The organism is Paenibacillus alba, assembly GCF_013204855.1.
GTDB classification, from domain to species: domain Bacteria; phylum Bacillota; class Bacilli; order Paenibacillales; family NBRC-103111; genus Paenibacillus_E; species Paenibacillus_E alba.
The window spans coordinates 288357-343325 of the sequence record NZ_JABMKZ010000006.1 but is presented as its reverse complement, the minus strand read 5'-3'; the positions used below and the strand labels follow the sequence as shown (position 1 = coordinate 343325).

69 protein-coding genes (2 of these 69 running past the window's edge) are annotated in these 54969 nt (G+C 48.2%); 21 read left to right on the top strand and 48 right to left on the bottom strand.

Annotation, left to right across the window (positions count from 1 at the left end; all coding sequences use genetic code 11):
- Both HQN90_RS11885 and HQN90_RS11880 read left to right on the top strand, forming a co-directional pair.
- A protein-coding gene (locus HQN90_RS11885; RefSeq protein ID WP_173218431.1) for an RluA family pseudouridine synthase crosses the window boundary here: on the top strand, positions 1-164 show its final stretch. Its footprint begins 841 nt before the window's first position; only the last 164 of its 1005 coding nucleotides appear in the window; its start codon lies off the left edge, out of view; its stop codon occupies positions 162-164.
- Between the two features lie 55 nt (positions 165-219).
- Complete coding sequence (locus HQN90_RS11880; RefSeq protein ID WP_173218429.1) at positions 220-1176, top strand: D-2-hydroxyacid dehydrogenase; 957 nt, start codon at positions 220-222, stop codon at positions 1174-1176.
- 60 nt (positions 1177-1236) lie between these two features.
- Here the strand turns inward: HQN90_RS11880 and HQN90_RS11875 are convergent, their stop codons facing one another.
- The 13 genes from HQN90_RS11875 to HQN90_RS11815 form a co-directional block, all read right to left on the bottom strand.
- Entirely contained in the window at positions 1237-2157 is a 921-nt protein-coding gene (locus HQN90_RS11875) for an EamA family transporter (RefSeq protein ID WP_173218426.1), read from the bottom strand.
- Positions 2158-2263: 106 nt separating this feature from the next.
- Complete coding sequence (locus HQN90_RS11870) at positions 2264-3199, bottom strand: nucleoside hydrolase (protein ID WP_173218424.1); 936 nt, start codon at positions 3197-3199, stop codon at positions 2264-2266.
- 17 nt (positions 3200-3216) lie between these two features.
- A complete protein-coding gene (locus tag HQN90_RS11865; protein WP_079414071.1) occupies positions 3217-4164 on the bottom strand; it encodes a nucleoside hydrolase in 948 nt (315 codons plus the stop codon).
- An 11-nt stretch (positions 4165-4175) separates the two neighbouring features.
- Positions 4176-5114, bottom strand: coding sequence for a nucleoside hydrolase (locus HQN90_RS11860; protein WP_173218422.1), 939 nt, complete (start codon positions 5112-5114; stop codon positions 4176-4178).
- Between the two features lie 38 nt (positions 5115-5152).
- Positions 5153-6124: an ABC transporter permease gene (locus tag HQN90_RS11855; protein ID WP_173218420.1), complete on the bottom strand. Its 972-nt coding sequence runs from the start codon at positions 6122-6124 to the stop codon at positions 5153-5155.
- A 1-nt stretch (position 6125) separates the two neighbouring features.
- Positions 6126-7184 (bottom strand): ABC transporter permease, encoded by a 1059-nt coding sequence (locus HQN90_RS11850; protein ID WP_173218418.1) that lies wholly within the window; start codon positions 7182-7184, stop codon positions 6126-6128.
- Entirely contained in the window at positions 7181-8728 is a 1548-nt protein-coding gene (locus HQN90_RS11845; RefSeq protein WP_173218416.1) for an ABC transporter ATP-binding protein, read from the bottom strand. Before HQN90_RS11845 ends, HQN90_RS11850 begins: the two co-directional genes overlap by 4 nt.
- 27 nt (positions 8729-8755) lie before the next feature.
- Positions 8756-9820 carry a BMP family lipoprotein gene (locus HQN90_RS11840; protein WP_173218414.1) on the bottom strand — a complete coding sequence of 355 codons (1065 nt, stop codon included), beginning with the start codon at positions 9818-9820 and terminating at the stop codon, positions 8756-8758.
- A gap of 25 nt (positions 9821-9845) precedes the next feature.
- Positions 9846-10763, bottom strand: a complete 918-nt coding sequence (gene rbsK / locus HQN90_RS11835; RefSeq protein WP_173218412.1) for a ribokinase — start codon at positions 10761-10763, stop codon at positions 9846-9848.
- The gene (locus HQN90_RS11830; RefSeq protein WP_173218410.1) at positions 10756-11763 is read right to left on the bottom strand and encodes a LacI family DNA-binding transcriptional regulator; all 1008 of its coding nucleotides are present in this window, start codon (positions 11761-11763) and stop codon (positions 10756-10758) included. Before HQN90_RS11830 ends, rbsK begins: the two co-directional genes overlap by 8 nt.
- Before the next feature lie 853 nt (positions 11764-12616).
- The gene (locus HQN90_RS11825; RefSeq protein WP_079414079.1) at positions 12617-13462 is read right to left on the bottom strand and encodes a 1,4-dihydroxy-6-naphtoate synthase; all 846 of its coding nucleotides are present in this window, start codon (positions 13460-13462) and stop codon (positions 12617-12619) included.
- A 1-nt stretch (position 13463) separates the two neighbouring features.
- The gene (locus HQN90_RS11820) at positions 13464-14102 is read right to left on the bottom strand and encodes a futalosine hydrolase (protein WP_173218408.1); all 639 of its coding nucleotides are present in this window, start codon (positions 14100-14102) and stop codon (positions 13464-13466) included.
- 133 nt (positions 14103-14235) lie between these two features.
- Positions 14236-14658, bottom strand: a complete 423-nt coding sequence (locus HQN90_RS11815) for a hypothetical protein (protein WP_173218406.1) — start codon at positions 14656-14658, stop codon at positions 14236-14238.
- A 163-nt stretch (positions 14659-14821) separates the two neighbouring features.
- Between HQN90_RS11815 and HQN90_RS11810 the strand changes: the two genes are divergently transcribed.
- From HQN90_RS11810 to HQN90_RS11770, 10 genes are all read left to right on the top strand, one after another.
- Entirely contained in the window at positions 14822-15427 is a 606-nt protein-coding gene (locus HQN90_RS11810) for a DUF2087 domain-containing protein (protein ID WP_173218404.1), read from the top strand.
- 87 nt (positions 15428-15514) lie between these two features.
- Positions 15515-15820 (top strand): ArsR/SmtB family transcription factor, encoded by a 306-nt coding sequence (locus HQN90_RS11805; RefSeq protein WP_079414082.1) that lies wholly within the window; start codon positions 15515-15517, stop codon positions 15818-15820.
- A 165-nt stretch (positions 15821-15985) separates the two neighbouring features.
- Positions 15986-16093, top strand: a complete 108-nt coding sequence (locus HQN90_RS38660) for a YjcZ family sporulation protein (protein ID WP_244209072.1) — start codon at positions 15986-15988, stop codon at positions 16091-16093.
- A gap of 131 nt (positions 16094-16224) precedes the next feature.
- Complete coding sequence (locus HQN90_RS11800) at positions 16225-17238, top strand: glycosyltransferase family 2 protein (protein WP_173218402.1); 1014 nt, start codon at positions 16225-16227, stop codon at positions 17236-17238.
- A 4-nt stretch (positions 17239-17242) separates the two neighbouring features.
- Positions 17243-17689: a GtrA family protein gene (locus tag HQN90_RS11795; RefSeq protein ID WP_173218400.1), complete on the top strand. Its 447-nt coding sequence runs from the start codon at positions 17243-17245 to the stop codon at positions 17687-17689.
- Positions 17690-17710: 21 nt separating this feature from the next.
- Positions 17711-18004 carry an alpha/beta-type small acid-soluble spore protein gene (locus tag HQN90_RS11790; RefSeq protein ID WP_079414085.1) on the top strand — a complete coding sequence of 98 codons (294 nt, stop codon included), beginning with the start codon at positions 17711-17713 and terminating at the stop codon, positions 18002-18004.
- Between the two features lie 102 nt (positions 18005-18106).
- Positions 18107-18550 carry an Hsp20/alpha crystallin family protein gene (locus HQN90_RS11785; protein ID WP_079414086.1) on the top strand — a complete coding sequence of 148 codons (444 nt, stop codon included), beginning with the start codon at positions 18107-18109 and terminating at the stop codon, positions 18548-18550.
- A gap of 155 nt (positions 18551-18705) precedes the next feature.
- Entirely contained in the window at positions 18706-18921 is a 216-nt protein-coding gene (locus HQN90_RS11780) for a hypothetical protein (protein ID WP_173218398.1), read from the top strand.
- A 7-nt stretch (positions 18922-18928) separates the two neighbouring features.
- Positions 18929-19501, top strand: a complete 573-nt coding sequence (locus HQN90_RS38260; RefSeq protein WP_216855288.1) for a hypothetical protein — start codon at positions 18929-18931, stop codon at positions 19499-19501.
- A 12-nt stretch (positions 19502-19513) separates the two neighbouring features.
- Positions 19514-19861 carry a hypothetical protein gene (locus HQN90_RS11770; protein WP_216855287.1) on the top strand — a complete coding sequence of 116 codons (348 nt, stop codon included), beginning with the start codon at positions 19514-19516 and terminating at the stop codon, positions 19859-19861.
- Positions 19862-19883: 22 nt separating this feature from the next.
- On the opposite strand, the gene HQN90_RS11765 is transcribed toward HQN90_RS11770, so the two are convergent.
- From HQN90_RS11765 to HQN90_RS11735, 7 genes are all read right to left on the bottom strand, one after another.
- Positions 19884-20168 carry a hypothetical protein gene (locus HQN90_RS11765; protein ID WP_173218396.1) on the bottom strand — a complete coding sequence of 95 codons (285 nt, stop codon included), beginning with the start codon at positions 20166-20168 and terminating at the stop codon, positions 19884-19886.
- Positions 20165-20407 (bottom strand): spore germination protein, encoded by a 243-nt coding sequence (locus HQN90_RS11760; protein ID WP_158082128.1) that lies wholly within the window; start codon positions 20405-20407, stop codon positions 20165-20167. The genes HQN90_RS11765 and HQN90_RS11760 overlap by 4 nt, the downstream gene beginning before the upstream one ends.
- A gap of 527 nt (positions 20408-20934) precedes the next feature.
- The gene (locus HQN90_RS11755) at positions 20935-21282 is read right to left on the bottom strand and encodes a hypothetical protein (RefSeq protein WP_173218394.1); all 348 of its coding nucleotides are present in this window, start codon (positions 21280-21282) and stop codon (positions 20935-20937) included.
- A 179-nt stretch (positions 21283-21461) separates the two neighbouring features.
- Positions 21462-21686: a DUF1128 domain-containing protein gene (locus HQN90_RS11750; protein ID WP_173218392.1), complete on the bottom strand. Its 225-nt coding sequence runs from the start codon at positions 21684-21686 to the stop codon at positions 21462-21464.
- A gap of 140 nt (positions 21687-21826) precedes the next feature.
- Positions 21827-22483, bottom strand: a complete 657-nt coding sequence (locus HQN90_RS11745) for a TetR/AcrR family transcriptional regulator (RefSeq protein ID WP_173218390.1) — start codon at positions 22481-22483, stop codon at positions 21827-21829.
- Positions 22484-22545: 62 nt separating this feature from the next.
- Positions 22546-23187 carry a YigZ family protein gene (locus HQN90_RS11740; RefSeq protein ID WP_173218388.1) on the bottom strand — a complete coding sequence of 214 codons (642 nt, stop codon included), beginning with the start codon at positions 23185-23187 and terminating at the stop codon, positions 22546-22548.
- A gap of 166 nt (positions 23188-23353) precedes the next feature.
- Positions 23354-24709 carry a glucose-6-phosphate isomerase gene (locus HQN90_RS11735; protein WP_173218386.1) on the bottom strand — a complete coding sequence of 452 codons (1356 nt, stop codon included), beginning with the start codon at positions 24707-24709 and terminating at the stop codon, positions 23354-23356.
- Between the two features lie 127 nt (positions 24710-24836).
- On the opposite strand from HQN90_RS11735, the gene HQN90_RS11730 reads away from it, so the two are divergent.
- Positions 24837-26129, top strand: a complete 1293-nt coding sequence (locus HQN90_RS11730) for an NAD(P)-binding domain-containing protein (protein ID WP_173218384.1) — start codon at positions 24837-24839, stop codon at positions 26127-26129.
- A gap of 122 nt (positions 26130-26251) precedes the next feature.
- Positions 26252-26926: a DNA-binding response regulator gene (locus HQN90_RS11725; RefSeq protein WP_173218382.1), complete on the top strand. Its 675-nt coding sequence runs from the start codon at positions 26252-26254 to the stop codon at positions 26924-26926.
- A gap of 300 nt (positions 26927-27226) precedes the next feature.
- On the opposite strand, the gene HQN90_RS11720 is transcribed toward HQN90_RS11725, so the two are convergent.
- The 18 genes from HQN90_RS11720 to HQN90_RS11635 all read right to left on the bottom strand — a co-directional run bounded on the left by HQN90_RS11720 (position 27227) and on the right by HQN90_RS11635 (position 42285).
- Entirely contained in the window at positions 27227-27814 is a 588-nt protein-coding gene (locus tag HQN90_RS11720) for a glycoside hydrolase family 73 protein (RefSeq protein ID WP_173218380.1), read from the bottom strand.
- On the bottom strand, positions 27811-28209 hold the full coding sequence (locus HQN90_RS11715; protein WP_173218378.1) for a phage holin family protein: 399 nt from the start codon (positions 28207-28209) through the stop codon (positions 27811-27813). The genes HQN90_RS11720 and HQN90_RS11715 overlap by 4 nt, the downstream gene beginning before the upstream one ends.
- Positions 28210-28283: 74 nt before the next feature.
- A complete protein-coding gene (locus tag HQN90_RS11710; RefSeq protein ID WP_173218376.1) occupies positions 28284-28820 on the bottom strand; it encodes an XkdW family protein in 537 nt (178 codons plus the stop codon).
- Positions 28821-28835: 15 nt separating this feature from the next.
- Positions 28836-32165 (bottom strand): hypothetical protein, encoded by a 3330-nt coding sequence (locus tag HQN90_RS11705; RefSeq protein ID WP_173218374.1) that lies wholly within the window; start codon positions 32163-32165, stop codon positions 28836-28838.
- A gap of 17 nt (positions 32166-32182) precedes the next feature.
- Positions 32183-32791, bottom strand: coding sequence for a YmfQ family protein (locus HQN90_RS11700; RefSeq protein WP_246362225.1), 609 nt, complete (start codon positions 32789-32791; stop codon positions 32183-32185).
- Positions 32792-32859: 68 nt separating this feature from the next.
- On the bottom strand, positions 32860-33966 hold the full coding sequence (locus tag HQN90_RS11695) for a baseplate J/gp47 family protein (protein WP_173218373.1): 1107 nt from the start codon (positions 33964-33966) through the stop codon (positions 32860-32862).
- Position 33967: 1 nt separating this feature from the next.
- On the bottom strand, positions 33968-34468 hold the full coding sequence (locus HQN90_RS11690) for a DUF2634 domain-containing protein (protein ID WP_216855285.1): 501 nt from the start codon (positions 34466-34468) through the stop codon (positions 33968-33970).
- Positions 34465-34854, bottom strand: a complete 390-nt coding sequence (locus HQN90_RS11685; protein ID WP_173218371.1) for a hypothetical protein — start codon at positions 34852-34854, stop codon at positions 34465-34467. The genes HQN90_RS11690 and HQN90_RS11685 overlap by 4 nt, the downstream gene beginning before the upstream one ends.
- Positions 34841-35857 carry an XkdQ/YqbQ family protein gene (locus HQN90_RS11680; protein WP_246362223.1) on the bottom strand — a complete coding sequence of 339 codons (1017 nt, stop codon included), beginning with the start codon at positions 35855-35857 and terminating at the stop codon, positions 34841-34843. Before HQN90_RS11680 ends, HQN90_RS11685 begins: the two co-directional genes overlap by 14 nt.
- Complete coding sequence (locus HQN90_RS11675; protein ID WP_173218483.1) at positions 35854-36489, bottom strand: LysM peptidoglycan-binding domain-containing protein; 636 nt, start codon at positions 36487-36489, stop codon at positions 35854-35856. The genes HQN90_RS11680 and HQN90_RS11675 overlap by 4 nt, the downstream gene beginning before the upstream one ends.
- Positions 36490-36496: 7 nt before the next feature.
- The gene (locus HQN90_RS11670; protein ID WP_173218369.1) at positions 36497-37954 is read right to left on the bottom strand and encodes a glycine zipper domain-containing protein; all 1458 of its coding nucleotides are present in this window, start codon (positions 37952-37954) and stop codon (positions 36497-36499) included.
- Between the two features lie 5 nt (positions 37955-37959).
- Positions 37960-38112 carry a hypothetical protein gene (locus tag HQN90_RS11665; RefSeq protein ID WP_173218367.1) on the bottom strand — a complete coding sequence of 51 codons (153 nt, stop codon included), beginning with the start codon at positions 38110-38112 and terminating at the stop codon, positions 37960-37962.
- 23 nt (positions 38113-38135) lie between these two features.
- Positions 38136-38528 carry a phage tail assembly chaperone gene (locus HQN90_RS11660; protein WP_079414104.1) on the bottom strand — a complete coding sequence of 131 codons (393 nt, stop codon included), beginning with the start codon at positions 38526-38528 and terminating at the stop codon, positions 38136-38138.
- Between the two features lie 18 nt (positions 38529-38546).
- Entirely contained in the window at positions 38547-38957 is a 411-nt protein-coding gene (locus HQN90_RS11655; protein WP_173218365.1) for a phage tail tube protein, read from the bottom strand.
- Between the two features lie 12 nt (positions 38958-38969).
- A complete protein-coding gene (locus tag HQN90_RS11650; protein ID WP_173218363.1) occupies positions 38970-40433 on the bottom strand; it encodes a phage tail sheath subtilisin-like domain-containing protein in 1464 nt (487 codons plus the stop codon).
- Positions 40433-40651, bottom strand: coding sequence for a YqzN/YkzM domain-containing protein (locus HQN90_RS11645; protein WP_173218361.1), 219 nt, complete (start codon positions 40649-40651; stop codon positions 40433-40435). The genes HQN90_RS11650 and HQN90_RS11645 overlap by 1 nt, the downstream gene beginning before the upstream one ends.
- Before the next feature lie 11 nt (positions 40652-40662).
- Positions 40663-41487 carry a minor capsid protein gene (locus HQN90_RS11640; RefSeq protein ID WP_173218359.1) on the bottom strand — a complete coding sequence of 275 codons (825 nt, stop codon included), beginning with the start codon at positions 41485-41487 and terminating at the stop codon, positions 40663-40665.
- Positions 41488-41829: 342 nt separating this feature from the next.
- On the bottom strand, positions 41830-42285 hold the full coding sequence (locus HQN90_RS11635) for an ArpU family phage packaging/lysis transcriptional regulator (RefSeq protein ID WP_173218357.1): 456 nt from the start codon (positions 42283-42285) through the stop codon (positions 41830-41832).
- A gap of 165 nt (positions 42286-42450) precedes the next feature.
- Here HQN90_RS11635 and HQN90_RS11630 point away from each other — a divergent pair, with 165 nt between their 5' ends.
- From HQN90_RS11630 to HQN90_RS11620, 3 genes are all read left to right on the top strand, one after another.
- On the top strand, positions 42451-42858 hold the full coding sequence (locus tag HQN90_RS11630) for a helix-turn-helix domain-containing protein (RefSeq protein ID WP_173218355.1): 408 nt from the start codon (positions 42451-42453) through the stop codon (positions 42856-42858).
- A gap of 80 nt (positions 42859-42938) precedes the next feature.
- Complete coding sequence (locus HQN90_RS11625; RefSeq protein ID WP_173218353.1) at positions 42939-43559, top strand: ImmA/IrrE family metallo-endopeptidase; 621 nt, start codon at positions 42939-42941, stop codon at positions 43557-43559.
- Positions 43552-43926, top strand: a complete 375-nt coding sequence (locus tag HQN90_RS11620; RefSeq protein ID WP_173218351.1) for a hypothetical protein — start codon at positions 43552-43554, stop codon at positions 43924-43926. Before HQN90_RS11625 ends, HQN90_RS11620 begins: the two co-directional genes overlap by 8 nt.
- Positions 43927-44022: 96 nt before the next feature.
- On the opposite strand, the gene ppnP is transcribed toward HQN90_RS11620, so the two are convergent.
- The 4 genes from ppnP to HQN90_RS11600 form a co-directional block, all read right to left on the bottom strand.
- Complete coding sequence (gene ppnP, locus HQN90_RS11615) at positions 44023-44340, bottom strand: pyrimidine/purine nucleoside phosphorylase (protein WP_173218349.1); 318 nt, start codon at positions 44338-44340, stop codon at positions 44023-44025.
- Positions 44341-44419: 79 nt separating this feature from the next.
- Positions 44420-46441, bottom strand: coding sequence for a transketolase (gene tkt / locus HQN90_RS11610; protein ID WP_173218348.1), 2022 nt, complete (start codon positions 46439-46441; stop codon positions 44420-44422).
- Positions 46442-46635: 194 nt separating this feature from the next.
- Complete coding sequence (gene purU / locus HQN90_RS11605) at positions 46636-47535, bottom strand: formyltetrahydrofolate deformylase (RefSeq protein WP_173218346.1); 900 nt, start codon at positions 47533-47535, stop codon at positions 46636-46638.
- A 69-nt stretch (positions 47536-47604) separates the two neighbouring features.
- On the bottom strand, positions 47605-48732 hold the full coding sequence (locus tag HQN90_RS11600) for a deoxyribonuclease IV (protein WP_173218344.1): 1128 nt from the start codon (positions 48730-48732) through the stop codon (positions 47605-47607).
- 122 nt (positions 48733-48854) lie between these two features.
- On the opposite strand from HQN90_RS11600, the gene HQN90_RS11595 reads away from it, so the two are divergent.
- Positions 48855-49283, top strand: a complete 429-nt coding sequence (locus HQN90_RS11595) for a DUF2621 domain-containing protein (protein WP_079414117.1) — start codon at positions 48855-48857, stop codon at positions 49281-49283.
- A 511-nt stretch (positions 49284-49794) separates the two neighbouring features.
- On the opposite strand, the gene HQN90_RS11590 is transcribed toward HQN90_RS11595, so the two are convergent.
- Positions 49795-50229 (bottom strand): hypothetical protein, encoded by a 435-nt coding sequence (locus tag HQN90_RS11590; protein ID WP_173218342.1) that lies wholly within the window; start codon positions 50227-50229, stop codon positions 49795-49797.
- A 139-nt stretch (positions 50230-50368) separates the two neighbouring features.
- Here HQN90_RS11590 and HQN90_RS11585 point away from each other — a divergent pair, with 139 nt between their 5' ends.
- Positions 50369-50737: a helix-turn-helix domain-containing protein gene (locus HQN90_RS11585; protein WP_079414203.1), complete on the top strand. Its 369-nt coding sequence runs from the start codon at positions 50369-50371 to the stop codon at positions 50735-50737.
- A gap of 158 nt (positions 50738-50895) precedes the next feature.
- On the opposite strand, the gene HQN90_RS11580 is transcribed toward HQN90_RS11585, so the two are convergent.
- Positions 50896-51402 (bottom strand): tyrosine-type recombinase/integrase, encoded by a 507-nt coding sequence (locus HQN90_RS11580; protein WP_079414120.1) that lies wholly within the window; start codon positions 51400-51402, stop codon positions 50896-50898.
- A gap of 251 nt (positions 51403-51653) precedes the next feature.
- Here HQN90_RS11580 and HQN90_RS11575 point away from each other — a divergent pair, with 251 nt between their 5' ends.
- Positions 51654-51941 (top strand): hypothetical protein, encoded by a 288-nt coding sequence (locus tag HQN90_RS11575; protein WP_173218340.1) that lies wholly within the window; start codon positions 51654-51656, stop codon positions 51939-51941.
- 41 nt (positions 51942-51982) lie between these two features.
- On the opposite strand, the gene HQN90_RS11570 is transcribed toward HQN90_RS11575, so the two are convergent.
- Positions 51983-52849 carry a metallophosphoesterase gene (locus tag HQN90_RS11570; RefSeq protein ID WP_173218338.1) on the bottom strand — a complete coding sequence of 289 codons (867 nt, stop codon included), beginning with the start codon at positions 52847-52849 and terminating at the stop codon, positions 51983-51985.
- Positions 52850-53045: 196 nt separating this feature from the next.
- Between HQN90_RS11570 and HQN90_RS11565 the strand changes: the two genes are divergently transcribed.
- Positions 53046-53225 carry an anti-repressor SinI family protein gene (locus tag HQN90_RS11565; protein ID WP_079414123.1) on the top strand — a complete coding sequence of 60 codons (180 nt, stop codon included), beginning with the start codon at positions 53046-53048 and terminating at the stop codon, positions 53223-53225.
- Between the two features lie 21 nt (positions 53226-53246).
- Here HQN90_RS11565 and HQN90_RS11560 read toward each other — a convergent pair whose 3' ends face one another.
- The 3 genes from HQN90_RS11560 to glmS all read right to left on the bottom strand — a co-directional run.
- Positions 53247-53588: a helix-turn-helix domain-containing protein gene (locus HQN90_RS11560; RefSeq protein ID WP_173218336.1), complete on the bottom strand. Its 342-nt coding sequence runs from the start codon at positions 53586-53588 to the stop codon at positions 53247-53249.
- A 140-nt stretch (positions 53589-53728) separates the two neighbouring features.
- Positions 53729-54079 (bottom strand): helix-turn-helix domain-containing protein, encoded by a 351-nt coding sequence (locus HQN90_RS11555; RefSeq protein WP_079414125.1) that lies wholly within the window; start codon positions 54077-54079, stop codon positions 53729-53731.
- Positions 54080-54087: 8 nt separating this feature from the next.
- A protein-coding gene (gene glmS / locus HQN90_RS11550; RefSeq protein WP_173218334.1) for a glutamine--fructose-6-phosphate transaminase (isomerizing) crosses the window boundary here: on the bottom strand, positions 54088-54969 show its 3' end. The gene runs 921 nt beyond the window's last position; only the last 882 of its 1803 coding nucleotides appear in the window; its start codon lies beyond the right edge, outside the window — the gene reads right to left on this strand; it ends in the stop codon at positions 54088-54090.

Below are 54969 nucleotides of genomic sequence, written 5' to 3'. Positions count from 1 at the left end.
GCGACAAGAAATACGGAGCGAAAACCAAAGAGATTGGACGACTTGGGCTCCATGCGCGTGTGCTGGCTTTTATCCATCCGACCACAGGGCAGCTGCTTCGTTTTGAGACGAATATCCCCAAATTATTTATGAATCCTTTCCGCGAAGCACCGGGGACGAAATAGAGGCTTCAGGATTTATGACATAGACCAGAATTTACGAGTTGGGAGATAAATACAGATGAACATTGTTGTCCTTGACGGATATACACTTAATCCAGGCGATCTGGACTGGGACGGGCTGCACGCGCTTGGCGAAGTCACCTTGCATGATCGAACTGCGGAATCGCAAATCGCTGGGCGGGCTGCCCATGCTCAGATTGTACTAACGAACAAAACGCCGATTACGGCCGAAACGATCAAGCAGCTCCCTCATCTTCGCTATATTGGCGTACTCGCGACTGGCTACAATATCGTTGATGTGCAAGCGGCCAAGGAAAATGGCGTTGTGGTCACGAATGTTCCGGCTTACAGCACACATTCCGTAGCACAGTTGGTTTTTGCTTTGTTATTGGAGTTCTGCCATCGTGTTCAGCAGCACAGCGACAGTGTTCAGAACGGGGATTGGGCCAGTTCGGTTGATTTCAGCTACAGCCGCTCCCCTCTCGTTGAGCTAAGCGGTAAAACGATAGGACTGATTGGCCTCGGCCAAATCGGCAAACAAACGGCGCTCATCGCACAGGCAATGGGCATGAAGGTACTTGCTGCAGGCAGCGGCCGACGTGTTCCAGAGCCTATCCCTGGGATTGAATGGGTACAGGCGGAGGAGCTTCTGCGACGGGCGGATGTCGTCAGTCTGCATTGCCCGCTGACTCCCGAAACAACTCAATGGATCAATGCGGAGCGAATTGCGCTGATGAAGCCAACGGCCATTTTGCTAAATACAGCAAGAGGCGGACTTCTGAATGAGGATGATGTTGCGCAGGCGCTGAATGAGGGCCGATTGGGCGGAGCCGGGCTAGATGTATTAACCGTCGAGCCGCCAAGCCCGGACAACCCCCTATTGCATGCACGAAATGTCATCATTACCCCGCATATCGCTTGGGCTACCCAAGAAGCGCGTACACGTCTGATGGCTGTAGCGGTTGATAACGTACGGGCCTACAAAGAAGGAACACCGATGAATGTAATCGGCTGAAGAAAAATCAAAGAGCCACGCTTCCCTAATCAGGGGCGTGGCTCTTTGGTTTTACACGAATTATAACTGCTCGCGAAGAAAGACCGGCTTCTTCATTCGCTTCATCAGCTCAGGAAGGGCAATCCCGCACATCGTTACCACGACGCCCAGCCATTGCAGCCAGTTGACGGCTTCGTTCAACACGAAATAGGACATCACCACAGCCATCGGCAATTCAGCCGCGCTCAGGATCGTCGCCAAGCCGCCTCCAACCTTGGGTACCCCAATGGCGAAGAACAACGGCGGGATGACCACGCCGAAGAGCGCCAGCAGCAGCGCCCATGGGAGCAGCGCCTCATGCAAAGAACCGTTCACAAGAAAGTGAGGCGGGAACACGAGCATAACAAGAATAAAGGAGCCGGTTAGCATAATGGCGCTTCGTGTGATCGGAGCGACTTGTTTGGCCGTTTTGCCGCTAAACCAGATGAACAAGGCATACGTCACAGCAGCCAGCAGCCCTAGGGTCACACCCATCCAAGAGATGGCTTCTTTCCCCCCGCCTAAATAACCGCTTGCCATAATAATACCGATAAACAAAATGACCAGGGAGAACAGCTTCTCCTTGCCAGGACGCTTGCGTTCAACAATCGCCTCCAAAAGGATGCCCATCCACGTGAATTGGAATAGAAGGATAATAGCGAAGGATGCAGATATATATTGCAGCGCCGCGTAATAAAACATACCCGTCAAACCTGTCGTTGTTCCTACCAACATGAGCGAGAAGACTTGTCGCTTGGATACTTTAAACGAGCTTGTGGCTGTGGCTTGTTTGTTCGATTTAGCTGAAACAAGCACCAAAATCCACAGCATGAGTACGCCAAAAAGGTTTTGGCTGCCAACGACATCGCCAACGTTGAAGCCTGATTCATAGGCTTTCTTTACAAACGTGGATAACATACCGAAGCTGCATGCTCCGGCCAAAACAAATAGAATGTATTTCATGATGCCTCCCTGCGAAAAGAAAAAAGCGGACTGTGTGCCCAGTCCGCCACGTTTCGTTATTATGCCATTATACAAAAAAACTACTTGAAAAACGAGTCACTTCCAGTCAAACTACTCTACTGAGAAAATGTCTCAGAAACTGTTCCGTATCTACTTTCAAACAAACTTGCATGTTGGGCTCATTCGCGGGCTTGCTGCGCAAGTCTCCCACAGTGCGGCCCAGCGTATGGAAACCATCCAAATCAACCCGCACATAGAGCGGAGTTGTTGTGACAAAGCCCGGATTGATCGCGACACCTACGGCAAGCGGATCGTGCAGACCACAGCCGCCGATGCCTGGGTAGAAATCTTCATAGGCGTCAATGTAAAACTCCGTCATATCCGCCATTAAAGTTCCCAGTGCCGTCTCCTTGTCCCGCCACGCCTCAACGTCCTTCTTCGGCAGCAGCGTCTCCATCGTCACGTCCAGACCGACAAGCGTAATCGGGACGCCGGAAGCAAAGACATAATCCGCGGCTTCCGGGTCGGCATAAATGTTCGCTTCGGCATGCGGCGTTGCATTGCCGGCACGCGTTACCGCTCCGCCCATGACGATGACATTATCGATCAGCTTCACAATGTCTGGCGCTTGCATAATGGCCAGCGCCAGATTCGTCATCGCAGCCACGGTGATAATCGTTACCTGATGCGGTCTGCTCCGCACCTGATCGATAATAAATTGCGGCGCAAATTGCGACGACGCTTCCCGCTTCGGCTGCTCGCCTTCGCTCAGCGTATTCCCCATGCCGTCCCTTCCGTGTATATGAACCGCACTCGCTTTCACGCGGCTGACAAAGAACGGCTTCGCTGCTCCAGGAACGACAGGAATGGAGCTGTCCAAATGCTCCAGAACAAGCAGCGTATTGCGGGTCGCCTCCTGAACGGTTACATTGCCGAAGCAAGTCGTCACACCCAGCAGCTCGAGCTCAGGGGAATTTACAGCGTAGCTGATAGCCAACGCATCATCAATACCTGTATCAACATCCAAAATAACCGGTTTCATCTATGTGTCTCCTCTCGTTAGCTCTTTAATGTGGTAATGAAGTAGTCAAGAAACCGCGGGCTGTCGACATCAACCCCAACCGATGTATTCGTAACCTCCACCGATCTGCGCAAATCTGCGAGTGTAGCTCCATAGGACATCGTACCTTTAGTTTCAATACGGATGTAATGTTCTTCTGTCGTAATCAGATCCGGATGAGCCGCAACAGCTACCGCAAGCGGGTCATGCAGAGGCGCGCCGTAGAAACCGTTTTGCTTGTCATAGGCGCCAAAATAAAATTGGAAGGCTTCACCGATGTAAGCCGCGGCTCTCTCATTGCCTGGAGCTGGCGACTCCATAAGGTGAAGACGTTGTTCCTCGCCGATGATCGTTTTCATAGTGACATCAAGGCCAACGAGCGTAATCGGGATGCCCGATTCAAAGACGCGATGCGCGGCCTCCGGATCGCCGTAGATGTTCGCTTCAGCAGCTGGAGTCACGTTGCCAGGCACTTTCACTGCGCCGCCCATGATGACAAGGCGTTTCACCTTGGAAGCGATGGAAGGATCTTTGGCGAGGGCAAGGGCCAGGTTCGTCATGCGGCCCACGAACACAAAGGTCAGCTCGTGCGGGTTCTCATTGACCATGCGCACAATAAAGTCTGAGGCGCTTTCGGAAATAGCCTTGCCTTTGGGCAGCGGAAGCTCGCAATTGCCGATACCGTTATCGCCATGAATGTGCGTGACAGGCCCTTTCCAATCGCGGTACAACGGGCGCGCTGCCCCCATGGCGACCGGCACTTCATAAGGAACACCAGACAGCTCAATCACTTGCAGCGTATTTCGGGTCGCTTGCACCACATCGGTATTCCCGAATACAGTCGTAATGCCTTCTACTTTGACATGCTTCGTTTTTAGAGCGAGAAGAATCGCCATTGAATCATCAATACCTGTATCAACATCAAGAATCATCCGCACATTTTGCATTGTGATCACCTCTACGTGTAGTTTTTCAAAGTTTGAATGAGCATAGCCCAGAATTTATCCTGATCAAGCGTGAAAGCAACATTAACATTAGGCTCACGACCTGTGACGCCAAGCAAGTCAACGACGGTCATCCCGTACGTATGCTCGCCTTTAGTTTCGATATCCACCCGCAGCTTCTTCGTTCCGAATGCCGTTGGATCAATGCAGTAAGCGACGCAGCAAGCATCGTGAATCGGAGCACCGGCGAAGCCAAAAACTTCCTTGTACGTATGAGCGAAAAATCCCAACAGTTCATGAACAAAATGTGATACACGGTTGTCCACGTCGAGAATGCGTTGATGGATTTCTTCGGTTACGATCGCTTGGTGGGTTAAATCCAGCCCCATCATCGTGATCGGTACGCCGCTCTCGAAAACTACCTTCGCCGCTTCCGCGTCTACATAAATATTGAACTCCGCAGCGGGTGTAGTATTGCCGAACGTTCCTCCGCCCATGATGACAATTTCCTGTATTTTAGATAAAATCGCAGGTTCTTTGCGCATCGCGAGTGCAATATTCGTAAGCGGCGCGACAGGGACCAGCGTAATATCGCCATCAGACTCCATTAACTTGCGAATAAGGAGATCTACGGCATGCTCCTCTTCCATCGCTTTGCTTGGATTAGGCAGCAAAGGACCATCCATACCCGATTCGCCATGGATATCGGCTGCCGTCTGACGCTTGCGTATGAGCGGCTGTCCGGCACCTTTGGCAACTGGAACGTGCGTGAGGCCAGCCAGTTCACATACTTTCAACGCATTAAGCGTCGTTTTCTCAACCTCTGCATTGCCTGCTACCGTCGTAATAGCGACCAGTTCCACATGCGGGTTAGCCCCTGCCAGCAAGATCGCGATAGCATCATCGTGCCCAGGATCGCAATCAATCATGATTTTCCGTTTACCATTTTCCATCGTTCGCTCCGCCTCCCAGCTTTTATCCACTATTTTAGTTATGCTACAGCTGCATTTGGTGATCTTTCGGACTGCGCTCTGAGCGCATCATTCAGCTTCTTCTTCTTGCGAATCGCAAAGAAAACAAGCGCTGCTATCGTAACAAGATAAGGAATCATTTGGATAAACTGACTCGGAACTTTACTCCCCGGAATGGTTTGCACGACTGTCGCAATAGCGCTGGCCAACCCGAAGATCAGCGAGCCGAATAATATACCAATCGGGTTGCGATTCCCCAGCAATACGACCGCCAGCGCCAGAAATCCGGTTCCCGCCGTCATGTCCTTCACGAACATGCTCGTCATCCCCATCGATAAGTACGCGCCAGCTAAGCCTGTGAAAAACCCACTCCAAGCGAGTGCCGAGAATTGAATGCGGTTCACCGATATGCCAAGCGATTTGGCTGCTTGCGGCGCTTCGCCGACCGAACGGAGATGAACGCCATACGGTGTTTTGTAGAGAATAAATACACAGATAAGCACGGAAAGGAACGCAATCCACGTCATGAGACTATGTCCGCTAAGCACCTTCCCAAGGACAGGGATCGTATCAATAACCGGAATACGAACGACAGGGATATTGTGAACAGCCGAGGGGGAGTAGTTGCCCGTCACCCCAAAAATTTTATTCATAAGAAAAATCGTCACGCCTGAACCGAATATATTGACGGCAAAACCGGTAATGATCATATCCACTTTCAATTTGAGCGAGAAGAAACCCATTCCGTAACACACCAGCATCGAGGAAGCGACTCCCGCCACCACACCAAGAACCCAACTATCCGTTACAGAGCCAACGGCAATCGCACTGAAAGCCGAGATAAGCATAAGGCCTTCCAAACCGATATTGATGACTCCTGCGACATCAGCGATAAGTCCGCCCAGAGCCGAAAGCAGGATCGGGGTTGTGAATCTGAGAAGCACGACGAACAGCGATAAGTCGATGATTTGTGCCCAAAGAGCTGATAGCATCTTAGTTCACCGCCTTTTGACGCAACGCGAATTTTTGTTTCAGATACGTGAAGATAGCTTGTGAAGATACGAATAAGACCAACATAACCTGGATAATAATAGCCAATTCGCGCGGCACGTCGCTTCCGACCTGCATTTGTGTAGCGCCTACTTGAAGATAAGCATAGAACAGGCTCACTGCCACAACGCCAATCGGGTGATTTCTGGCAAGCAATGCGATGATAATCCCATCAAATCCTAGTCCTGATGAGAAATTATCTTTATACGTCCCATGTACACCCAGAATTTCCACAATACCAGCTAGTCCAGCAAGCGCTCCGCTGATCATGACGCTTACGATCACAACACGTTTCGTTGAAATACCGCCGTAATTGGCAAATCGGCTGTTTTTGCCAACCAAACGCATCTCATAGCCTGATCTTGTTTTGTACATCAAAAGATAAACAACTACGGCTGCCAAGAGGGCAATCAGCACACCATAATGCGCTGGAAAACCTGCGAAAATTTTGCCCAGCTTTGCCCCATCCCCTACATAATGCATACGGGCGTAGCCGCCACTGGCAGGATCTTTGAACACGTTGTTCACCAAATAGGATGTAGTCAAAATGGCAACGAAATTCAACATGAGCGTAGTGACAATTTCATTGGCATTCCACTTGGTCTTAAGCCAGCCTGGAACTGCGCCATAGAGCGCTCCGCCAGCCATCGCACATAGAAGAACCAAGGGAAGCAAGATCCAAGCGGGCAATCCATGAACATAGACGGCGACCAGTGAGCCTACGAAAGCTCCAACGTACAGTTGACCTTCTGCTCCCATGCTGAAGACGCCACATTGAAATACGACGGACAATGCTAATCCCGTGAAAATAAGCGGAACGGCTTTATTCAAAATCGTGCCGATATTGAACGCCCCCGAAAGCGGGCCGCCCAGAAAAGAACTGATAGCTTCCATCGGCTGTTGGCTGGAGAACATAATAATGATAAATCCGCAAAGGATCGCCATGATGGCAGCGGCAATGATACCTGTGATCTCGAGATAAATAGCTTGTCTTGTATTCATTGGAGCGCCTCTTTCCTTTCCTGACTTTTAATCCCCAACATATAATAGCCGAGCTCCTCTTCGGTCAGCCCTTCATGATTATCAAGAACGGCAACGATTTTACCATTGTAGACAACAGCAATGCGGTCGCTTAACCCCATGACTTCTGACAATTCAGCCGAAACGAGCAGTACGGCCGCCCCGCCATCCCGCCTTTTGATAATCTCGCGATGGATGAATTCGATAGCTCCAATATCGACGCCGCGCGTTGGCTGCGAAGCGATCAGCAGCTTCGGATTTTTGGAAATCTCCCTAGCGATCACCACTTTTTGCAGGTTCCCCCCGGACAATGCCCCGGCCATCACGTCTTCGTTTTGAGCGCGCACATCGTAAATATCCATCATAATTTTGGCAAATTGCTTGATTTTCTTTTTATTCAAAAAAGGGCCCCGACGAAATTCAGGATTCCGGTAATGGTCAAGAATTAAGTTTTCGGCAATGGTCGACGTTAAACTGGCTCCCGTCGTTTGCCGGTCCTCAGGAACGTGCCCCACTTTCATCGCGCGGATTTGGGCAGCGCTTTTCCCGATCAGTTCGTCGCCCAAATAGCGGATTTCGCCTGACGTAGCTTTCCGCAAGCCAGTGATCGCTTCGACTAGCTCCGTTTGCCCGTTCCCTTCCACACCAGCGATTCCAACAACCTCGCCAGCCCGAATATCAAGCGAAATGCCACGAAGCGCCGGAGCCCCCTTATCATCAGAAGCACACAGATTTTTAACTGATAATACGATGTCTTTCGGTTCGGCAGGCTGCTTATCGACGCGAAATAACACTTCTCTGCCAACCATCAATCGTGAAATTTCTTCCGGATTCGTATCCTTAGTGAGCATGGTCGTAATCGTTTTCCCGGCTTTAAGCACCGTAACCCGATTGGAGATTTCCATAACTTCACGCAGTTTATGCGTAATGAAAATAATCGTATAGCCTTGTCGCACCAGCATTTGGATCGATTCAAACAGCTCGTCGGTTTCCTGCGGTGTTAAGACGGCCGTAGGTTCATCAAGGATAATAAGGCGCGCGCCGCGATACAGCACTTTAATAATTTCCACACGTTGCTTTTGCCCAACAGATATCGTTTCAACCGTCGCACGCGGATCTACTTTCAGTTTGAAAGTTTCAATCAACTTCTCAATCTCGGAAAATTCCTTCGTACGATCCCGCACGAGGGAGAAAAGCCCTTTGACGGGCTCCTCGCCAAGCACGATGTTCTCTGAAACAGTGAGCGATGGGACGAGCATAAAATGCTGGTGCACCATGCCCATGCCTTGCTTGATCGCATCTTTGGGCCCTTGAAAGCGCAGCGGCTGTCCCTTGTAGAGAATCGAGCCGCTCGTCGGCGCCTCCAGTCCGAACAATATCTTCATTAGCGTCGACTTGCCTGCTCCATTCTCGCCGACCAGGGCATGGATCTCACCTTCATGCACGGTTAAATCCACACCACGATTTGCCTTCGTACCGTTGGGGTACGTCTTATGGATGTCTTTCATCTCCAGCAAAATCGCCATGGCTGCGTTCCCCCTTCGTGATCCGGCTTATTTCAAAGTCGTTTGTACTTTGATTTCGCCTTTGTTTAACTTATCTTCAATTTCCATGATTTTATCTTGAATCGCTTTAGGTACGTTTTTGTTGTACAGATCATCCTTCGCCAGACCTACTCCGCCTTCTTTAATCCCCAAGACTTCATTCTTGCCAAAGCCCAGTCTGTCTTGGCTGTAGAGGGTTAATGCCCGAAGAACCGAATTATCAATGGATTTCACCATGGACGTTAAGACACTGCCCGGATATAGGCCATTTTGGTTGGAATCGACACCAATCGAGTATTTGCCTAACGAATTACCGGCTTCCAGAAGGCCAAGACCTGCTCCCCCTGCCACATTGAAAGCGATATCAACTTTTTGCGAATTATATTGAGCGAGTGCGAGTTCTTTCCCTTTGGGAGCGTTTGCAAAATCACCAACATAAGAAGCGACAACCGAAATTGCAGGATCCACATATTTAGCGCCTTGCTCATAGCCCGCTTTGAAGTCATTAATAATTGGAATGTCCATCCCGCCGATAAAACCGATAACTTTTTCTGGATTTGCACCTTTCAATTCTGTGCTTGTTGTGACCAATGCGGCAAAAGCGCCGGCCATGAAAGATCCTTCATTTTGCGAGTAAGTCATGGAGTATACATTCGGAAGACCTGTAATCGCTTCATCAAAGAAAATAAATTTTTGTTTCTCATAACGCTTCGCCACATCTTTGATGATATCTGTCATTTGGCTCGTTCCTAGAACGATAACATCATATTTCCCGCTCGAAGCAAGGGATTCCAAACCTGCCGGCCAATCCGCTTGATTCGTGCCGCCTTCAACGGTTTTCACATCGATACCCAGCGTTTCACTAGCTTGCTTCACACCTCTTTGTGCAGAGTCGAAGAACCCTTTATCTCCAAGTGTACCGTTTACAAAATAGGCCGCATTGATTTTCTTCGTTATCGCAGCTTTGCCGGGACTAGCCGTATTGGCAGGGGTTGTCGTAGATTTACCACAACCCGCCAAGAAAACCAAAACCGAAAGTAACAGTAACGCAGTAATGCCTAAACTTTTTTTCATCGCCTATATCCCCCTTAGGATGTTCTTATTGGATGGAAAGTTTGTTTAAATCTGCTTGTGTCGGCATACCCGCTTGGGCACCAAGCTTGGTAACAGACATCGCGGATACTTTGCTGGCGAAAACAACCGCCTCATTCAATGCATAACCGGCCGCTAAAGCATAAGCCAGTCCGCCATTATAGGCATCTCCGGCCCCGGTCGTATCAACAACAGGAACATGATAAGCTGAAACTTTCACTAAGGACTCACCTGTGCGCAGAAAGGCGGAACCTTCCTCGCCAAGCGTCGTTACGACACAACTCGGTCCCATCTCCAGCAGCGCTTCCATTGCCGTCTGCAGCTGATCGCCAGAGGCATCAATACCTGTGAGCGTTTCCAGCTCCAACCTGTTGGGCGTGATATAATCTACGCATTTCAGCATCGACTCTGGCAGCTTGCGTGCAGGTGCTGGGTTCAAAATCACTGTTTTACCTAACTTCTTCGCTAACTCACATGCGGCCGAAGCCGTTTCAAGGGGAATTTCCAACTGTACAAGCACAATATCATGCTCGCTGATAACTTGCTCCAAGGCTTGGATATGTTCCGGCAAACACTTTGCATTCGCGCCAGGAATAACAACGATACGGTTGTCCGATTCAGCTAGCGTGATAGAAGCGATACCTGTTGGCGTGTCTGCTATCCGCTTGATATGATCGGTAGAAATTAAATCCTGATTCAGATATTCGATCAGCGATTTCCCAAACATATCGTCTCCGATCGAGCCGATCATTGTTGTTTGACCTCCAAGTCTAGCAGCAGCGACCGCTTGGTTCGCGCCTTTGCCGCCTGGAATAAAATGGACATGCTCGCCTGTCAGTGTTTCCCCAACACGTGGAAATCGGGACGTTTCCACAACAATGTCCATATTCAAGCTCCCGATGACCACAATACGGGGTTTATTCATCAGTTCTTTTCCTTTCTGTCGATCCTCTAGTTATGAGATTCACATCAAATAAATGTGTCTGCTCTTCTTGTATGTCGCCTTCAATCTTCTTAATCAACAGCCGCGTAGACAACATGCCCATGTCATAAATCGGTTGAGCAACTGTCGTAATCTCCGGCTCGACAATCAGCGTTAAATCGATGCCGTCAAATCCGACTAGCGCAACTTGATCAGGTACGCTTAGTCCCATGCGCTGGAGCTTCTTGAGCGCTCCGATCGCCATCATGTCGTTGCCAGCAAAAATGCCGTCAATATCCGGATGACGCTGCATCAAATTCTCTACGGCAGCCATCCCGCCATCAACACGGAAGTGGCCTGGTTCCACTAGACTGGGTGAATACCAAGGAAGATGCTTCACCGATTGCTCGTATCCGATGAACCGCTCTCTTCCGGTTACCGTCTCCTGCGGGCCATAGATATGGGCGATTTTCTTGCATCCCACATCCATCAGATGCTGTACAGCCATCTGGGCTCCTTCCAAATGCTTCGAGCTGACCACCGAGCAGGATGCATCTCGCGGCGCTCTATCAAGAATAACAAGTGGAATCTTCTCACTCTTCAATGCTTCTACATCGTCGGAGCGAAGGTTGTAAGAGGCGAACAAAATGCCATCTACATAACGCTGCTTGAGTACCTTGATGTACGTTTGTTCCTTGTCGGCCTGATTGTCCGAGTTGCACAAAATAACTGTGTACCCGTACATCCTTGCCACATCTTCTACAGCTCTGGCCAACTCAGCAAAAAAGGGATTCGTAATATCAGGGAAAATAAGAGCGATCGTCCCTGTTTTCCTTCCCGCCAGCCCTCTGGCTATCGCGTTGGGCTCATACTGAAGCGTCTTAATCGCTTGTTGGACCTTTAGCTTCGTATCTTCATTAACATACCCATTTTTGTTGAGATAACGGGAAATCGTCGCTACTGAAACTCCAGCTAATTTCGCGACATCTCTAATCGTTGCCATTTGTTACGACCCACTCCTACTGATGCGGACAACCCGCTCCCCACATCCAATTTTAGGTAATAGGTAAACGGTTACACATATCCGAAATTTGCTATTTTATTTATTATAACCAATGAATAAAAGAAAAACTTCGATGTATGATCTTTGTGTAACAATCAATGTGTAACCGGTTACACATCTTATATTTTTATTATAGCTCCCGTTTTCAAAAAGTGTCAAGCAAAAAGTTAGCAAATAGCCCTTTCTGTTGGAACAACAGAACTACTCTATTGATCATCCAAGCGCTTTTCTTGGAATGGAATGATCCGTAGAAAGGAGCTGTCCCATAAGGTCACAAGATCTAGTGAGCAAAGGGATGGCTCTGGACGCGAACCTCCCAAGCCGTGAAAACTCGGGCCACATTGGCTGCTGTAAGGCCGAAAAACAGCCCTATCTTACTCGAATTCTGGCTATCCGATGCCAGGTCGATCCTGTAAGTGCGTTTTTCGGCTTTACAGGAGCTATTCGAGCCACTTTGGCTGCTGTAAGGCCGATAAACCGCCCTATCTCCCTCGACTTCTGGCTATCCGAGGCCAGGTCGATCCTGTAAGCGCGTTTTTCGGCTTTACAGGAGCTATTCGAGCCACTTTGGCTGCTGTAAGGCCGATAAACAGCCCTATCTCCCTCGACTTCTGGCTATCCGAGGCCAGGTCGATCCTGTAAGCGCGTTTTTCGGCCTTACAAGGTAGCTTGGGCAGGTATAACCAAACCACAGCCTAGCTTTTTATGAGCAACTCTCCAAAAAAATGGGGCTGCCCTCAAGTAGGTTTATCTACTTGAGGGCAGCCCTGTCAGTTGGTTCGAACAAGCAGCCTTACTTCAATAAAGCAGCATAATCCATCTGCGGCACAAGTCCCGCTTCTGCAGCCCGCTGGAGCAAGGTCAAGACGGCGCCGTAGCCGCTCTCTCCAAGATCGGCGGTGAACTCGTTCACATAGAGGTCAATGTGCGCCTGAGCGACCTGCGGGTCCATCTCTTGCGCGTGCTGCATGACGTAGTCGCGCGAAGCTTCCGGATGCGCCCACGCGTATTCCACCGAGGCGCGGGCCCAGCCCGCAAGCGCCTCTAGATCCATAGAGCGCCGCGCAATGATGGCGCCCAGCGGGATCGGCAGCCCGGTGTCCGTTTCCCACCAGCTGCCCAGATCTGTGAGAAGCGCTAACCCGTACGACGGGTAGGTAAAGCGCGCTTCATGGATCACAAGGCCGGCATCGATGCGGCCGTCCCGCACGGCAGGCATGATCTCGTGGAACGGCATGACCACGATCTCGCCTACGCCGCCAGGCACATTCTGTTCTGCCCAAAGGCGGAACAGCAAGTACGCGGTCGAGCGCTCGCTTGGCACAGCGACCCGGCGGCCGCTAAGCCGAGCCGGGTCAGGGGCTGCGCTGTCTCCGCTGGGCTGCGTCAGCACCAGCGGTCCGCAGCCTCTGCCCAAGGCGCCGCCGCAAGGCAGCAGAGCATAATCCTGCAGCACCCAAGGGAGTGCTGCGTAAGAGATCTTAAGCACATCAGGGCCCGTGCCTTCAGCGGCCAGCCGGTTCGTGATGTCGATGTCCGCATATTGGACATCCAGCTCTGGAGCGCCTGGGATTAAGCCATGCGCCCAAGCGTGGAAAACGAATGTATCATTCGGACATGGTGAATACGCAATTTTCATATTAAAGCACCTCCGCTAAGACTGAACTTGCTGCTTCCAAAGCTTTCAAAGCATCGCCAATGCGCCACGCATCGCGGTCACGCGGACCGATCGCGTTGGAAATCGCGCGAATCTCTATAACCGGCACGCCGAGCTGCTGGGCAGCGGCGGCAATGCCGAAGCCTTCCATAGCTTCGGCGGCGGCTCCGGGCACACGCGCTGCTAGCGCTGCTGCGGTAGCGGCAGTACCGGTAGCCGTTGCTACGGTAAGCACCGGCCCTGTGCGCGCATGCAAACCGGCGGCTTGCAGCGCCGCTGCCACCCGCTGTGCCCTATGCGTATCGACGCTGATCCGCGTCGAGCCAAAGCCGAGCTCGTCCAAGCTGCTGAACCCATCCAGCAGCTCCACACCAAGATCAGCGGCAATGATTTCGCTCGCTACGACCAGCGTGCCTATTTCCGCTTGTCCTGCAAAACCGCCGGCAATACCGGCAATCACGACCAAATCATATTCAGCTTTTACAAGCTCTATCGCTCCATTAACTGCTGCGGCAGCAAGTCCTACCCCAGCCAAGGCGAAATCAAATCTGCTGTCATGCCCCAATCCGCGCTGAACAGCATCCCTTTCGGGGGCTACCGCGGTCATTACAAGTATACGCATCGTTATGCCTATCCCCTTTGTGAATTGCAAAATAATCATTCCGACCATCTCTATTATTTTACATGACTATACGTAAATAGGGAAACTCCCTCGCTGTCCAACGACAGAGTGATGGCACATCAGCCTTGTACTGCTAGCCTTCCAATAACCATTTATTTAAGTTTTCGCTTTCTGCCAAGCTCTCTAATCGGGTTACTAATGGATTTACTCTGCTGCCATCGAAAATAATATAAATAGGATACTCGGCATGGATGCCGTTCTCAGTCAAAGTAATGGTTGCCTTTCCCGTTATCCAACCATCATCCGAGTTCACAATGATATCTTTATAGCTTTTGATAAATACTCCATCTTCTTTTAAAGATTCCAATTTCTGTTCAAGGATCATTTTTTGATTTGGATCTATATGGTAACTGGAAGCTTTAGAATAATTCTCCTGTACTAAGTTTTCTAAATAGTTCTTTGCAATCATCTTCCCTTTTACAATCGGGTATAGATGAAACAGTGAAATAGACAAAGCAACTACAAGAAGAGAAATAATTACAATCTTTTTTTTCATTTGTACCTCCCGTTTTTTCTTTATGAATTCCATTAATTATATTACTTTTATTGGAATATTTTCCATGAAAAAAATTATTCTAAACACCATTTCATTGACAATTCAAACTAGTTTAACTATCATCTAATTAGACAAACATCAAATAACATAGAGGTGACCACCCATGCAATTAGATAAAATAATCACCTATCATAAGGCCCTCGCGGATGCGACGCGAATTCGCATGCTGATTTTGCTTGCGGATGGCGAATTGAATGGTCAAGTGCTTGCGGAGAAATTGGGACTGACCCCGGCCACAATTACCCATCATGCGGCAAAGCTGCGCGAAGCCAGTCTGATCTTTGAACGCAGAGAGAAGAACTCCATTTATTTCGCGCTGAACGATTATTTCATTCGCAGCACCGCCGACGCAACCGCCGAGCTTATTTACAAAAATAAGAAAGGAGAGCAACCACCCATGAATGAAGTGAATGCTAGAAGCAGCCTGAAACAAACAGTTATTCGCAACTTTTTCACAGCAGATGGCAAGCTTAAGCATATGCCTGCTCAGCTCAAGAAAAAATTAATCGTTCTAGAACATCTTATCGAGCAAATGGAGCAAGCGCGCAGCTTTACGGAGAAAGAGCTGAACACGTGGATCCAGCAGGTTCATCCGGATTTCGCGACGATTCGGCGGGAATTTATTATGCATCAGTTCATGTTTCGAGAAAATGAGGTATATGAAATTAATCCGAGGGAAATGTGGGCCAAATGGGAAACTCTTTCCTAAAGGAAGTCATACGTGGAATCGCTTCATCAAAAATGATATAGTTATATGTAAGTGTTACATTTTACAAAAAGGCAGGTGAACCTACAGATGAGACCTCTCTTCCATCCTGCTCCGAGCGATCTTGAATTATCAACGATCCTGCACGCACTCAGCGATGAGATTCGTTTGCATGTCATTAAACGACTCCATGAACAAGGTGAACTGATCTGCGGGGCGATTGAAATTGATATCCCCAAATCAACACTTTCCCATCATCTCAAAGTTCTACGTGAATCTGGGCTGATCCATACACGTATGGATGGTACCCTTCGTCATATATCCTTGCGCCGAGAAGATCTGCAAGCCAGATTTCCCGGGCTGTTAGATACGATTTTGACCCTCGTCAACACCTAATCAGCTTCCTAACTCCATGGTTCGCCGTGGTGAAGGGAAGCTTTTTTTCACTTTGCAAAGGATGTCCATCGGTCAAGCATCTATTTTTTTCTCACGAATAGGGCAAACATCCATACGCCCTCTAGATGAATGACATATAGTAATTTTGTGAAGGGAGGGATTGACATGAGTTGTGGCTGCGGAACATCTGTACCTTACACTGGCACTTCTGTAATCCTCGTTCTATACATCCTCTTGGTTATCGTTCTTAGTACTTTCGGATTTGGCTGGTAATTAGACTATAGCGGCTGGAGCGATGCTTTTCGTTCCGGTCGCTTACTTTTTGGATCGCTTTTACGTTATAATCGAAATAGTTCACTTTGCACGATTTGATACATACCTATTCAGGATGGAGACGAGGAATTGTGGCAACTCCGATTTTGACCATTGTGGTCCCTTGTTATAACGAAGAAGAAGTACTTCCGGAAACGGTATTCCGGCTTAGCGGTGTACTCGATGCGCTCATCGCGGACAAGCTGATTGCAAGCTCCAGCACGATGTTATTGGTCGACGATGGCAGCAAGGATGCGACTTGGGCATTGATTGAACGCTTCCATGAGGCAAATACCTTCGTCACAGGCCTTAAGCTGGCGAAAAATGCCGGACACCAAAGCGCTCTGCTCGCTGGACTTATGAAAGCCAAAGCCTATTCGGATTGCGTAGTCTCCATCGATGCCGATTTGCAGGATGACACCGATGCGATTCGTGAATTTATCATTAAATTCCATGAAGGCTATGATATCGTCTATGGCGTTAGACAAGACCGCTCCGCTGACACCTTCTTCAAAAGAGCTACAGCCCAAGGTTTCTATAAGCTAATGACGTCCCTTGGCGTGAAAATTCATTATAATCATGCGGATTTCCGCTTAATGAGCAAACGAACTCTTGACAATTTGGAGAAATTTCAAGAGGTTAATTTATTTCTTCGCGGTATGGTGCCGCTGCTCGGCTTCCCCTCTACGCAGGTTTATTACGACCGCAAGGAGCGCTTTGCCGGGGAATCCAAGTATCCGCTGCGCAAAATGCTCGCTTTCGCCTTCGATGGCATCACGTCGTTCAGCGTGACCCCCATTCGCTTCGTAACTTTAATGGGATTTCTCCTGTTTCTGCTCAGCGTCTGCGCTGGGATTTATGCCATTGTCGGCAAATTGGTAGGAGCGAATGTGACTGGCTGGACATCTCTCATTGTCTCTGTCTGGTTCATTGGCGGTGTGCAGCTGTTGGCTCTAGGTTTAATAGGCGAATACATCGGGAAAATATACAAGGAAGTGAAGCAGCGTCCGCTTTTCGTTATCGAAAAGGATTTGACCGCGCATGCGACTGCACAATCAGAGCTAACCGATTCTACCTTCAAGCAATCCATTTCAGGCCGGGGATAGCTGGATGAATCAAATAAAAGCATGGTTATCCGGCAGCTTTGCCCGCTTCTTGTTGGTCGGTCTGTTCAATACGCTGGTCGGATTATCCGCCAGCTTCGTTTTCTTTAATCTCCTGCATTTGAATTATTGGGTCTCTACCTTCGCGGGAAATACGATCGGGGCTATTGTCAGTTTCATACTGAATCGGACGTTTACCTTCCGCTCCAACGTCAGTGTCGGCCGCAGCTGGTGGAAATTCGCAATTGTGATTATGAGCTGCTACGGCCTTTCGTATGGTGCAAGTTATCTCCTTGTCGAGACCGTCAGTCCTTTCATGACTTCGCTTAGCGCTGATTGGCTGCATAACGCAGCTATTTTGATTGGCAACGGACTTTATACAATTGGCAATTATTTGGGTCATAAATTTTTTACGTTCCGAACTCATGGAACTCGGGACCACGGGACAACCTAAGCAGCAAGAGGTGATGCGAAAATGGCACGTAGAAGAAGTCACAGAGCCATGGTGCCCGGTTCCGAGCATGGGCTTGGACTGCTCAAAGCGCAAGTCATGAAAAATCAAGGTTATGCTGTCAATCCCGAACGACCCGATTTGGTCAAATATGAAGTAGCCCGCACGCTTGGCGTGCCGCTGCAGCAAGGCTACAACGGTCAGTTAAGCTCAGAGGACGCTGGCAGGGTTGGCGGTCCTATCGGAGGGGCGATGGTACGTGAACTCGTGCGCATGGCCCAGCAGCAGCTATCTGAACAACGCCCGCCGCAGAGGTAGGTTATAGATACAAAGCCATAATCCGCCGCGCAAGTACATAGACTAGTAGCATGCTGCTTGCAGCGCTACTTTCTATGTAGAAGAGTCAGGTGATGATGGCCGATGAATCCCCCAGGCAACCGTTCACAGGGGCCCGATTGGAAATCACTATCGGCGCAGGCCGGCGACGTGTTAGGCCCCGAATTCTGGCAGGACATTGCCAGTATCATCCCGCTTACAGGACCACGGATTGATATGTATGAGACACCGCAGGAGCTGGTTGTTGTCGCGGAGGTTCCCGGACTGTCTTCTCCCGAACACATTCAGCTTTCCTTTCGAGATCAATCCCTTCTGGTGCGAGGCAATCTCGTTCGACCTTATCAAGTGCCGGATGAGAAGATGCGGCTTTCCGAGCGTTTCTTTGGCGCCTTTGAGCGAGCCATTCGTCTGCCCGGCAGAGCGATGACCGAGCATATGCGGGCAAATTATCATAATGGTCTACTGATTGTTCGAATCCCCTTGGCTCCGCCGGATGGGGAGAAGGTCATCCCTATTCAATTCACATAACGTTCGACAGCCCAGAGCAGGAGGCGACGCATTCGCCCGCTTGTCTAGGACTAGCGGACGTTATTTGTTTTTGGAAAAGAGAAATGAATCTTCGTTTGTCCCCATATAAATAAATGAGACCATTCGGAAATCCGGATACGGAGGGGATTATTGTGGTGCGCATTCAATTTCAATCCATTCATATCGATGACATCGCAGACACATCCAGTGTGAATAAAGGGACCAATCGGATTATGGGAAGGCGGCATTCGGTCAAGGTCAATCAGGGGCTGGGCGAAGTACATGGCGATAGCAATGTCGTTCTCGGCGGCAAGCATGCCGTCCATGACGGCGACATGTTTGATCTTAAGCCGATGACAAGAAAGAACTGAACGGAAGATGTGGTTCAAAAAGAAAAAAACGAAACAGCAGCCACGTGCATCTGTACCATCGACGGCAGCACCTATACCTGCATCTCCTCCTTCGAACCAGGCCAAACCTGCATCCCTACCTTCGACCCCCACCAAACCTGATTCGACTTCTCTCTATGTTCAACAACTCGAAAGACGGCTCAAGAAGCTTGAAGATGAGCTAGCTAATCTGACCGCCAAACATCCGCAGATTCGTATTGATACTTTGCATGTGCATCAGCCTGTTTTGGAAAATTTAACATTTCGCTTGGATCATCTCGATATTAAGGAATTGAGCGGATCCCTGAATTTAGGCAATAATTTCGGAGCCAAGCCAAATGAGAAGAAAGGCCCCTTGGATGAAGCCCTCAAGCATGTCCAAGTGTCAAAAGACGCGAAACAAGCTGCACACCCAACTGGAGGTGAAAGCGCGGCTGAACAAAGTACCGATAGCGGAAGTCAGACTGGTGGCGGTACGAAGCATAGTGCGAGCAGCGGCTCCCCACATTCAGAACGAACTTCAACCGGCTATCGCTTTACGTCCCCATCCAAGACAGAATGAGGTGATCTACGCATGTCATCGTTCATGTCGCCCTCTTTCATTATCGGCTCGATCCGAATTGGATCCGTCGAAAGTGCCTCATGCATCAATATGGGCAACAATTGGCCGACCGATTTCCAAAGCAATCAGAAGACTGTGCAAGGGTTTGGCGCCGTAGAAGGCGATCATAATCAGCTCGTTGGAACGCGCTCTATGCTGAACGACTCCGATTTCATGGATATGCTCAATATTGGCGACAATGAAACGCCGGATTGGCTGCAAGAGATGATTGCCAACCAGGCTCAGGCCTCCGGCTTTACGTCGGCTCAGGCCCACAAGGAGGAACCTGCCGCAACAAATGCTCCGCAAGCTGCTGATTAAAGCGGCTGCGGAGCAAGTTTTTTTACAAACGGCCAATAATGAAATCTCCCTTGGTATACGGCGCATCAATGATGTCATTGTCGTAGACGGTGTTCACATTGTTCAGCATATAGTTATTGTCCCCGCTGACTTCACCCATGCCGCTATTCGCCTTGCTGCTTGATGTCCAAAAAAATTGCATATTCGTCCCTACGAAAATACCAGATGAATCACCGATTGTATTCACATGAATGGAGTCGAATTGAATGATTGGCGGATCTTGTGGAATTGGCAGATGCATGATCGCATTCCCCCACTCTTTCATCATACTTGGGTCGCCACAGTGGGTTTAAAGTCCTGATCATTAATCGGTGCATCGATAAAGTCATTATCATAAAGGAAATTCACGATATTAACGGAAATCGAATTACCGATAAATTCACCGGTACCGTAATTGTTCTTGCTGTGCGAATCCCAGCTCGATTGAACATTCTCACCGATTCCGATGGTGGCATTCGTATTCTGATTATTGATGTTAATCATGTTAAAAACGATGGAACTCGGCATGCCGCTCACTCCTGTCCACGGATAGCTTTCAATCCGCCGCCCTTCTTTACTTCAAGGACATTGGCCGAAAACTTGTATGTTAGCCTATTCATGAGGCTGCCGATTGGTGACAGATGCCGGCTTCCGATTAGGCTGCTTCTGACCCTTGCATACGCGTAAGGAGTATTCGAGCAGCTTTTGGCTCACGATTTTGGAAAACCTGCTAAAGTGCAGGCTTTCTCGATCAAATCGTATGAAAACAGCGAAAACCTGCGATTATGCAGGCTTTTCAAGCTTTTTCATCCTGGAATCGAAAAAAAGTCTCAAAAGGATGCATAATCGCAGGCTTTTCACCATTTTGCCTATTCCATGACGAAAAAGGATGCATATTTGCAGGAAATACGCAGAATAGACGAACCTGAGGCAGACCGCCAGCCGCCAGCTTAGGCATAACTCAAGCTACTCAAGCCAGAGGGCTGTCCAGGCGTAAAAAAACCCTTTCCCGCTGGGAAAGAGTCCTCCTTCGACAACCTTTGAACCTTTGAACCTTAGAACCAAAGCCCAGGACCGAAGCCGCCGCCGAAGCCCCCACCAAACGGGCCACCGAAGCCACCACCAAATCCGCCACCGAAGCCTCCGCCAAATCCGCCGCCAAAACCTCCATAACCAAAACCACCATTCGCAAACGGTGAAGTACCAATTGCTAATAGATCAAACAAAACCAACGGAACGATAGCTTTAATTTTTGCTTTTTTGCTAGTTTGCTGAGCCACAATTAATGTATTCCCGCTGATGCGCACCAATTTTCCCGTTACACTGGATCCATCTTTCTTCACAGCCACAATATGTTTACCTATCAATTTGCGAACATCTTCTTTACGAATCTTGGACGCCATGAACGTCCACCTCCTTCAGCTACCAGAGATACATTGCTCTACAGTGTACGGCTGTATAGGTCGATTCGCTTGGATAGCTGTCCATTCCAAAGAATAAATACGCAGATGTCTCTATGGAGAAAAAGCCGTATTTCCAAGCCCCGCAAAGGCAAGAAAAACGGCTTCTTATTTGTAACAAACTAGGCCTTGCGAATATTGCCCAGCTCTGTTGTGATCGCATCAATTTCACTAATGCTGAATCTATCTTTGCTTGCAACCATGTTGTACAGATCCCTCAGGTCCTCATATACCTCTTCCTTCACGTTGGAGGCTTTGATTGAACCGCCTGTCGCCATGCGCAGCTTCTTCTTAATTTCTTCAAACATGAATTCCACGTTCTCTTCCGACCATGTGTTCAAATCCATCTATGTGTCATCCTCCCCTGCTTCTCTTCCATCATTTTAAAGCACCTACCGCTGAATGTAAAATAGAAAGCATATTCAGAGGAGCAAAAAAGGACTATCTTCCAGCAGATAGCTCTACTTGAAAGACAGTCCTAACCTTATTAAATCGCATTCGAAATAGGTAAATTCGAGCCGACCATTTTGACAATGGGACGTTGCTGCTCATAAGAATCAATGTCCAAGCTTACACAGATCAGACGAATATGCTCTTCAGCCAGCTTCCGCGCTTCTTCATAGGTTTGTTTAAACTGAATGCAATAAGAGATAAGGCCATGCATGGACATAAACAAATTCCACGGCAGGGTGAACTTTCTGCTCTCATAAGCAGGTTGGTCAGCGATCACCTGTCTAATCACAACCGCGAACATTTCTAAGCATTGTGCTTGCTCGGTACGAGAGTAATGGGCTAATTCCGGTTCGTTCAGCATGAACATCATTTCGTAATGATTCGGGTTGGTCAAACCAAACCAAACGAATTCCATCATCAGCTTTTGAAGCAGGTTCACGCTAAACCCATGCTCACGAACGATCATTTCCCTCTGCCGCTGCAACAGTAAGGAAAAGTCATCTTTAATTAACGCATAAAATAGTTCAGCTTTCTCACTAAAATGGTAATATAACGCTCCGTGACTGTACCCCATTGCTTTTGCGATGCTGCGCATCGTTAAAGCACGATAGCCAAAAGTAGCGAATAAATCCCGCGCCTCGGTAAGTATTCGTTCTCTGCTAAGCTCTTGCGCGACTGCTTTCCTAGCCATTCTTCTATCCCTCCGCATCCTTAGCTTATGAAATTGTATGATCTGTTTAACCTCGAACCCGCCTATTCCGGCAGGTTCTTATGAATGATGTACTCGTTCTCTCCGATGGTAATTATGCCTTGACCTTGTGTAATGTCTGTTGCCCAGTTGATAAATGTTTCCGCTGCTGCTGCCAAAGGATAACAAGCTACCGTCACTTTATCTGTAAACTGAATGTCCCCTAGGAGCATCCCCTGATTTCTCAGCTCATTCTCGATTTTGCCATACCACGTATAATCAACCTCAATCAGTACCTTTTGATGGTTAACTTTATAAATCGGCTGACTAGCCTCAATGCCGACCACGGCTCCATCTGTATAGGCACGAATAAGTCCGCCCGCGCCAAGCATGATACCGCCAAAATAACGGGTAACCACAACTGCGATATTCTTGAGCCCTTGATGCTTAATCACTTCCAGAATTGGCTTACCTGCGGTCCCGCTCGGTTCTCCATCATCAGATTGCTTCTGAATCTGGTCCCTCTCCCCGATTACATACGCACTGCAGTTATGTGTAGCCGCTTTGTGTTCCTTTTTGATCGCTTCAATAAATTGGGTAGCTTCTTCTTCTGATTCTACCGGCTTGGCATGGCCGATGAAACGCGACTTCTTGATGATGATTTCCGACGATCCGTACGATTGGATAGTTTTGAAATGTGCTAGCATAGCCGACCTTTCTTGGTAGAAGGAAACATCTGTTTCACTATATTCTACACACAACATTAGACTTCGACAATATAGAAAGAAAATTTACCACATAAATAATGGGAATTATGGAACGAAAAAACGACCTATCCGATAGGATTGATCGCTTTTTTACATTTGTTCATTTTTATTGTTGCAAACGTGCTTCCAGCTCCGCTTTTTCCTTCTCATAACCCGGTTTGCCTAAGAGGGCAAACATGTTCTTTTTGTAAGCCTCAACGCCTGGTTGGTCGAAAGGATTCACGCCCATCAAGTAACCGCTGATGCCACATGCTTTTTCAAAGAAGTAAACCATATACCCGAAAGAGTAAGGTGTCATGTCCGGCAAAGTCACGATCAGGTTCGGAACGTGTCCGTCTGTGTGTGCCAGCATCGTGCCTTGGAACGCTTTTTTGTTGACGAAATCCATTGTTTTTCCGCTTAAGAAGTTAAGCCCGTCCAAATCATCTGCATCCGTACCAATCGTGATATGGTCTGCAACTTGATCAACTTGGATCACCGTTTCGAATAAAATCCGGTTGCCGTCTTGCACGAATTGACCCATCGAGTGAAGATCCGTGGAGAAATCAACAGACGCAGGGTAAATGCCTTTGTAATCCTTGCCTTCGCTTTCCCCGAACAACTGCTTCCACCATTCCGATACGAAATGTAAAGACGGCTCATAGTTCACCAGGATTTCAATCGTTTTGCCTTTGCGATATAGGGAGTTGCGAACGGCCGCATATTGGTACGCTTGGTTCTCACTTAATTTCGGATTGGAGAATTCTTGCTGCGCATCTGCCGCGCCTTTCATAATGGCTTCTACGTCAATGCCAGCCGTCGCGATTGGCAACAGGCCAACAGCTGTAAGGACGGAATAACGACCGCCTACATCATCCGGAATGACGAAAGTTTCGTAGCCTTCTACATTAGAGAGTGTTTTGAGAGCACCCTTTTCTTGATCTGTTGTTGCATAAATCCGTTTGCGTGCGGCTTCTTTGCCATATTTCTTCTCCAGCAGCTCACGGAAAATACGGAAAGCAATCGCTGGCTCTGTTGTCGTACCGGATTTCGAAATGACGTTGACGGAGAAATCTTTCCCTTCCAACAATTGAAGCAAATGCGTGACATAAGTAGAGCTGATGTTATTGCCTACAAAATAAATCTCAGGCGTTTTGCGTTTATCTTTTGGCAAAATATTATAGAAAGAATGGGACAACATCTCCAGCGCTGCACGCGCTCCCAAGTAAGAACCGCCAATCCCGATCACGACAAGCGCTTCGGAATCCGATTGAATTTGCTTCGCTGCAGCTTGAATGCGGGCAAATTCTTCACGATTATAATTCTCAGGAAGATCCACCCAACCTAAATAATCGGATCCTGCACCTGTTTTGTTATGCAGCTGATCATGCGCTAACTCCACCTGAGCTGACAAATAATCAACCTCATGCTGGGATAGAAAAGATAATGCCTTACTGTAATCGAACTGTAGTTTCTTGCTCACTATGCTCGCCTCCATCTCTATATTTTTCCTTTTCCTAGCATACTTATTTGCCTGTCCAAATGCAAGTAAAGAAGGCATTCACAGGTTCTAGTTCCCATGATAAAATGAACCTAGAGGTGAAATATCTATGAAACGTATCGGCTTTATTGGACTTGGCACAATGGGTAAACCCATGGCTGCTAACCTTATTCAAAAAGGTTTTAACGTAACGGTCTATAATCGCACTGCGGAAAAAACGGACGAGCTGGCCCATCTTGGCGCTGAAGTCGCTTCGACTCCTGCTCAAGCAGCACGCAGTTCGGATGTTCTTATTACAATGCTTAGCAATGATGCTTCACTCTTGGAGACGTTCTACAGTGAACACGGCATTCTGAGTGGTATTCATCCTGCTCTCACGATTATTGACTCCAGCACCGTGTCCCCTCAAACAAGTCAAAAGCTGGCTGAGGAGCTCGCGGCGCATTTCGTTGATTTCCTCGATGCACCGGTCACCGGCACCAAACCTGCCGCTGAAGCTGGTACGCTTACTTTCATGGTTGGCGGCAGCCAAGAAGTGTTCGATGAGCAGCAAGACGTGTTCTCGGCACTTGGCAGCAAAGCCCTCTACCTCGGCCCGAACGGTTCCGGCTCCAATGCAAAACTTGCCCACAATACCATGGTGGGTATTAACTTAGCCGGGTTAGCCGAAGGCTTATCCATTGCAACCAAAGCAGGAATTAACCCTGCTCAATTCCTAGAGATTGTACGCTCCGGCGGAGCGCACAGCAAGCAAGTCGAGCTGAAAGGCGATAAAATTATCGATCGTGATTTCAGCAATCAATTCTCCCTGAAGCTGATGCTGAAGGATCTTTTGCTCGCACAGGAGCTTACCAATAAGTTCCAACTACCTTCACCCATGTTGAATTCGGCAACAACCTTGTTCCAGATGGGCCTCAGCAAAGGCCTTGGCGAGGAGGATCTGAGCGCCGTCATCCAGTGCTATGAGGACTGGATGGGTGTTGAAGTCGCAAGACCAAGCGAAGCGGTTGTGGAAGCTGCTTCTGCTGCGGAGAAGCAGAAGCAGCTTTCCGGCCGCGAACGCCGCCGGAACACACGCGTGAAGCTGGACATCAGCCTGAAGCTGTCCATTTACCAATGGGAGCAGGAAGGCTCCTTCTCCGGCCAGAACATCGACGGCACGCTGTTCGACTTGTCGGAAAGCGGCCTGCAGATCACCTCGGAGGCGCCGCTTGCGCCAGACATGTTCATCGTCATCCACTTCCCGCAGGAAGCGGAACTCCCGCCAATCACGGCTCGCGTGATTCGCATTGAAACGGATGGCCATAAGTTCCGTTATGGCTGTATGCTGTCCGGCTTGCCGCCTTATGTGCGGATCAAGCTGGAGCAATATATTGAGGATCATATTGAGTATGCTTTGTAGGTGAATGCAACTTCTATAGGTTCATAAATGATACGTGCGTGAAGAACATGCCGTCTTTCCCTTTTGGGAGAGGCGGCATTTTTATTTTCGTCCCAATTTAGCGTTACAAGGAGGAGTATTGGATGGATTTTCTGACAGAACATGAAATCTTCGTTCAGTATCATAAGACGAGACGTTCTGGAGAGCGTCTGCGTCGACTACATGAAGGACACGGCTATGCGGAAAAGTTGTTCATGCAGCACATCTGGTGGCCCGTTGTCGGGCATTTCCGATATTTGCACCCAGAGTATGAAGTCAGGGACTTTCAAGACAACACGCGGTTCGTTGACTTTGTTTATCTGCGGCCGCCCCATCGGATTTGCATCGAGATAGATGGGTTCGGCCCCCATGCCCGGGATGTAGACCGAACTCGCTTCGGAGATAACCTGATGCGGCAGAACCAGCTGATGCTGGATGGCTGGAAAGTTATTCGGTTTGCCGTTGATGATATCACTGGGCATCAGCGGCGCTGTCAGCAGGTTATTTTGAACATGATGGGGCGGTGGTATGGCGATGACAGTGGTCGCGAGATGTGGTCGCTCACACATCGAGAGAAAGAAATCACTCGGCTGGCTGCCAGCGCCGTTGCCCCACTTAAGCCGCAAGCCGTTGCGGCGCATCTGGGCATCCGCGTGGAACATGCGCGCAAATGGCTTCGCAGCTTGCATGGGAAAGGGATTATCAAGCCGGCTAGCGGCGTGCAGCGGGTCAGATCCTATGTGCTTGACCCTTCGGGTCGGGACTGGTCGGGATTTTGATAGAGTTGGCGCTGGTAGATAGGGGCGGCTGGTGATGGATGGCGGGTCGACGGCGAGGCGGTGGCGAGTTAGTGGCGAGTTGGCGGCGGCTAGCTGAGAATAGCAGTCTCTCGGGACTTCTATTTGGGGAAATATGCCGTTTGAAGTGAGAATAGAAGCTTCTGGAGACTTCTATTCGTTAGAATACTGGCTGAAACTAGGGAATCCGCGCCAATAAGAGTCTCTTACGTCTTCTATTCACCTCTAATGAAGAGAATTCGCGCAAATAAGAGCCTGCAAAGGCTCTTATTTGTGTTTTGCTTACGCCTCCAGTTGGCCCGAAGCCTTACGCAGCTCATCAGCAAGTCGGTGGAATTCTTCTCTAGCTTCTGCATCCTCCGTACTCATCCAAGCGGCCGATAGAAAATGAATAATCTTGTTCGCATCATCCGCATTCATCATATACTCCCCCTTTTCCTCCAGCTGATCAAAGCGAGTGAGATCACTTCCCTCTATGATTTGTATAAGCTTGTCCGCGTACTTGGGATCTGTGGCGTAGCCTGCACGCTGCAGCTCCTTGCTTGCAATTAGGTAATTGCGTTCATTCAAAACATTCTTATAGCGCTGATTCTGCGCAAGCAAAAGAGAATGATCGCGTATGCTTTCTGCCCAGCTTTCGTACACTCTAAAACCGTCTACAATTTGTATCCACTTGCCGTTAATGAACTCCTGCGTCGCTTGCTGCTGCCCGCTCCCTTTGATGCCAAACAAATTATTCCCAGGTGCCGACCGCCCCCAGCTGCTTTCCAAAATCGCCTGCGCAATCGTCACACTCGCCAAAATCCCATACTCCAGCATATCCGCTTGTGCGGTCGGCGCCACTTGATCAATAAAACTATCCTTGCTCATAGCCCTTCCCCTTTGCTGCGTAGAATTTGAATCATCTGTTTCAGAAAGCTTGGCAGCGGAAGCCCCAACCGCCCATAATTCTCCGTAATCGAAATCAGCTCATTAGCTAAATAAAAATAAATAGCCGCCGTCATCATCAACTCCGTATCAAAGAGAAGATCCATCCGATGCGCCAGCATGATGACCAGCAGCATCAGCCCTTTGCGGGCGAGTCCCCAAAAGCCAACCTGACTATTCAGTCCACGTTGTTCCTTTATCGACGCAGCAATCCCCGTCAAATAATCAATGAGGATCGCCATAAGAAATAGCGCCATCAATTCATTCCACCCGCCGAATGCGTAAGTTAACATCGTTCCAAACACAGCCGAAATCATATTAAAATTAATTTGATTCATATATAGTTGCTCCTTTCTTCAAGGTGAGGAAAAGCCGCCGAGATTGTAGGTTCTGGGCAGCCTTTCTGCGTAAATTACCATATGATTGATGTGACTTCTTCTTCGGTGTTTGCTGCCGATAGTGCTGCTTTCAGCTCCCAGTACTTGCTGATGTTGGCGTTTTTGTGGGCGAGCCCATCTGCGTAGAGGTTTTTGAATTGTTCAAAAGAGTGCGGCTGTAGCATGCCGGAGGCTTTCAAAGGGATGGGATCTGCGGCTATGTGTGCTGCGATTGCGTTTAGCATGCTGTTGAGATTTGTTTGGGCTTCGTAGTCGAAGTCGTAGGCGTGTTCCGTGCCGAGAGCTTTTGACTTGAATCCGCTTAGAATTGTTGTGTTGCATTTGGAGTTGAGTTCTTCCGTCTTTGATTGCTTCGATTGTGACAAAACTTGCTCCGGAGTTGGCTGCATCGCTTCCCATGCGGATTGAAGTTGTTCCTCCGTTGGCTCGGGAGATTCTAGGTTCCATTTCGCGATATAGGGGCCTTGTCCGTCTGAGTCGTCTTGGACGATGAAGTCGGTTAGGGGATTGGCATCTGGGTATAGATGCATGATTGCTTGTGCTATGTTCATGTGGGGTTTCCTCCTTTATGCTGTTCTGGATATATCAACCCAAGAGCCTGTATTTACAATGGTTGCAACGGATGTTGTTATATAAATTTCTACATAGTCATTTGCGGCTAAATCCATCTTGAATGCAAAGGGAATCGAAGGGGCGGCGTAGGATGTACCGCCGTTGCAATTCGGTCCCCTGTATGCCACACCATTCCTATATATCCATACCCCGTAATTCATAGATGCCGTGAAACCAGATGAGAAGACAAGCGACCCGCTTAGATCATACGTGCCTGCACTTTTCGCTGTGAATTTACTAGAAACCCATTCGCCTAAATTGTCTATGCCTGCAATTTGAAATAATACCTTTGTTGCTGTTGCTGCCGATATACTTTGTGTTGCGTTGTTGTTACCTAAGATACGGCTTCTATTCGCTTGTGTGTTATCTCCCCAAGGATTAAGGACACCCGTTGAAATGATCCCCCCGTTAAATGCTCCCCTAGCAGCCAAAATCCCCGTTACTGTTGTATTTGCATCAATTGAAACAAAAGAACCTTCTGAGGAATTGATGCCATAAATCGTGTTATTAGTGCCTATACACTGTTGAATGAACACTTGACTGTAATAAGAAACGTTTAGACCTGTTCCACGATTCGAAGTTATGCAGGACTCGATTCGCCCCGTAGATACCGTCACGGCTATGCCGCTGTTTATGGATGCTGTGGTTACATTACACGCATATATAACCCATCCATTTGAATAAGCGACACCAATACCAGCTGCACTCGTATTAGTAGCATTAAATCCTTCTACTGATACGCGCCCGAAACAATTGTGAATAAAGAAAGAATTTACGCTATGTGTTGTCGTGGCAGTTGTTGCACCTATGATTGCTACAATCCCCGAATTCTTCGCACAAGTAAAACCATCAATAATAACGTCTTCATTATACGTACCAGCAGCGCAGATAACACTTACCGTATGATTAACAATTTGCGGAATGCTATTAACTGCCCGTTGAATCGACTTAAACGGCTTCCCTGCACTTCCATCGTTGTTATCTGCCCCGTTTACTGCATCAACATATAACGACATTGCAGCACTTGTCTTTTGGGGGACGTTGTATATTTGTCTAGCTAGAATTTCATTAGCACTAATACGTGCCTCTTGGTCTGCTTGATTCGTGGACAATGCATCGACAACTGTTTTAAGATTGCTTGCTACTTCACCGTCTACCGCTTGTACTGGGGCTGCTAATAGATACTGATCCGATGCAATGTATGAGACTTCATATGTTGCTGATGGGTCAAATCCACTTTTGTGTAAAACAGGCTTAACAAGACCTCTAGTAACAGCATCAAAGTAATTTAATGTCCAAGATGAGTCAACTGGTAAAGAACCTCTATTTGACTGGGAATCAAGCTTTCCATTTTTAAAAATGTTTACTATTTTAGAAATCGGACTTTTTAAATAAGTAGATGTATTCCTCATATCGTTTAAAGTGTAATATATGCCATCAATACTTTTTAGTGGCATCTTCTCTCGTAACACGATACCTTGCCCAACTTCAACTTGATTTCTACCTTCATGTAGAGACATTCCTGTTTCAACAGTGATTTCTTCAAATGTTGGCACTGCTAGTTGATAGGTTAGTTTGTAAGGCGTGAACGCTCCTGTATATGGCGCAGGAGCCGTTGGCAATGTGTTTGTCCCGCCAGTATAACCACCTAATGTGCGATAACACCATGCTTTAGTTCCTGTATTGTAAGGGTTAGCGCCATTAACTCCATCATACATCTTCCAACCATAGAAATATGCTTGTATCTCTGCTGTTGATGGGTTTGTGTAAGAATCGCCCCAACCGCTGTCTGTATTGGATATAACAGTTAATAAATTACCATTTTTTATGTCAATCCAAAGGGCATCCACTACAGACGTTGTTTTTAGTAGAATTTTACCGTCATACCTTACTACATCAGGAAAGGTTGATTTCGAATCAACAATACCCGCAAGTATCTGGACTGTCTTGTTACCCGGACCACTTCCTCCAAGTAACCATGCTAAGCTGCCATCAAGTACCACATCTTTAAATCTCTTCTCAACAAAGTATTTCCCATCACGTTTGAATAACGTGTCATATACTGTACCATCTACAGAAGAGGCTAATTGTACGTTAGGGAAGGCAAGCATATCGTCATTACGTGATTTAAATACCTTATCTACTGGACCGATACTCATACGCGGGTTGTTAAATGTGTATGGCCCTGCAACGCTACCGTTGTCAATTTGTACCATTACGGAATTACCTGCATATGTGCCATCAACGGTAAATGTCGCCGTGTTTGTAGTCGTTGCAATTGCAGCAGTGTAAGATGACGCGTTCCCTTTGTAAACAACTAATCTCGCGTTTGTTGTGTCTTTTGTCATTGAAATTGTGTATGTCTGACCTTGAACAACTGGAACAATACAAGTGAATGTGCCTGCCGACGAAGTACCACCAAATGAAATGCTATAAGGATCTGAAATCGCTAAGTTTGTAGGCGCTCCATTTGCCGCCCACTCGACAAACGGCGGTAATAAGTTTTCACCATAGTTAATTACATAAGGTGCATTAACATGTTTTACATCATCTACATATGGGTACTTAGCTGTAATGTAAGATTGTGCCGCTGCTGTCGACAAGCCGTTTATATATGCTTTTTCTGCCGCTGTAATTTCATAAACTCTAACAGCATCGAAGTACGCGTACTGCCCTGCCGCCCCAATAACCCCCAAGTCCACATAGGCTGCTGTTGTATCGGTAGCTTGCGTAAAAGCTAAATATGTGGTATTAAACTTCGTCGTATCTGTAATATCCATAGCGCTACCGCCACCATTAATTAAGGTCAATCTCCCTTTTGTTGCATTGCCATTTTTAATGTCTCCTGCGAGTAAATAATTTTTACCGTTCGACAAATTTAACCTCAGCATCTCAACTGCCGAACCACTTGTGAATGTAGCTGAAATGGTTACTTTAATTGCACTGGAACCTGTAGTCTTGTTTGTTGCATCTAAAGAGAATGTTGATTGATAAGCGCTCCATTTGCTCACATCCTCACAACCCCCATCCCGCCCCAACAAATTAACCAAAGTCCGCCCCGTAATCCGCAAATTCTCCAACGGCGCCCCCTTCGGAGCCGTAACAACCTGCAATCCATTAACCAAATTCACAGCCATGGGCGCTGAATTACCCAACTGCCCCCCAACCTGCGAATCAATCCGATCCCAGTTGTCATTCAACATCGTATTAATATCAAACGTATCATTCCCGTCCGTAGACGGGTTCTTCTTATAAAGCCCCATGTTCGTTGTCGAGCTCGGCATATGCGTTTCCCTCCTGGTTAAACGGGGATGAATGGCGCGAAATCGGTCATTTTCCTCGTTTGAATTTGATTGATGGTCATCGTTTGGTGGAGCTGGTTGAGCAAGAAGTATTTGTACTGGTACACGACTTGCAAATGTGCCGGTTTGATCTCGTCGATCGCCGCCTTCAGATCGCCAAGATTAGGCGGCGTGCCGAGCGTGTCCACGAACCGCACGGTGAATTGATACGCAGCCGGCTGCTGCGTCACTTCAACCGTGCCGCGACTGTACGCGCTGGCCACGCTCTCGATCAGCTCGACGGTGACGGTTCCCACGCCGCGCAGCTTGGCGTTGATCACCGACCGGCGCTGATCGTCAGGCTTGCCCGGCACCGGCGCTATGCCGAGCTCGGCTTCCCAAACGTCGAGCCCCCACGTAGCGGAGCCGACGAAGAACTGCGCCAGTGTCTCCTCCAAGGAGACACGCAAAAGATCAAGCTCCGCGCCCTGCGCTTGCAGAATGCCATCCATGACCCGCGAGGTCTCATAGTAGCGGGGCAAATATCCCTTCATCCTGACGCCGCTCATACTCGCATTCATACCCGCATTCATACTCTTATTCATACCCGCACCCATACTCTCATTCATTCCCACACTCTTACTCTCATTCGTACTCTCACTCATACTTTCATTCATACCAGCACTCATATTCGCACTCACAGCGTCACCACCCCAATAACGGCAACCTGCCCAGCGCCAATCACAATATTGGTCCCCCCACCGTTCAACTGCAAACCGGCATAATCCTGTACGCCCGGCGTATCCAGCAGCAAGGAGCCAATTCGCACATAGCGCACATACGGATCCGCAGAGAACGCTATTTCAGCTAAATAGCTACGAACAGTCGCCATAAAATCAGCTTTCACCTGCGCCAAGGTTCGACTCCCACTCAAGGTCACACTCGCAGAGATGCCAATCAAGACCTCGGCAGCCGCAACGACGGTGACGGCCGCACCGATCGGCGCTTTCCCAACCAAAGGCGGCGCTGGATAGATGTATTGCTGCACAGCAGCGACAACGGAAGCCGAGGCGCTTCTTTTATCCGTGCCGATAACAACAACTTTGACGGTGCCCGGGCCGTTCCACAAAGGTAGTACCTGCGCTGCGCCAACGCCTGCTACATCGAGCGCCCAGTTGAGATAATCCGCTTTGTTCCCGCTTGTTCCGGGGGAGCGAACTTTCGCATAATAACGGTTCAATAGAGCGGGATCACCCTCTTTCTCTGCCCCGCCTGTAATTGCCCCAGCATTCGTCACTCCCGTAACTCCAGCAATAGGAGAAATCAATAGGCTAATTGCACCACTGGGTACATTCCCCCCTGTCCCGCCATTCACAGCAGATGCCAGCACGGCAATACGCCCCGAGCCATCTACAACTCCCGCATCCTGCGTCTCAAAAATAATCGAAGCCGTCCCCTGATACGTATCCGCCATTGTTCCGATGCGTGTACCTTTAGGCACTACGGTGCCCGGGATTCCTGCAAACTCAACCAAGCCAGCTGCCTTAACGGCCTCCTTGCGAAAAACACCATGCTCGGCACAACGCAAGTCCAAATAGGGACCGAAGGTCGTTCCTGCAAAACCTCGCCGCAAAACTTCCTGCGACTGAATCGCCGCCTGTGCCAACTCAATTGCTGCCGGAGCCAAAGCATCCCAAATGTACGACCCTTCGGATTGATCCCAATCGGACGAAAGTCGATCCAGCATTCGCCCGCGAATCGCTTCTTCGGTCTGCTCGGCCAAATAATCCGGTAAACTTGCCATATTAACTGATCACCACACTTCCCTTGATGTTCTTGCGCTCGCCTCGCACGTTGGTGATTTCACATTGAAACGAGCACTCGCTATTTTTCCATTGAAATGTAAAATGGCGTACATCCGCTGTACGCGGATCGACTTTCAACGTTTCCGTCGTGATCCGGGCGATTTCCATCTCATTCGCCTGCCTGGTCAAATGCCGGGCAATCAAATCCTCAAATTCCTGACCATACGTCCGTGAATATACGAGATGCGCGTAGCGCTCCGTACGCAGCGCCTTTTGGCACCATTCCAACCATGCTTCTGTAGCCGTGCATTCGGCAATTCTCCCCGTCTGGGTCGTTACGAATTCACCAAGTGAATGGTCAAACTTCGGGCTGCGCCCAAACTTAACCGATCTTTTGCGCTTCTCCCCAACAAGGGTTCCTGTTCCTGTTCCTGTGCCTGTGCCTGTTTCTGTCCCCGTTCCAGCTCCTGCCCCAACCTGCGGAAATAAATTCGGCATCATTTCACCACCTTGCAGATGATCACAACGTCATTGCCATCATTGATAGGAATCGCCAAGACACGGTCTCCAGACTTCAAGCCATGCTGAAACTCCAAACGCACATCCTCCACCTCGGACTCGCCAAAAGCAAACGTCCCCTGCCCGGTCACAGCCCCGCTGCCGCTGGTCAATCCAGTAACAGTCCCACCTAGTGTAAAAGCAGGCAAATGCAGCTTCGCCATCCAATCCGCCACATAGTAGTCAGCAATCTCATGTTTAAAACGATCCAGCTTGAGTCCCCCGGCCGTCATCGTTCCCAGCTCTGCAGGCAGGCCTGTGATAGCCGATGCCGCATGTCCAGACATCCGATTATCAAGCGTAGTCGCGAGCTTTTTATACGGATTCATTCATGTAATACCTCCTTCTTACCAGTTCGGGGCTGCCCAGTTCCAGCACCATTTTGCCGGGGTCGCCCAGCTCATGCCGGACGGACATCGCGATCAGCTCCATCCCGCTGCCAGCCAGATCGACCTTATCGCCTGCGCGAATCGTGTTGATATCCAGCGATGTCACGCTGATGGTTTCCTGCACGCCCGCCAGCAGCGCATGTGCCGCCTTTTTGGCTTCGCTGACAGAGTTGTAGCTGTTGTCCTGCACAATTTTCTGCAAGGTGCCCAGTGCTGCAATTTCTCCTTCTTCAACGGCTAATACTTGTGCGGCAGCATCGTCACCGGCCTCTTTGGTGCCCAGCACTTTTACCTTGGTCACGGCGCCTTCGAGCGTCCTTTTCTGCATAATGCTTATCACATTCTCGCTTGGCTCTAACGACCAAACCACCCTGTTGCTGCCAATTTGCACGAGTTCCAAGCCTTCGACCGTCATGCGGGGGCGATACATCGGACCGCCTTTCTTGGCCGTTTCCTTCAAATCTTTCATCATCATCCCGTAGATCGACTCCGCGCGATAAAGCGCCTTAGCCAGCTTCACTTCCGTATCCGGCAAACGGCCATACCGAATGTTCCAATCATCCGCATACTTGCGAATGCGCTCACTCGCCGTCATCCCCGCTGGAAACACATATTCATCCTCAGATTTCGCCAAATAAATCGTGCGATCATACATCGTTACCGTCAGCCGGTCGCTTCGTTCATAGTGATTTTCACACTGCCAAACGACAGCGGGATGAAGCAAATCTACCTGCTGCGTAGCCCCGAAAGGAACTCCTAATACACGAACAGCTTGACCGGGCTTCATACCTGGGAAATCCGGTGACACGACGAGTGTCGCCTGAGCCCGGTAGGAGATCTCATCGAGTGCTTCCTCCAGCGTTAGTTCATAAATCAAATCCTGAAGCGCATACTTATCCTCCAGCCAAATATCATACAGGCCAGCCATCCTCTTAGCTGTCATCCGGGCATCACCAACTCTTGATCAGGCTGAATCAAATCGGGATTATCGCCGATAATTCCACGATTAGCTTCATAAATCTCCCGCCAACGGCCGCCGGAGCCTAGATTCATTTTGGCAATAGCCCATAGAGAATCGCCTGACTTGACCTTATAAGTAGGAGGCACCGGTTTAATATCAGAACGCGCCTCCCCACCTGAGCTGCCCAACCGCTCATCCAATGTTCTTACTTTATAGTCATTCCATGTACGAAACGTCACATCAAAATACACATCGCCCGGCTCGCCGCCCCTGAAGCTGCTGTTATGCGCCGAAAGCATGACCAGCACATTCACATCGGTTTCCGTAATAATCAGCCGCAGCGGTTCCTGGCTCTCCATCCACGTATTCAACTGATTCATCGCCGTTTGTGGATTAGGCAGCGGTTTATACTTGCAGTAGCTGGCATCATAATCCGCCGGAAAAAAGGAGGAGAAGGCAATTTCCTTCACCTTCACTCCTTGCGGTACATCCAGCTCACCGCCACGAATAATCGTGATCGTTTCAAAGCTTTTGTCCCGGCGAATGTTCACCTCGGACGGATTGACAGGGAAATGGAGTTTCAATCCGCTTGGATCTTCCAGCGTAAAATCCATCTGTTTATCAGCCATAAGCGCCCCCTCCGTTCTCTACGCGATTTTGAATGGCCGCATTGATTTGCGAGGCGATTTGATGCCCGATGGTGAGGGCCAACTCTTCCTCATTCACTTCTTCTTTGGGAAAATTAATCGTGATCCCGTCCACCGTAATCTCATATTGGTTAGGCGGTGCAGCCTCCTGACTACCCCCGTTTCCTCCTGAAGTATTCGCTTGCAAGGGATCAGCAGCCGCTGACTCGCGACCCGCAGGCAGCAGATCCGTCTTGGACTCCTGATCCTGAGAGGCATCCTTATTCCCAAACAATTTATCATTAATATAGGAGCCCGCTTTATCGCCGAGCCAACCGCCAACAATACCACCAACGGCAGTCCCTACACCTGGCAAAATGAATGAGCCTATGGCTGCCCCGAGTGCAGTCCCCGCTGCACCTGAACCTGCTTGAATGGCTGCGGCCGCCTTATTGTCGGAGGTCAAAATATCTACGGCTGATAGTGCGATACCGAGCGGCTTCACCACTTTTCCACCCATTTTCATCAGCTTGGAGCCTTTCTTGAACAACTTGCCCAAGCGCCCTCCTTGCGGAGCTGCCGGATTTCCTTCCGGTATCACATCTGAGGCGGCAGGCGCCGGCGGAGGAGTTCCACGTGCTCTTTCCCCTGCTCTGACTTCCGCTTTATTGGCCTTCGACTTGCTTTTCGATGCAGCATCGCTTGTCTGCGATCTGGTTTTGCTGCCGCCTTTGCACTTCGTTTTCGAACCTGCTTTGGACTTTGTTTTATTTCCGCCCTTGCACTTCGTCTTATCCCCGCCCTTGCACTTCGTCTTCTCCTTGGCGCAAGGATCGGTCTTCCCGCCTGCCTTCGGCTTGGTTTTATCTGCTGCAGGCTGCTTGCCTTTTCCCGTAAACAATTCCTTGAGGATTTTGATCCCCTGTGCGAAACTTTTAAAGCCTGCGCCAAAAGCTTGGAAGGCCTCCCCCAAAGCCTTAATCGCCTCGGCGATTTTCAGAATTCGATCAATCCACGTATCAATAGGGTTCGTATCCGGTTTGGTCGTCACGCTCAGCATCGTTACGGATGCCGAAGCGGAAGCCGACGCTTTAGCCGCTCCCTTCGCCTCCACGTCAATGGATAAACTGCCGCCCAGCCCCTTCAACAAATCGCGAAGCTGCTTAGCATTCCTGAGGATGTCCTCACCCAGCATCAGCTTCAAATCCACCTTCGTGTGGCGCAAATCCGCCAATTGCAGCAGCAGGCGGTCAATCACGAAGGAGAAATAATCCCTGATCGCAATCGTCGGTCTGGCGGTAATCTGACTTAATCTTGCGCTGGCCTCAGCAGCCTTGCCGAACATATCTTCCAGACGCCTCGTTGATGCGCCCGTTCGGTCCACCATACTGCGCAATCGATCCTGCGCAGCCATCATTTTGGCCATATTGCCAACTAGTACGGTATCACTCATCGCTCTCACCTCCTTGCGCGATCGCGCTCTCGCTGCAGCGCCTGTTCCTGCTCCAGCTCGAGTTCCAAGCTGGCGAGCAGGAATTGCTGCTCACCGCGAGGCAGCTTCCAGAATGCTCCGGGGCGCAGATGGTGACGCGTCCACATCGCATGGAGCATCGCCGGGAGCCCCCCGGAGGCAATTAGTTTTTTACTTCATCCAGCGTTGTGTTGAAACCGCTCAGGTCCAGCACTTCATCCCCAAGCGCGGACAGCTCGCCTGCGAGCAAAATCCGCTTGATCACTTCCTCGCCGGAGCTGGCCTGATACTTCGTCAGCAGCCTCGAGTCCCCCCAGTTAGGGGACACGGTGGCGGCAGCAATCAGCGCGACGTTGAACTGCTCTTCATCCAATCGGTCCGTGTGCACACCCCGGCGATCCGAACGTTCCGTGCAGCGCTCACGCAGCGCAAACACCTGCTTCCCAGTTAATCCGCGCAAAATAATCGGGACGCCGACCCTTGAAAGGGTCACCGTCTTTTCTGGCAATTGATCTGCGTCGAGCAGCTTTTGCAAAATTTGTTCATCCGTTAACATGATCGCGTTCCTCCTCTTTTAGATACCCCTGATCGGGTCATTCAGTGTGTAGCCTTCGAATGTGAAAGCAACCTCTTCTTTGACTTCCTCGCCGGCCGTCCAATTCGCCAGCTGAAGCTTGTCCAGCATGACATTATTCAAGGTAATCCGCTCAAAGCCATAAGCATCGGGATCGTTTAATTTGGAAACGAGACTGAATTTATCGAATCCGCGGGCAATCATATCGCTGGTCACTTTGAACCCGCTCATCGTTCCCGTTCCCTTCATTGCGCCTTTCTTGTGGCGTACCCAAGGGTCGCCGGCCAGGTTCAATTCTTTCTTCTGAATTTCCACATTGGCTTCCAAATGGTTAAAATTCGTTTGCCATACACCTGCAATAAATACCTGACCATATGTCCCTAAAATAACTCTGCTCGCATCTAAACTCATCGCTAGTCCCCCTTAATTTACGGTAAATGTGCCAAAAATTTGTTCCATCACATCCGTCAGCTTCGCTTCCCATTTGATGTACACTTGGTCGGCAGCCGGCGTCAGCACCGAACCTGTACCATAGTAGGCCGGATTCAAGTAAACATCGAAATCGGCTGCTTCAATCACACCCGCTTGAGCCAATGTCTGCATGTACTGCTTAGCCGCTTCCACCAGCGCCAGTCGCCCTTCTTCTGTGTTGTTTACTTTGCCGATATAGCTGTCTTCCGCCGTGCGGAGCAAATCGTTGTTAATCGTATCCATTACACGAATCGTGCGGATTTTCTTCCAAGCCGCGCTCTGTCCCTGACGCAAGCTGACCAAAGCATTCATCCCGCGAAGCGCCTTCACTTTCTGACCGTCATGGTACAAAAGGAAGACCCCGTTCTTCACGGCTGTTTCCTGCTCGCTCCGCGTCCAGCGGCGTGTCACGTCACTGAATGGCGCTGCCGCATAGGTCGTCGATTCACTCAGTTTCTGACCCGCGATGAGGCCGGCGACATAGGCGGAAATATACGCTGAGCTATAGCTCGTCCCTGCCAAAATCGCCCCAGCTCCCACGTTCACGATCGCTTCGTGATTGAAAGCTGCGCTTCGCGCTGTTGCTCGGCTGACCGCATCGGCCGCGATATCGTCGGCGGCTGAACCGCCCAGCACCGTTACAATGCCTCTGCCTTCGCTGCGCAAACGCGTCGTCCACGCAACCGTCGAAGCTTGAATGCTCGCATCCGATAACCCATCCAGCGCTACAACATGGAATTGCTGGGTTTCAAGCGCGCTGAGCGCATTCACATAATCGGTGGAAGCGATAGCGCTGATACCGGAGTTGCCCCCTGTTAATGCGCTGCCTGCAACTGGCGCGAGTGTGCCACTCCCTGGAGCAAGCACCGATGCTGTCAGCCATACGTTACTGGCATCCTGATTCATCGCATCTGCTGCCGCTTGGATGGTGCTGCCGGAGAACGTGAACACCTTCAGAACTGCTGTGCCTTCCAGCAGCTTGAGGTCTTTTTTGGTCCCATCCACCGCATTCGTCTGTACGATGACAGAGAAGTTATTGCCCCGTGTACCCTCGTATTTGGCAGTAAGCTTCAATACATTAGCCGCCGCCGAGTCCTTCAGGGTCACACTTGCTTTGGCCGCTGCTGTATCCGCGATTCGATAAGCGAGCAGCTTTTTCGGCTTGCCGAGCAAAGCCAGCTTCAATACAACCGGCGCCGTAGCCGTATCCCCTTGATCAACCCCATAAGCATCATAGATGCCTTGCTCACTTGTAATTTCCACAAACTGCCGCACCGCGCCCCAGTTCGCCTTCACCGGGATAGCTACTACGCCTTGCCCGCCAGGCTCAATAGCGCTTAACGCTGCCGCCTCAAAATTCATATAAAAACCCGGCAATACCGGACGATCCGTCCCACTCCAAGTTCCACCTGCCATTATGCAAGCACCTTCCTTTGTAAAAAGTTTTGAATGCGTTGATTCGCTGCTTCAATCGTAAATTCGTTCTCTTCGCAGCCATGCAGAGCGCCGATCAGCACTTCTGGCTGGCTGGCAAATAAAGCTTGCGAGTGCGTGATTAGCTCATCTTTGCTATATAAAGTGGCTTCAGCAGTATTTTCTGGTTTACCGCTTGTTTGCTTCGTGCTTTGTTTCAAAATCGATCACCTCAATTTTCAATTTGTGTTGCCGTTTGTACGCCAGCTATAAGTGGGAAAACGCCTTGCGGAACGGCGGCTGTACCGCTTAATGCAACGGTAATAAGTCCTGTGGACAAATCTCCGGCCCGAAGAGCTGCGCCAGCATTCACAACAGTTAACCATCTGCCGCCCAACCCAGCCATGGGCAATTTGGCATGTTCAGCTAGTCCCAGCAGCAAATTCTGCGCGGCCAGTTGATATTCACTGGACGTCCTCGCTGCAATCTGCCCAACGAACTGCTTGGAAAGCTGATTAGCGGCTCTTGAAGACGAGGCGCTTTGCTCGTTCATGCACTGCCATGAGACGCTCGGTCGGCAAGTTCCATTGAACCCGCGATAAACACGCCACTGCGCTCCCAGGGCCGTCTCTGTGAAAAGGGAGATGGCTTCCAGCCACGGTTCAGTGATAGAATCGACTTGCCTAAGGATCAGCACAGTTTTCATTGCGTATCTGCCCGCTGCATCCTTATCCTGCAAAGCAGGCAGAGCTGTAATTTGTACCGTGTAAAGCTGTCCATCTACCTTAATGACGCCGTCATTTGGATGAAGCAGCTTATTCATGCAGCTCCATATGCGATCCTGCGCACCTTGGGAGGTAGCGCTTCTCGTATTCAGGCTGAGCTTACGCCAGCTTTGCGGCGGATCTAGCTTGAATTCTGCGCTGCCGCCAACATGGTTGAACCAGATCGCTTCATCCGGGGAAGCGGGTATGCTGTCCACGAACATGTCGCTTCCCAGCACCCCCTCGCCCTCGGACTGAAGGTAACGCGCTAATTGATTAGTCAAATTAATCATTCACTTTCTCACCTCCTTTCCGAACAGTCATCCTTTAAGTTTGTTTTGAAATTCAAAACATTTTTTTCTTTTCAAAGCACTGAACTTGCCTATTTCCCGAAACCACGCTTTTCACTCCTTCGGCTCGTCCCATAAGCTACCTCCCAAAGGCCGGCTCGACGCCAGTCAGGACTTTTTGTCAAAGCAACTTCTTCTGGAACATCGCCTCCTCTAGTTGACTTCACAACGATCTTACCATCCCCTATCGAGAGTGAACGGCCAACGTACGGTCAACCTTCTGTCAGATCCTTGGAACCTGCTTCTCTTTGACTACCTGAATGACGTTCGCTCCCCACTAGATTACTATCCCCTAGCCTCCACTCTCTCTGCGGCATCATTGCTCCGTGACTCCACCTCCAACCGCAGCATATAAGCCAGCTTGCTCATCGCTTTCGCCTTAATGCGGCGGTAGGTGCGCTCACTTACATTCAATTCATGAAACAACAAGAAATCGAATTTCTTATCCTTTTGCAAATAGCGCTTGCGAATCAGCTCCTGCTCCTGCAGCTCCAACCGCGAGACAGCCTCCTCCACCTCCGCGCTTACACTTGCTATGTAAGCCTCTGGATCCGCCTCATACAAACCTGGCATTTCCGCTGTGATGAGATCGGATTGCGAGCCGATAACAGCATCCCTTTCCCTCCTCATACCGCCAATCGACCTGAACATGCGGACCAGTTCAAGCACCCTCTCCACACGTTTGCGCGTTGTCTTCTGATCTATATGTGTATTTGCTTTATGTAAAAAACGATTAACCATTCATCGATCATCTCCTAAAATTTGTCGTTTTGAATTTCTAAACAAATCATACGACGGATTGTTTTAAATTACAACACAAAAGTTTTGAATATCAAAACTTTCTTTTCTAACCCCCCTTGTTTTTTGTACCTCCAACCCTTTACAATAGAACAAGGTGATGAAGCGATGAAAGATATGGTGCAATTCGGCATTCGAATCCGGCGTCTGCGTCAGCAGAACAAATATTCCCTGCGGGAGCTTGGAGAACGATCCGGTGTCAGTTATTCATTTATAAACTCCATAGAAAATAACCGCTTCAGTCCATCCAGAGAAACGGTTATCGCCTTAGCCGATGCGCTTAACAGTGCTGATAAGGACGAGCTTCTACTGCTTGCCGGATTTGCTCCGACGGAAGAAGAAGCGCTTGATGGACCTTTGGGAGCCGGTCATGCGGTTGATGTCGATGATCCGGAGGTCAGTTTGTTCTTCAAAGATTTCAAGAATGCCCCCAAAGAACGTAGAGACGAGATGCTTCGTTTCTGGCATTTTATTCAAGAACAGCAGAAGACTCGCACCCCCGGTAGTGAGCAGTAATCTTATCCATTCTATACATGAAGCCCAACCGGGCTTTTATTTTCGAATATATAACGAACATACATTCCTATAACGAGGTGTTGGTCCTGTTCACGCATTATCAAACTACCCCTCTGGAACAGTGGGTCGAAGATTTATATATCCAACATGGGATTACAACGCCCGCACAGCTTTCCATGACTCATTTGGCTGCCAAATTGAATATTTGGGTATATACGATGGATATGAACAGTATGGCTGTTGAGAATAACGGACTGTTCAGCATCAATGTCGACCGCAGGCTATCGGCCAAAGAGCAATGGGAGGACTTCCTTCATGAGCTGTGCCATGTGCTGCGCCATTCCGGGAACCAAATGGTCATGCCTGACCGCTACGTCGATTGGCAGGAGCAGGATGCCACGAATTTCCAGCTCTACGCGGCGATGCCGCTTGCGATGCTGAAGAAGCTGTCGCTGCCTGAGCAAAAGAACGAAATGATTGCCCTCTTATCCGAGGAATTCCAAGTCACGTATCGGCTTGCGGAAGCACGCATTGTCCAAATTCAGCGCCGCGTCCTCCAAGGCATTATGGACCAAGAATATCAGCGGCTTACAGAAAGCCAATTCACAAGATACAGTTCTGCCAACTGGTCCGATTCCACCCGTGCCATTATGAACAAGCTCGAGCAATTGAAGCAGAAAGGAGCATCTGTCGATGTCTAAGCGCACGGTTTTCTATGATTTTCATGAGGATCATATTCGTCCGTTTATCATGGCGCTGCGCTTCCAGCCTCATGAGCTGGATTGGACCAAATCAACCCTCTATATCCCTCTTAGCGGCCCTTTTCAGCCGTTAATGCTGGAAGAGGTCCCAGAGCTCGAAGCAGGCATAACCGTCCTTCTAGATGATCTTGTCATCCATCCCGAACGGCCCCACACGATTGGCATCAGCCTCAACTCCATCCAACAAAGACACGCGATGCAAGCGGATTCCCTGCCAAGGATCGTTCATCTATGGCTCCGCATGAGCGACATCGAAGAGGTTCTGCAGATGGACAGCCGCTCCTACTATGCCTGGTCTCCCAACTAATCATGATCCAAACCCAAAAATCCCATACCTCCATCCGACTTTAAGTCCGATAGAAGTATGGGATTTCTTTGGCAGAGAATAATCTCTCCGTCTAATTTATTCAGAAATATAAGAGCAAATATAATCGCTGACTGTTTTCACTTCGAGCTTGAATTTCGCATTAGCCGGAACTGTGAATTCACCTTGACCGCTAATGCTGATCCATTCACTGCTGCCCGGAAGCAATACATTCAAGTCGCCAGCTTGGATTTCCATAATTTCTTTCGTATCTGTGCCGAATTCGTATTCACCTGGAAGCAAGATACCGAGCGTTTTTTTGGTTCCGTCTGCGAATACAACGGTACGGCTCGTTACTTTACCGTCGAAATAAACATTGGCTTTCGTTAATACGGTTACATTTTCAAAGCTGGACATGGTGAATAGTTCCCCCTCTAATGAACAATGAATAATGGCAAGCCCACCGTTGGTGGGCTTTGGCCATGGATGAATTAGCTTATGACAAGAGAGCTTTCACTCTCGCTACAACATTTTCAGGAGAGAAGCCGTATTCTTTGAGGACTACGTCGCCAGGTGCGGATGCTCCGAAAGTGGAAATCCCCAAGATAGATCCTTGGTCGCCTACATAACGCTCCCAACCAAGCGGGTACGCCATTTCAACTGCAAGACGCTTCTTAACTTCCGGCAAAATAACGGAATCTTTGTATTCTTTGGATTGCTTCTCGAACAGCTCCAAGCTTGGCAAACTGACGACACGAACGTGAATGCCTTCTTCTTGCAGCAATTTTTGCGCCGCGACAGCCAATTGCACTTCGGAGCCTGTTGCCAGGATCTGAGCGTCTGGCTTGCCGTTAGCTGCGTCGGATACCACGTATCCGCCTTTTCTAAGGTTAGCTTTCGCTCCTTCTACCGCACCTTCAAGAATCGGCAGATTTTGACGAGTCAATACGAGCGCAACTGGCCCTTTAGCCTCAGCAATCGCATAACGCCATGCTTCGGAAGTTTCGTTGCCGTCCGCAGGACGAATGACGGTAATGCCCGGAATGACGCGAAGCGCTGGCAGTTGTTCAATCGGCTCATGCGTAGGTCCGTCTTCACCAACAGCAATACTGTCATGTGTTAGAACATAGATAACCGGAAGCTGCATAAGAGCTGCCAAACGGATGGAAGCACGCAGATAGTCGGAGAATACGAAGAAAGTTGCTCCGTATACTTTCACACCGCCATGCAAAGCCATACCATTCAGTGCAGTACCCATACCGAATTCACGAACACCGAACCATACGTTACGGCCTGCATAGCTGCTAGCCGTGAAGTTCGCTTCACCCTTGATCATCGTGTTGTTGGAGCTCGCCAGATCCGCGGAGCCACCGATCAATTGCGGCAATTTGCCAGCAACGGCATTGATCGCATTACCGGAAGCAACACGTGTTGCCATCGGCTTGTCCGATGTGCTGTAGACCGGAAGGTCTGCATCCCAGCCTGCTGGCAGTTCACCACTTACAGCTGCGCTGAATTGGCTGCCAAGCTCTGGGAACGCTTTGATGTAGTCATTCAGCAGCGTGCTCCAAGCTTGTTCAGCTGCAGCGCCTTCTTTTTGAATCTCCGCATAATGCGCTTTAACTTCGTCCGGAACCAAGAAATCCGGTTCTTCCGGCCAGCCATAGGCTTGCTTCGTCAATTTCACTTCGTCGCCGCCAAGCGGTGAACCATGAGGACCTACGTGACCGCCTTTGCCGCCTTTGTTCGGGCTGCCGAAGCCGATTGTTGTTTTCACTTCAATCAAGGTAGGACGTGTTGTATCCGCTTTGGCTTCTGCAATTGCTCGGGAAATAGCAGCAAGATCATTTTGCTCTTCTACGCGCAGAACTTGCCAGCCATAAGCTTCGAAACGTCCTTGAACGTTTTCGGAGAATGCCATATTCAATTCGCCATCCAGCGAGATATCGTTGGAATCGTACAACATAATTAATTTGCCCAATTTCAGGTGCGCTGCCAAGGAAACGGCTTCGGAAGAAACGCCTTCCATCATATCGCCGTCGCCACAGATTGCATAAGTATAGTGGTCGATTACAGGGAAGTTCTCTTTGTTATAAGTCTCTCTCAGGTGAGCTTCGGCCATCGCCATACCCACAGCCATACCAATACCTTGTCCAAGAGGACCTGTCGTTGCGTCAACACCGGCTGTATGACCGTATTCCGGATGTCCTGGCGTCTTGCTTCCCCATTGGCGGAAGTTCTTGATCTCTTCGATCGGCAGATCGTATCCACATAAGTGAAGAAGGCTGTATAGCAGCATGGAGCCATGTCCCGCGGAAAGCACGAAACGGTCACGATTGACCCATTTTGGATTGGCCGGATTGTGTTTCATATGTTGTTTCCACAGCACGTAAGCCATTGGAGCTGCCCCCATAACCATACCTGGGTGTCCTGATTTGGCTTTCTCAACGGCATCGATACCGAGAGTACGGATCGTGTCTACGGCTAGTTGTTCAATCGTTTTGTTTGTAACTGTCATTCGAGAATTTCCTCCTATTTTTCTGTATTTATCATCCATGTCCAACTTGTACATACAAGTAGTTTTTATCGCTTGCATTATTGTACCATTTGCTTTGAGGCTTTGCCACAATAAACCGCTAAAAGGAGTTCACGTCTGCACGGCATCTTGCCAAAAAAGCTGCATCCGCAGCGGACACAGCCTAGCTTTCCCCATTAATTAAAAACAACCGTTTTATTGTTATGAACAATAATTCGATCTTCAACATGCCACGCGACGGCTCTGGCAAGAACAATTCGTTCAATATGTCGACCGATTCGTTTCAAGTCTTCGACGTTGTCGCGGTGGCTTACCCGCTGAACGTCCTGCTCAATAATCGGCCCGCCATCTAATTCTTCCGTCACGTAATGGGCCGTGGCTCCGATGATTTTCACACCGCGGTTATGAGCTTGCGCATAAGGCTTGCCGCCGACAAACGCTGGCAAGAACGAATGATGAATATTAATGATCCGATTCGCGTAATGCTTAATGAAAGAAGGCGACACGATTTGCATATAGCGTGCGAGAACGATCGCATCTACTTTGTCTCCCACCACTTCTAGCTGACGGCGCTCCGCTTCTGCTTTCGTATCGGCCGTTACCGGAATGTGGTAATACGGAATGCCGAAAGGCTCTACCAGCGACTGCATATCCGGATGATTGCTGATCACCATCGCGATATCCGCATTCAGATCGCCAGCACGCCAATGCCATAGCAGCTCAAGCAAAGCATGATCTTCCTTCGATACGAAAATCGCGATCCGCTTTTTCTGGCTGGCTGACGAAAGGCTCCAATCCATTTTGAACTTGTCGGCAACGCCGGAGAAATCCGCTTTCAGCTGCTCGACACGACTCGCAAGCTCTTCCAGATCAAATTCGATACGGATGAAGAACATTCCGCCTTCCGGATCCATCGTATATTGATCGGATTGCACGATATTTGCGCCATATTCAAATAAAAATTGTGAAACTGCCGCGACGATGCCTGGTTGATCCGGACAGGAAATTAACATTCTTGCCCTATTCTTCATTTCGATGTCTTTACGAAGTGGACTATTATTACTTGCCAGTACCATGTTTCTCCCCCTATAAGCCTAAACTAAAGCTCCCCGTTAAGGGAGCTGCGTTTCTATTATTGAACTCTATTAAGCTTTTTTCAACACATCTTTGCCGGCAAGCCACACAATCAGGCGTTGATTCAATTGTTCTTCTGTCAAATCAGCCAAAATGCGTTCTTCGAACAGGATATCGTACAAACGCTCCAAAGGCTCGCGGCCATCCGCTTTCTTCGCTTTTGCATCATTTTTCAATAGATCCCATGTATTTAGGACATAATCACGGAAATGAATATCTTTTTTACCGAATAAGTGGTCAATCCGCTCGACTTGATCCAAGAATTCGCCGCCAAAACGTCCGCTCAAATTGCCTGACAACAAAGCGATCTCAGCCTCGTACATCGGACGCTGCGTTTTGTCTTCTTTTCCGATCCATGGTGTCTCTAGAATCATCGGCAAATGCTGCAGCTTAGGATGGTTGGCTACATTATTCATCGCCTCAAAGCCAATCCATCCCGAACCTAACGGTGCGTGACGGTCTTTGCTGGCTCCGCGGGCATTTTTACTGTCATTCAAGTGAATCACGCCAAGTCTTTCCAAACCGACGACTTTATCAAAATGATGCAGAACACCGTCCAGATCGTTCACGATATCATAGCCGGCATCATGAATATGGCAAGTATCCAGACAAACGGAAATTTTGCTATTTTCTTCAACACGCTCGATGATCTCGGCAATCTCCTCAAAGCTGCGGCCAATTTCAGTCCCTTTGCCAGCCATCGTTTCCAGTGCAATCTTGACATTCGTATCCTTCACGCCAGCAAGCACTTCGTTCAATCCATCAGCGATTCTAGCAATGCCATACTCGGCATCTTTGTCCGTATAGGCTCCAGGATGAAGCACAATATTGCGAACGCCAATGTAGTCGGTACGACGAATTTCTTCTTGCAGAAAGCGAACAGCCAGCTCAAACGTATCCTCTTTGTAGGAACCTAGATTAATAATATAGGGAGCGTGGACGACGATTTCGCTGATGGCATGCTTGTCCATCAGAGCTTTGCCTTCTTCAATATATTGATCCTCAATTGGTTTACGGCGCGTATTTTGCGGAGCACCTGTGTATATCATAAACGTGGAAGAACCGTATGAAACTGCTTCTTCAGCTGCATTTAACAAACCTTTATCTGAGAATGAAACGTGTGAGCCAATATTGGGCATGATCCATAACTCCTTTGTATGTGTCTTCTACCCTCCTATTTTACTCGGATTGTCGCAAGAAATCTAGAAATAAGGTATAATTCTTATCACATAACGATGTAAACGAGTGAGGTGACAAATAAATGGCTAATGATTTCTTCATGTGGTTCATCATTTTCTGGGTATGTGTCCTGCTTTTTTTCATGTCGGTAGGCGGATTTTTCATGTTTCGCAAGTTTCTCAAGGTACTTCCCAAGGAAGACGGCAAGTCGAAGCTCGATTGGCAGAATCATTACGTTGACAGCTCCCGGCATCTATGGACGGAAGATTCCAAAGTATTTCTGGATCAACTCGTTTCGCCGGTGCCAACAGCTTTCCGGGATATTGCCAAGCATTCGATCGCCGCTCGCATCGGACAAGTAGCCCTCGAAGCGCAAGCCGATCAAGTCACAAGAGACCACTGCATTGAAGGATATATTCTTGCAACTCCTAAGCGCGACTACAAGAGCTTAACCAGCTTCTTGGAGAAGCAGGCAATTGATTATAGTGCTTATAAGCATTTGCTGCAGTAACAGCAACGACAAAAAGCCGCTCCACTTTTCATAAAAGAGGGGCGGCTTCTTGGAATGTCCATTCTTATAGTCCGTATGTTGAAGCAAAAGTTTCTTTTTGGTAGATCACTCTATGTACGTGCGCCCTTAGAACTTGATAGGACAACGGCAGATCAAAATCCGTATAACATTTATGTGAATTGCCAATAATTTCAATATTGAACCTATTTTCCTCCGTACAAGCACACGATTTACAGAGGCAAAGTGGGATCGTCGTATGATAAAAACCCGTCTTAAAGATCTTGTTTGCGTTTTCTTTTACCATAAGTGAATTACATTGAATACAATATACAATATCTAAATTCATGATCTTCCCCCCTTAATTTCTCGGATTCAACAATTGTTACGATATGTATACAAACCAATTATAGGATACGATTTGTAACATTACAAGGGGGGAAATCCAGAATTTGTGAAAAAGGCTTGAATATCCGTTAATTCATAGACGAATCTACTGATTCTTCTAGCTTTTTCAGCATATCAGATCGACTGTATTCTCCATGGATAAAGAATCTGTTGAGTAGCTTTTAACTAGTTTACCGTATTTATTATTCTGTTTGGCGGCTAGCTGATTAATCATATATATCATTTCAGAATCCGTATCTGCATGCTTGTCCTGTTTAATGATTGCTTTATACACGTATTCATTTTCCGTATTGCTGACTAGCGTAATGCCGCCGAAAACTTGAATGGATTGATTAAAAATGGTCAGTTCAAATCCATAAGTGACCTGGTGATTCGTTGGCAAGCATAACGAGCTAATAAATTTAAAATGATATTTCTCAAGCTCTATAATGTCAATTAATGTATATTTGCTATTAATAGGTTGATCTCGAATTTGAACAATATTTAACTTGCCTATAAACGGTACCACTAATGCCAATTTATTCCTTTTCTCCACTGCCATTCCCATAACTCTCCTTTATAGTTTCATCTTTTATCTAGTCAAATGAATCTCCGCTTTGCTATAATAGTTCTCTGATACAGCCTTAAAAAGCAGTGGATATTGGTTATAGGAAATATAAATAGTGAGGAATGATACCTACTTGAAGTATGGAGATCGCATTGCGCAATTACGTGAAAAAAGAGGACTGACTCAAGAAGAACTATCCACGAAAATCGGGATTTCTCGAGCTGCTCTTTCGCATTATGAAACCAATCGCCGTGAGCCCGATTACGAAACGATTAATAAGATTGCAACTTTCTTTCATGTTACGATTGATTACTTGCTAGGTAGAACAGATCAACCCGAAATGGTTCTTGATCACGATGTTCGCGAATTCGTTGAACATCTCGATTTGACGGATGAAAGCATTCTCAAAAAGTTTTCTTTAACGGTAGATGGCAGAAGGCTGACTCCCGAAGAAGCAAGAAGATTTATCGCTTTTGTGAGAGCTGAGCGCTCTTTGGAGTAGGTTGTGAGGAAGATATCCCTGTTGTAGGCTGAAACTTCTGTGGGTCAATTCCTAGCTGCTGAAGTACTTGATGAATGTTAACCAGAATTTTTTCTTCGTGTTTCATAAAGAAGTCACACTCCCAACGCTCAGCTATGATCTTTGAATTGAAGTGATGGCTAGCTCGTCACACCGATATATCTTAAAGTAACGGATGGGGCCGATTGATTGAATAAATCTCTCAAAACGGAGACGTTTTTCGTTTTTAGGTAATAATGATAACCATATGTTTTGCGGAGCGTGTGCGTACCAATATCAGATAGCCCCACCTGCTTGGCGGCTTCGCTTAGAATCCGATAAACCCGAATTCTCTTAATTGGATTACCCGTTCGTTGGGATGGAAATAAGAAATTGTCTTCATCCATATATTTGATATAATCCTCAATAAATACCTTGAGCTGTGTAGAAAGCTGAAACGTCTTTAATTTACCCGTCTTTTCCTCCCGCACATGTACGATATTTCGATCCATCACATCTTTTACTTTCAAAGATAGAAGATCACTTAGATGGAGTCCCGAATTAATCCCAATTGTGAATAGAAGCCAGTCTCGAATCGACTGTTCTTTCAACACGGCTTGTATGGCTTCGATTTTCTCTTGTTCTCTAATAGGCTGAACAACTTGCATGAGTTGCACCTCACATCATTTTAATCGGATTCATTTTATGCGATACTAATTGTATCCAAAAATACTAAAAAAAATAGTTTCCTTCTAAAACCCCCCTCTTTATTACCATATGATACATATTGTATCACAAATGTTAGAAATGATCTATGCCTTTTCTAGTTCTCAAAACCTAATATTTACGATATAATTCTTAATAACGAACAGCCACTCCTACATACATATTAATTTATCATGAAGGGAGGTTAGGTACAATGTTTAAAATCACCAGAATATCCCTGATCCTTTTACTGTTTAGCGCTATACTTTTTCCCGCCTATGCTTCTGCATCAACAGGCTCAAATAACTCCTCCGTGAACAAAAAAACGGCCACACAAACGATTCAACAACTATTCTCTCACTTCACTAGCAATAAAAAAGAGAGCAAAGAAGATTTAGATGATTTCATGAAGAAAAACTCGAAAAACTTCGATAAGATCAAGTGGGAAGACATGGACTGCAAAGATTCTTATGATATTTGGAAAAAATGGTTCTGCTATTAGCTTCCACTCCGTTGGCGTAAGCCAGCGGAGCTTCTGCAGGGCTACATCTGCTTAGCCTCAAGGTCGAAAACTGTCATCTCTGGCCGGCAATTGAAGCGGATCGGAAACAACGTTGTTCCTATCCCGCGATTCGTATACACATGAAATTCACTTCCCGCGAAGCTGTAGAGCCCCATCGGATACTTCTGAGCCAAATCTGGTATAAAGATGCTCCCGTAAAAAGGAATTCGTATCTGTCCCCCATGGCTGTGACCAGAGAGCTGCAAATCTACTGGAAAGGCTAAGGCTGTATCTGCAAAATCAGGTTCATGGGCAAGTAAAAGGACGAAATCGTCCTTGCCTACCCCCTTCAACGCAAGCGGCAAGTCAGGCTGACCATGGAACATTTCATCTATACCTACCACCTGCATGCGCTCGTGTCCTCGTACAATCGAGCGGCTTCCGTTAATAAGTACGGTAAAACCCGAGCGCTCCAGCACATCCACGACTCGTTTGGCATTCAAACGCATATCGTGATTACCGAGGACAGCAAATTTGCCCAGCTGAGCTTGCAGTCGTGCGAGAATTGGAATAACGTCATCGCTTACTTCCCCGAATTTGGAATCAAATAGATCCCCTGTAAAGCAGATCAAATCAGGCTTCTGCTTTTGCACCAGTTCCACGACTTCTTCCAATCGTTTCAAACTGTAATACTTCCCAATATGTGTATCGCTGAATTGAACAATACGCATACCAGCGAAAGAGGATGGAAAACGCCGGTAGGCCAGTGGAACCCTTTTGACTTGAATCCAGAACCGCTCTCCAAAAATACTATAAAGACCGCCAACTCCGGCTAGGGCAGCAAGGGCTTTAAGGGTAAAAAGGCCATTCTTGAGAAACGTCCTACGGCTAAGGCGCTTACCATTCACAAGGTAGTCCCTCCCCTCTCTCGTTTATTGGGGTCATCTTCCGTATTCACGCGTTATTTGTCGAGGGATCTACAATAGTCCTGATACACTTTGTATAATTTTAATATTTTCAGGATTGATTTCACGGAAAAAACGTGCAATAATAAGCAGTAAGATACGATTTGTATCACATAGGATGATTGTGGAGGGGTTAACTATGAGTATGTTAAACCAGATGAAAACCGAAGAGTTTGATGCAGAGTGGATGAATCTGATTATAAGTGCACGTAAATTAGGTCTTACGTTGGAGGATATCCGCGCATTCCTAAGAAGCCCCTATCAACCTATGAAAAATCCACACCTGACAACAGCAAACAATACCTGCACGTCCTCGTAGAATTCACAAACAAACGCAATACTACTCATCGTTCGGACGTTTCATTCTCCATTTATTAAAATCTAAAAATTCCCGGAACTGCTGTTTGTCAACCCCAGAAGTCATGGCTTCCTTAATGATCTCATACCATTCCTGATCCAGCTCACCGTCGTTTGGAGCCATTTCTTCCTGATCATCAATTAACCTGTCAACAGGCACCTTTAGTACAGCTGCAATTTTCTCAAGAAATTGAATCGACGGATTCTTCTGAATATCCCGTTCCAAGCTGCTAATATATGACTTCGCCACGCCAGCGCGCTCTGCCAGTTCTGTCAGGGACAGGCCTTTCTCTTTCCGCAATTGTTGCACTCGTTTACCAATCATTTCGGATCTTCCCTCTTCGTGAAGTTATAGTTGCTCTTGTTGTTAGTATAGCAGAATTTCTTACAACGAACAAATTTGTTTGTTATTAAGAACGGCATTTTACCAAAAAAAAGGTTCTTTGGGTCAACGCCGTTAATGGATTACTGCTTATTCATCGTTTTATCATCGTGCCATTTCATAAAATCAATTAAAATTTTAAATTCATGGATGCGTTCCTTGGCTATGCCTGATTGTTTCAAGTAAAAAACAAAATCGATCCACTCTTGATCCAGCTGGGGATTGGTGTCCACATCTACGGCTATTTTTAACAGCGTTTTCAAATCTACCTTCAGAACCAAAGCAATTCTTTCCATGACATGGATGGACGGGTTCTGTTTCAGATTGCGTTCAATATTGCTTAAATAGGATTTAGAGATCCCCGTCCGCTCGGAAAGCTCGGACAACGTATAGCCCCTTTGTTTGCGAATGCTTGAAATGTTTTGTCCGATCATGGTCTCCATCACTCCACAGTGACACTCTTGGCAAGATTTCTGGGTTTATCAATATCGCACCCTCGATATAGCGCAGCATAATAAGCAATGAGCTGGAACGGAATGACAGAAACAAGCGGTGTTAGCCATTCATGGACGGCAGGCAAAATAACATGATCTTCTTTCTCCGCTATCCCTTCGATGCTAATCATGCAGACATGCGCGCCGCGTGCTTTGACCTCCTGAACATTGCTGCGAAGATTAGCTCTAACATGAGCTTGCGTCAGGAGTGCAATCACCGGAGTACCTTCCTCAATCAACGCAATCGTACCGTGCTTCAGCTCTCCGCCCGGAAACCCTTCTGCTTGAATATAAGAAATCTCCTTCAGCTTGAGCGCGCCTTCCAAACAAGCATAGTAGTCCACACCCCGACCGATAAAAAAGCAGTTGTGCGAATCATTTAAATATTGCCAAACGATCTCTTCCATAACTTCCTTGTGATTAATCATAATTTCCATGGCATTCGCGGCAATACTTAATTCATGCGCAGGGTTCACATCTATCTGAATCCCCTTGGCACGTGCGCTATCGAATGCCAATATGGCTAGGACAGCGATTTGTGCTGTATAAGCCTTCGTGGAGGCTACCGCTATCTCCGGTCCGGCATGCGTCAATAAGGTATACGTGGCTTCGCGAGATAGCGTTGAACCTGGAACGTTGGTTATCGTCAAAGAGCTGTGGCCCATTTGTTTGATATCGACTAACACACCTCGAATGTCCGCTGTTTCTCCACTTTGCGAAATAAAGATAAAAAACGGGTTCGGTGACAGGATAGGTCTGTTATATAAGAATTCACTGGCAATGTGTGTTTCAACGGGTATATCCGCTATACGCTCAATGAGCTGCTTCCC

Bases quoted from the DNA above. Each gene is read 5' to 3' on its own strand.
- HQN90_RS11880 (WP_173218429.1), top strand. From the start codon at position 220: ATGAACATTGTTGTCCTTGACGGATATACACTTAATCCAGGCGATCTG.
- HQN90_RS11875 (WP_173218426.1), bottom strand. From the start codon at position 2,157: ATGAAATACATTCTATTTGTTTTGGCCGGAGCATGCAGCTTCGGTATG.
- HQN90_RS11870 (WP_173218424.1), bottom strand. From the start codon at position 3,199: ATGAAACCGGTTATTTTGGATGTTGATACAGGTATTGATGATGCGTTG.
- HQN90_RS11865 (WP_079414071.1), bottom strand. From the start codon at position 4,164: ATGCAAAATGTGCGGATGATTCTTGATGTTGATACAGGTATTGATGAT.
- HQN90_RS11860 (WP_173218422.1), bottom strand. From the start codon at position 5,114: ATGGAAAATGGTAAACGGAAAATCATGATTGATTGCGATCCTGGGCAC.
- HQN90_RS11855 (WP_173218420.1), bottom strand. From the start codon at position 6,124: ATGCTATCAGCTCTTTGGGCACAAATCATCGACTTATCGCTGTTCGTC.
- HQN90_RS11850 (WP_173218418.1), bottom strand. From the start codon at position 7,184: ATGAATACAAGACAAGCTATTTATCTCGAGATCACAGGTATCATTGCC.
- HQN90_RS11845 (WP_173218416.1), bottom strand. From the start codon at position 8,728: ATGGCGATTTTGCTGGAGATGAAAGACATCCATAAGACGTACCCCAAC.
- HQN90_RS11840 (WP_173218414.1), bottom strand. From the start codon at position 9,820: ATGAAAAAAAGTTTAGGCATTACTGCGTTACTGTTACTTTCGGTTTTG.
- rbsK (WP_173218412.1), bottom strand. From the start codon at position 10,763: ATGAATAAACCCCGTATTGTGGTCATCGGGAGCTTGAATATGGACATT.
- HQN90_RS11830 (WP_173218410.1), bottom strand. From the start codon at position 11,763: ATGGCAACGATTAGAGATGTCGCGAAATTAGCTGGAGTTTCAGTAGCG.
- HQN90_RS11825 (WP_079414079.1), bottom strand. From the start codon at position 13,462: ATGAAAATTGCGTATTCACCATGTCCGAATGATACATTCGTTTTCCAC.
- HQN90_RS11820 (WP_173218408.1), bottom strand. From the start codon at position 14,102: ATGCGTATACTTGTAATGACCGCGGTAGCCCCCGAAAGGGATGCTGTT.
- HQN90_RS11815 (WP_173218406.1), bottom strand. From the start codon at position 14,658: ATGAAAAAAAAGATTGTAATTATTTCTCTTCTTGTAGTTGCTTTGTCT.
- HQN90_RS11810 (WP_173218404.1), top strand. From the start codon at position 14,822: ATGCAATTAGATAAAATAATCACCTATCATAAGGCCCTCGCGGATGCG.
- HQN90_RS11805 (WP_079414082.1), top strand. From the start codon at position 15,515: ATGAGACCTCTCTTCCATCCTGCTCCGAGCGATCTTGAATTATCAACG.
- HQN90_RS38660 (WP_244209072.1), top strand. From the start codon at position 15,986: ATGAGTTGTGGCTGCGGAACATCTGTACCTTACACTGGCACTTCTGTA.
- HQN90_RS11795 (WP_173218400.1), top strand. From the start codon at position 17,243: ATGAATCAAATAAAAGCATGGTTATCCGGCAGCTTTGCCCGCTTCTTG.
- HQN90_RS11790 (WP_079414085.1), top strand. From the start codon at position 17,711: ATGGCACGTAGAAGAAGTCACAGAGCCATGGTGCCCGGTTCCGAGCAT.
- HQN90_RS11785 (WP_079414086.1), top strand. From the start codon at position 18,107: ATGAATCCCCCAGGCAACCGTTCACAGGGGCCCGATTGGAAATCACTA.
- HQN90_RS38260 (WP_216855288.1), top strand. From the start codon at position 18,929: ATGTGGTTCAAAAAGAAAAAAACGAAACAGCAGCCACGTGCATCTGTA.
- HQN90_RS11770 (WP_216855287.1), top strand. From the start codon at position 19,514: ATGTCATCGTTCATGTCGCCCTCTTTCATTATCGGCTCGATCCGAATT.
- HQN90_RS11765 (WP_173218396.1), bottom strand. From the start codon at position 20,168: ATGATGAAAGAGTGGGGGAATGCGATCATGCATCTGCCAATTCCACAA.
- HQN90_RS11760 (WP_158082128.1), bottom strand. From the start codon at position 20,407: ATGCCGAGTTCCATCGTTTTTAACATGATTAACATCAATAATCAGAAT.
- HQN90_RS11755 (WP_173218394.1), bottom strand. From the start codon at position 21,282: ATGGCGTCCAAGATTCGTAAAGAAGATGTTCGCAAATTGATAGGTAAA.
- HQN90_RS11750 (WP_173218392.1), bottom strand. From the start codon at position 21,686: ATGGATTTGAACACATGGTCGGAAGAGAACGTGGAATTCATGTTTGAA.
- HQN90_RS11745 (WP_173218390.1), bottom strand. From the start codon at position 22,483: ATGGCTAGGAAAGCAGTCGCGCAAGAGCTTAGCAGAGAACGAATACTT.
- HQN90_RS11740 (WP_173218388.1), bottom strand. From the start codon at position 23,187: ATGCTAGCACATTTCAAAACTATCCAATCGTACGGATCGTCGGAAATC.
- HQN90_RS11730 (WP_173218384.1), top strand. From the start codon at position 24,837: ATGAAACGTATCGGCTTTATTGGACTTGGCACAATGGGTAAACCCATG.
- HQN90_RS11725 (WP_173218382.1), top strand. From the start codon at position 26,252: ATGGATTTTCTGACAGAACATGAAATCTTCGTTCAGTATCATAAGACG.
- HQN90_RS11720 (WP_173218380.1), bottom strand. From the start codon at position 27,814: ATGAGCAAGGATAGTTTTATTGATCAAGTGGCGCCGACCGCACAAGCG.
- HQN90_RS11715 (WP_173218378.1), bottom strand. From the start codon at position 28,209: ATGAATCAAATTAATTTTAATATGATTTCGGCTGTGTTTGGAACGATG.
- HQN90_RS11710 (WP_173218376.1), bottom strand. From the start codon at position 28,820: ATGAACATAGCACAAGCAATCATGCATCTATACCCAGATGCCAATCCC.
- HQN90_RS11705 (WP_173218374.1), bottom strand. From the start codon at position 32,165: ATGCCGAGCTCGACAACGAACATGGGGCTTTATAAGAAGAACCCGTCT.
- HQN90_RS11700 (WP_246362225.1), bottom strand. From the start codon at position 32,791: ATGAATGAGAGTATGGGTGCGGGTATGAATAAGAGTATGAATGCGGGT.
- HQN90_RS11695 (WP_173218373.1), bottom strand. From the start codon at position 33,966: ATGGCAAGTTTACCGGATTATTTGGCCGAGCAGACCGAAGAAGCGATT.
- HQN90_RS11690 (WP_216855285.1), bottom strand. From the start codon at position 34,468: ATGATGCCGAATTTATTTCCGCAGGTTGGGGCAGGAGCTGGAACGGGG.
- HQN90_RS11685 (WP_173218371.1), bottom strand. From the start codon at position 34,854: ATGAATCCGTATAAAAAGCTCGCGACTACGCTTGATAATCGGATGTCT.
- HQN90_RS11680 (WP_246362223.1), bottom strand. From the start codon at position 35,857: ATGACAGCTAAGAGGATGGCTGGCCTGTATGATATTTGGCTGGAGGAT.
- HQN90_RS11675 (WP_173218483.1), bottom strand. From the start codon at position 36,489: ATGGATTTTACGCTGGAAGATCCAAGCGGATTGAAACTCCATTTCCCT.
- HQN90_RS11670 (WP_173218369.1), bottom strand. From the start codon at position 37,954: ATGAGTGATACCGTACTAGTTGGCAATATGGCCAAAATGATGGCTGCG.
- HQN90_RS11665 (WP_173218367.1), bottom strand. From the start codon at position 38,112: ATGCTCCATGCGATGTGGACGCGTCACCATCTGCGCCCCGGAGCATTC.
- HQN90_RS11660 (WP_079414104.1), bottom strand. From the start codon at position 38,528: ATGTTAACGGATGAACAAATTTTGCAAAAGCTGCTCGACGCAGATCAA.
- HQN90_RS11655 (WP_173218365.1), bottom strand. From the start codon at position 38,957: ATGAGTTTAGATGCGAGCAGAGTTATTTTAGGGACATATGGTCAGGTA.
- HQN90_RS11650 (WP_173218363.1), bottom strand. From the start codon at position 40,433: ATGGCAGGTGGAACTTGGAGTGGGACGGATCGTCCGGTATTGCCGGGT.
- HQN90_RS11640 (WP_173218359.1), bottom strand. From the start codon at position 41,487: ATGATTAATTTGACTAATCAATTAGCGCGTTACCTTCAGTCCGAGGGC.
- HQN90_RS11635 (WP_173218357.1), bottom strand. From the start codon at position 42,285: ATGGTTAATCGTTTTTTACATAAAGCAAATACACATATAGATCAGAAG.
- HQN90_RS11630 (WP_173218355.1), top strand. From the start codon at position 42,451: ATGAAAGATATGGTGCAATTCGGCATTCGAATCCGGCGTCTGCGTCAG.
- HQN90_RS11620 (WP_173218351.1), top strand. From the start codon at position 43,552: ATGTCTAAGCGCACGGTTTTCTATGATTTTCATGAGGATCATATTCGT.
- ppnP (WP_173218349.1), bottom strand. From the start codon at position 44,340: ATGTCCAGCTTTGAAAATGTAACCGTATTAACGAAAGCCAATGTTTAT.
- tkt (WP_173218348.1), bottom strand. From the start codon at position 46,441: ATGACAGTTACAAACAAAACGATTGAACAACTAGCCGTAGACACGATC.
- purU (WP_173218346.1), bottom strand. From the start codon at position 47,535: ATGGTACTGGCAAGTAATAATAGTCCACTTCGTAAAGACATCGAAATG.
- HQN90_RS11600 (WP_173218344.1), bottom strand. From the start codon at position 48,732: ATGCCCAATATTGGCTCACACGTTTCATTCTCAGATAAAGGTTTGTTA.
- HQN90_RS11595 (WP_079414117.1), top strand. From the start codon at position 48,855: ATGGCTAATGATTTCTTCATGTGGTTCATCATTTTCTGGGTATGTGTC.
- HQN90_RS11590 (WP_173218342.1), bottom strand. From the start codon at position 50,229: ATGGCAGTGGAGAAAAGGAATAAATTGGCATTAGTGGTACCGTTTATA.
- HQN90_RS11580 (WP_079414120.1), bottom strand. From the start codon at position 51,402: ATGCAAGTTGTTCAGCCTATTAGAGAACAAGAGAAAATCGAAGCCATA.
- HQN90_RS11575 (WP_173218340.1), top strand. From the start codon at position 51,654: ATGTTTAAAATCACCAGAATATCCCTGATCCTTTTACTGTTTAGCGCT.
- HQN90_RS11565 (WP_079414123.1), top strand. From the start codon at position 53,046: ATGAGTATGTTAAACCAGATGAAAACCGAAGAGTTTGATGCAGAGTGG.
- HQN90_RS11560 (WP_173218336.1), bottom strand. From the start codon at position 53,588: ATGATTGGTAAACGAGTGCAACAATTGCGGAAAGAGAAAGGCCTGTCC.
- HQN90_RS11555 (WP_079414125.1), bottom strand. From the start codon at position 54,079: ATGATCGGACAAAACATTTCAAGCATTCGCAAACAAAGGGGCTATACG.